Origin of the sequence: Nonomuraea sp. NBC_00507 (genome assembly GCF_036013525.1) — a bacterium.
Taxonomy (GTDB): Bacteria; Actinomycetota; Actinomycetes; order Streptosporangiales; family Streptosporangiaceae; genus Nonomuraea.
The window spans coordinates 10,237,787-10,295,457 of record NZ_CP107853.1; the positions used below are offsets into that span (position 1 = coordinate 10,237,787).

At 70.1% G+C, this 57,671-nt stretch carries 48 protein-coding genes (2 of these 48 running past the window's edge); 27 read left to right on the forward strand and 21 right to left on the reverse strand.

Annotation, left to right across the window (positions count from 1 at the left end; genetic code table 11):
• The 6 genes from OHA25_RS49130 to OHA25_RS49155 all read right to left on the reverse strand — a co-directional run.
• Positions 1-2,237 carry the 5' portion of a glycoside hydrolase family 3 N-terminal domain-containing protein gene (locus tag OHA25_RS49130; RefSeq protein ID WP_327583728.1) on the reverse strand. It extends 70 nt beyond the left edge of the window, so the window shows 2,237 of its 2,307 coding nt (coding positions 1-2,237); the start codon lies at positions 2,235-2,237; its stop codon lies beyond the left edge, outside the window.
• Between the two features lie 10 nt (positions 2,238-2,247).
• Complete coding sequence (locus OHA25_RS49135) at positions 2,248-3,549, reverse strand: glycoside hydrolase 5 family protein (RefSeq protein WP_327583729.1); 1,302 nt, start codon at positions 3,547-3,549, stop codon at positions 2,248-2,250.
• A 1-nt stretch (position 3,550) separates the two neighbouring features.
• Positions 3,551-4,399, reverse strand: a complete 849-nt coding sequence (locus tag OHA25_RS49140) for a carbohydrate ABC transporter permease (protein WP_327583730.1) — start codon at positions 4,397-4,399, stop codon at positions 3,551-3,553.
• On the reverse strand, positions 4,399-5,352 hold the full coding sequence (locus OHA25_RS49145; protein ID WP_327583731.1) for a carbohydrate ABC transporter permease: 954 nt from the start codon (positions 5,350-5,352) through the stop codon (positions 4,399-4,401). The genes OHA25_RS49140 and OHA25_RS49145 overlap by 1 nt, the downstream gene beginning before the upstream one ends.
• Positions 5,349-6,638, reverse strand: coding sequence for an extracellular solute-binding protein (locus OHA25_RS49150; protein WP_327583732.1), 1,290 nt, complete (start codon positions 6,636-6,638; stop codon positions 5,349-5,351). Before OHA25_RS49150 ends, OHA25_RS49145 begins: the two co-directional genes overlap by 4 nt.
• Before the next feature lie 67 nt (positions 6,639-6,705).
• Positions 6,706-9,759 carry an alpha-mannosidase gene (locus tag OHA25_RS49155; protein WP_327583733.1) on the reverse strand — a complete coding sequence of 1,018 codons (3,054 nt, stop codon included), beginning with the start codon at positions 9,757-9,759 and terminating at the stop codon, positions 6,706-6,708.
• 162 nt (positions 9,760-9,921) lie between these two features.
• On the opposite strand from OHA25_RS49155, the gene OHA25_RS49160 reads away from it, so the two are divergent.
• The gene (locus OHA25_RS49160; RefSeq protein ID WP_327583734.1) at positions 9,922-11,010 is read left to right on the forward strand and encodes a LacI family DNA-binding transcriptional regulator; all 1,089 of its coding nucleotides are present in this window, start codon (positions 9,922-9,924) and stop codon (positions 11,008-11,010) included.
• A complete protein-coding gene (locus tag OHA25_RS49165; RefSeq protein WP_327583735.1) occupies positions 11,007-12,983 on the forward strand; it encodes a beta-N-acetylhexosaminidase family protein in 1,977 nt (658 codons plus the stop codon). Before OHA25_RS49160 ends, OHA25_RS49165 begins: the two co-directional genes overlap by 4 nt.
• On the opposite strand, the gene OHA25_RS49170 is transcribed toward OHA25_RS49165, so the two are convergent.
• Complete coding sequence (locus OHA25_RS49170) at positions 12,980-14,821, reverse strand: glycoside hydrolase family 35 protein (RefSeq protein WP_327583736.1); 1,842 nt, start codon at positions 14,819-14,821, stop codon at positions 12,980-12,982. The genes OHA25_RS49165 and OHA25_RS49170 overlap by 4 nt on opposite strands.
• Before the next feature lie 90 nt (positions 14,822-14,911).
• Between OHA25_RS49170 and OHA25_RS49175 the strand changes: the two genes are divergently transcribed.
• The 11 genes from OHA25_RS49175 to OHA25_RS49225 all read left to right on the forward strand — a co-directional run bounded on the left by OHA25_RS49175 (position 14,912) and on the right by OHA25_RS49225 (position 28,174).
• Positions 14,912-15,928, forward strand: a complete 1,017-nt coding sequence (locus OHA25_RS49175) for a LacI family DNA-binding transcriptional regulator (protein ID WP_305916119.1) — start codon at positions 14,912-14,914, stop codon at positions 15,926-15,928.
• Positions 15,929-16,064: 136 nt separating this feature from the next.
• Positions 16,065-17,396 carry a carbohydrate ABC transporter substrate-binding protein gene (locus tag OHA25_RS49180; protein ID WP_327583737.1) on the forward strand — a complete coding sequence of 444 codons (1,332 nt, stop codon included), beginning with the start codon at positions 16,065-16,067 and terminating at the stop codon, positions 17,394-17,396.
• Position 17,397: 1 nt separating this feature from the next.
• Complete coding sequence (locus tag OHA25_RS49185; RefSeq protein WP_327583738.1) at positions 17,398-18,315, forward strand: carbohydrate ABC transporter permease; 918 nt, start codon at positions 17,398-17,400, stop codon at positions 18,313-18,315.
• A gap of 11 nt (positions 18,316-18,326) precedes the next feature.
• Positions 18,327-19,190, forward strand: a complete 864-nt coding sequence (locus OHA25_RS49190; RefSeq protein WP_327583739.1) for a carbohydrate ABC transporter permease — start codon at positions 18,327-18,329, stop codon at positions 19,188-19,190.
• A gap of 12 nt (positions 19,191-19,202) precedes the next feature.
• On the forward strand, positions 19,203-19,382 hold the full coding sequence (locus OHA25_RS49195; RefSeq protein WP_327583740.1) for a DUF6903 family protein: 180 nt from the start codon (positions 19,203-19,205) through the stop codon (positions 19,380-19,382).
• Positions 19,379-20,839 carry an alpha-L-fucosidase gene (locus tag OHA25_RS49200; protein WP_327583741.1) on the forward strand — a complete coding sequence of 487 codons (1,461 nt, stop codon included), beginning with the start codon at positions 19,379-19,381 and terminating at the stop codon, positions 20,837-20,839. The genes OHA25_RS49195 and OHA25_RS49200 overlap by 4 nt, the downstream gene beginning before the upstream one ends.
• A gap of 23 nt (positions 20,840-20,862) precedes the next feature.
• Positions 20,863-21,912 (forward strand): hypothetical protein, encoded by a 1,050-nt coding sequence (locus OHA25_RS49205; protein ID WP_327583742.1) that lies wholly within the window; start codon positions 20,863-20,865, stop codon positions 21,910-21,912.
• On the forward strand, positions 21,909-24,251 hold the full coding sequence (locus OHA25_RS49210; protein ID WP_327583743.1) for a discoidin domain-containing protein: 2,343 nt from the start codon (positions 21,909-21,911) through the stop codon (positions 24,249-24,251). The genes OHA25_RS49205 and OHA25_RS49210 overlap by 4 nt, the downstream gene beginning before the upstream one ends.
• 282 nt (positions 24,252-24,533) lie before the next feature.
• Positions 24,534-25,943 carry an APC family permease gene (locus tag OHA25_RS49215; RefSeq protein ID WP_327583744.1) on the forward strand — a complete coding sequence of 470 codons (1,410 nt, stop codon included), beginning with the start codon at positions 24,534-24,536 and terminating at the stop codon, positions 25,941-25,943.
• A 144-nt stretch (positions 25,944-26,087) separates the two neighbouring features.
• On the forward strand, positions 26,088-27,914 hold the full coding sequence (locus OHA25_RS49220; protein ID WP_327583745.1) for a S8 family peptidase: 1,827 nt from the start codon (positions 26,088-26,090) through the stop codon (positions 27,912-27,914).
• Positions 27,911-28,174 carry a hypothetical protein gene (locus OHA25_RS49225; RefSeq protein ID WP_327583746.1) on the forward strand — a complete coding sequence of 88 codons (264 nt, stop codon included), beginning with the start codon at positions 27,911-27,913 and terminating at the stop codon, positions 28,172-28,174. Before OHA25_RS49220 ends, OHA25_RS49225 begins: the two co-directional genes overlap by 4 nt.
• 29 nt (positions 28,175-28,203) lie before the next feature.
• Here OHA25_RS49225 and OHA25_RS49230 read toward each other — a convergent pair whose 3' ends face one another.
• Positions 28,204-30,819 (reverse strand): DUF7825 domain-containing protein, encoded by a 2,616-nt coding sequence (locus OHA25_RS49230; RefSeq protein WP_327583747.1) that lies wholly within the window; start codon positions 30,817-30,819, stop codon positions 28,204-28,206.
• Between the two features lie 347 nt (positions 30,820-31,166).
• Between OHA25_RS49230 and OHA25_RS49235 the strand changes: the two genes are divergently transcribed.
• The gene (locus tag OHA25_RS49235; RefSeq protein WP_327583748.1) at positions 31,167-32,156 is read left to right on the forward strand and encodes a glycoside hydrolase family 11 protein; all 990 of its coding nucleotides are present in this window, start codon (positions 31,167-31,169) and stop codon (positions 32,154-32,156) included.
• Between the two features lie 88 nt (positions 32,157-32,244).
• Here the strand turns inward: OHA25_RS49235 and OHA25_RS49240 are convergent, their stop codons facing one another.
• Positions 32,245-34,101 (reverse strand): ABC transporter ATP-binding protein, encoded by a 1,857-nt coding sequence (locus OHA25_RS49240; RefSeq protein ID WP_327583749.1) that lies wholly within the window; start codon positions 34,099-34,101, stop codon positions 32,245-32,247.
• 244 nt (positions 34,102-34,345) lie between these two features.
• On the opposite strand from OHA25_RS49240, the gene OHA25_RS49245 reads away from it, so the two are divergent.
• From OHA25_RS49245 to OHA25_RS49260, 4 genes are all read left to right on the forward strand, one after another.
• Entirely contained in the window at positions 34,346-35,191 is an 846-nt protein-coding gene (locus OHA25_RS49245; RefSeq protein WP_327583750.1) for a trypsin-like serine protease, read from the forward strand.
• A 128-nt stretch (positions 35,192-35,319) separates the two neighbouring features.
• Entirely contained in the window at positions 35,320-36,108 is a 789-nt protein-coding gene (locus OHA25_RS49250) for an SDR family oxidoreductase (RefSeq protein WP_327583751.1), read from the forward strand.
• Between the two features lie 179 nt (positions 36,109-36,287).
• On the forward strand, positions 36,288-38,015 hold the full coding sequence (locus tag OHA25_RS49255) for a VanW family protein (protein ID WP_327583752.1): 1,728 nt from the start codon (positions 36,288-36,290) through the stop codon (positions 38,013-38,015).
• A 55-nt stretch (positions 38,016-38,070) separates the two neighbouring features.
• Positions 38,071-38,382 (forward strand): hypothetical protein, encoded by a 312-nt coding sequence (locus tag OHA25_RS49260; RefSeq protein WP_327583753.1) that lies wholly within the window; start codon positions 38,071-38,073, stop codon positions 38,380-38,382.
• A 51-nt stretch (positions 38,383-38,433) separates the two neighbouring features.
• Here the strand turns inward: OHA25_RS49260 and OHA25_RS49265 are convergent, their stop codons facing one another.
• A complete protein-coding gene (locus OHA25_RS49265) occupies positions 38,434-39,855 on the reverse strand; it encodes an MFS transporter (RefSeq protein WP_327583754.1) in 1,422 nt (473 codons plus the stop codon).
• A gap of 310 nt (positions 39,856-40,165) precedes the next feature.
• On the opposite strand from OHA25_RS49265, the gene OHA25_RS49270 reads away from it, so the two are divergent.
• Together OHA25_RS49270 and OHA25_RS49275 are read left to right on the forward strand one after the other, a co-directional pair.
• Positions 40,166-40,780, forward strand: coding sequence for an ATP-binding protein (locus tag OHA25_RS49270; protein WP_327583755.1), 615 nt, complete (start codon positions 40,166-40,168; stop codon positions 40,778-40,780).
• Between the two features lie 35 nt (positions 40,781-40,815).
• Positions 40,816-41,643 carry a hypothetical protein gene (locus OHA25_RS49275; RefSeq protein ID WP_327583756.1) on the forward strand — a complete coding sequence of 276 codons (828 nt, stop codon included), beginning with the start codon at positions 40,816-40,818 and terminating at the stop codon, positions 41,641-41,643.
• Between the two features lie 53 nt (positions 41,644-41,696).
• Here the strand turns inward: OHA25_RS49275 and OHA25_RS49280 are convergent, their stop codons facing one another.
• On the reverse strand, positions 41,697-42,500 hold the full coding sequence (locus OHA25_RS49280) for an SAM-dependent methyltransferase (RefSeq protein WP_327583757.1): 804 nt from the start codon (positions 42,498-42,500) through the stop codon (positions 41,697-41,699).
• A gap of 197 nt (positions 42,501-42,697) precedes the next feature.
• On the opposite strand from OHA25_RS49280, the gene OHA25_RS49285 reads away from it, so the two are divergent.
• On the forward strand, positions 42,698-43,900 hold the full coding sequence (locus OHA25_RS49285) for an alginate lyase family protein (protein ID WP_327583758.1): 1,203 nt from the start codon (positions 42,698-42,700) through the stop codon (positions 43,898-43,900).
• Between the two features lie 8 nt (positions 43,901-43,908).
• Here the strand turns inward: OHA25_RS49285 and OHA25_RS49290 are convergent, their stop codons facing one another.
• Positions 43,909-44,460 (reverse strand): hypothetical protein, encoded by a 552-nt coding sequence (locus OHA25_RS49290; protein ID WP_327583759.1) that lies wholly within the window; start codon positions 44,458-44,460, stop codon positions 43,909-43,911.
• A gap of 130 nt (positions 44,461-44,590) precedes the next feature.
• On the opposite strand from OHA25_RS49290, the gene OHA25_RS49295 reads away from it, so the two are divergent.
• The 3 genes from OHA25_RS49295 (at position 44,591) to OHA25_RS49305 (ending at position 46,964) form a co-directional block, all read left to right on the forward strand.
• On the forward strand, positions 44,591-44,782 hold the full coding sequence (locus tag OHA25_RS49295) for a hypothetical protein (protein ID WP_327583760.1): 192 nt from the start codon (positions 44,591-44,593) through the stop codon (positions 44,780-44,782).
• Between the two features lie 72 nt (positions 44,783-44,854).
• Positions 44,855-45,766: a hypothetical protein gene (locus OHA25_RS49300; RefSeq protein WP_327583761.1), complete on the forward strand. Its 912-nt coding sequence runs from the start codon at positions 44,855-44,857 to the stop codon at positions 45,764-45,766.
• Between the two features lie 298 nt (positions 45,767-46,064).
• Positions 46,065-46,964 carry an AAA family ATPase gene (locus tag OHA25_RS49305; protein WP_327591157.1) on the forward strand — a complete coding sequence of 300 codons (900 nt, stop codon included), beginning with the start codon at positions 46,065-46,067 and terminating at the stop codon, positions 46,962-46,964.
• Positions 46,965-46,982: 18 nt separating this feature from the next.
• Here OHA25_RS49305 and OHA25_RS49310 read toward each other — a convergent pair whose 3' ends face one another.
• From OHA25_RS49310 to OHA25_RS49335, 6 genes are all read right to left on the reverse strand, one after another.
• Positions 46,983-47,837, reverse strand: coding sequence for a sugar phosphate isomerase/epimerase family protein (locus OHA25_RS49310; RefSeq protein WP_327583762.1), 855 nt, complete (start codon positions 47,835-47,837; stop codon positions 46,983-46,985).
• A gap of 13 nt (positions 47,838-47,850) precedes the next feature.
• Entirely contained in the window at positions 47,851-48,855 is a 1,005-nt protein-coding gene (locus tag OHA25_RS49315) for a Gfo/Idh/MocA family protein (protein ID WP_327583763.1), read from the reverse strand.
• Between the two features lie 14 nt (positions 48,856-48,869).
• Positions 48,870-49,769 carry a TIM barrel protein gene (locus tag OHA25_RS49320; protein WP_327583764.1) on the reverse strand — a complete coding sequence of 300 codons (900 nt, stop codon included), beginning with the start codon at positions 49,767-49,769 and terminating at the stop codon, positions 48,870-48,872.
• 3 nt (positions 49,770-49,772) lie between these two features.
• The gene (locus OHA25_RS49325; RefSeq protein ID WP_327583765.1) at positions 49,773-50,579 is read right to left on the reverse strand and encodes an ATP-binding cassette domain-containing protein; all 807 of its coding nucleotides are present in this window, start codon (positions 50,577-50,579) and stop codon (positions 49,773-49,775) included.
• Positions 50,576-51,634, reverse strand: coding sequence for an ABC transporter permease (locus tag OHA25_RS49330; protein ID WP_327583766.1), 1,059 nt, complete (start codon positions 51,632-51,634; stop codon positions 50,576-50,578). The genes OHA25_RS49325 and OHA25_RS49330 overlap by 4 nt, the downstream gene beginning before the upstream one ends.
• A gap of 88 nt (positions 51,635-51,722) precedes the next feature.
• Positions 51,723-52,751 carry a substrate-binding domain-containing protein gene (locus OHA25_RS49335; RefSeq protein WP_327583767.1) on the reverse strand — a complete coding sequence of 343 codons (1,029 nt, stop codon included), beginning with the start codon at positions 52,749-52,751 and terminating at the stop codon, positions 51,723-51,725.
• 346 nt (positions 52,752-53,097) lie between these two features.
• Between OHA25_RS49335 and OHA25_RS49340 the strand changes: the two genes are divergently transcribed.
• The 3 genes from OHA25_RS49340 to OHA25_RS49350 all read left to right on the forward strand — a co-directional run bounded on the left by OHA25_RS49340 (position 53,098) and on the right by OHA25_RS49350 (position 55,103).
• On the forward strand, positions 53,098-54,147 hold the full coding sequence (locus OHA25_RS49340) for a LacI family DNA-binding transcriptional regulator (protein WP_327583768.1): 1,050 nt from the start codon (positions 53,098-53,100) through the stop codon (positions 54,145-54,147).
• A gap of 114 nt (positions 54,148-54,261) precedes the next feature.
• Positions 54,262-54,738: an SRPBCC domain-containing protein gene (locus OHA25_RS49345; protein ID WP_327583769.1), complete on the forward strand. Its 477-nt coding sequence runs from the start codon at positions 54,262-54,264 to the stop codon at positions 54,736-54,738.
• On the forward strand, positions 54,738-55,103 hold the full coding sequence (locus OHA25_RS49350; protein ID WP_327583770.1) for an ArsR/SmtB family transcription factor: 366 nt from the start codon (positions 54,738-54,740) through the stop codon (positions 55,101-55,103). The genes OHA25_RS49345 and OHA25_RS49350 overlap by 1 nt, the downstream gene beginning before the upstream one ends.
• 21 nt (positions 55,104-55,124) lie before the next feature.
• On the opposite strand, the gene OHA25_RS49355 is transcribed toward OHA25_RS49350, so the two are convergent.
• The 3 genes in view from OHA25_RS49355 to OHA25_RS49365 are tightly spaced (at most 8 nt apart) and all read right to left on the reverse strand, a layout consistent with a single transcriptional unit that may run on beyond the window.
• Positions 55,125-56,615, reverse strand: a complete 1,491-nt coding sequence (locus OHA25_RS49355; protein ID WP_442941977.1) for a CoA-acylating methylmalonate-semialdehyde dehydrogenase — start codon at positions 56,613-56,615, stop codon at positions 55,125-55,127.
• 8 nt (positions 56,616-56,623) lie between these two features.
• On the reverse strand, positions 56,624-57,496 hold the full coding sequence (locus tag OHA25_RS49360; protein ID WP_327583772.1) for an ATP-binding cassette domain-containing protein: 873 nt from the start codon (positions 57,494-57,496) through the stop codon (positions 56,624-56,626).
• A protein-coding gene (locus OHA25_RS49365) for an ABC transporter permease (RefSeq protein ID WP_327583773.1) crosses the window boundary here: on the reverse strand, positions 57,493-57,671 show its 3' end. 877 nt of this gene lie beyond the right edge of the window; the window shows 179 of its 1,056 coding nt (coding positions 878-1,056); the start codon falls outside the window, past its right edge; it ends in the stop codon at positions 57,493-57,495. The genes OHA25_RS49360 and OHA25_RS49365 overlap by 4 nt, the downstream gene beginning before the upstream one ends.

Here is a 57,671-nt window from a genome sequence, read left to right on the forward strand (position 1 = left end):
TCCTCGACGTACAGGTCGGTGCGGGCCCGGTCCCCCGCGCCCTCGGCGAAGCAGCGCGCGGCGGGCAGGTCCCACACGACCGTGGTGCGGGCGCCCGGCGGGACGGTGACCCTGCCGAAGGCGAGCAGCTCGCGCAGGCGAGGCAGCACGACGCCTCCGGTACGGCGCCCGAACAGCGGCACGATCACCTCGGCGACCTCCCCTTCGGGGCCGGCGGGGTTGACGACGTCTACGCTCACCTGGACCGTGCCCGCGCGCACCTCCGAGGCCAGTCGCTCGAACAGGACGGGCCGGTAGCGCAGGCCGGAGCCGAAGGGAAAGAGCACCGGGTCCGGCGCGTCCAGGTAGACGCCGGAGGCCGGGTGCCGGTCGTTGTAGCGGACGGGCACGGCGCCCGGATGGCGCGGTGCGGTGAACGGCAGGCGGCCGACCGGCTCGTAGCCGCCGAGCAGCGCGTCGACGATCGCGTGGCCTCCGTGCGGACCGGGGTAGCCGGCCCACAGCAGGGCGTCGGTGTTGGCCGGCACGCCCGTGAGCACATGCGGACGGCCGGCGATGACGACGGCCACCACGGGGCAGCCGGCCTGGGCGCGGACGGCGGCGACGAGGTCGTCCTGGCCGCCGGGCAGGGAGAGGTCGGCCAGGTCGACGCCTTCCCCTGCGGTCGCGACGCTCGCCGGGCCGGCGATCGCCCCGTTGGCGGCGAAGTCCTCCGCGTAGGTGCGGTGACTCGTCCCGCCGAGCGCCAGGATCACGACGTCGGCGCCGTTCAGATCGGCCGCCGTCGGAACCCCGGGTGCGGTCTGCACCTCGGCGTCGGGCAGCGCCTGCCGCAGGGCGAGGTCCAGGCCGGCGGCCGACTGCGCGGGCAGAGGCGGCACGTAGTCGCCCAGCAGGGCGGTGACGTCGCGGGCGTTGGGGCCGGCGAGGACCACTTTGGTCAGCGCCCGTCGGTCGAGGGGCAGGAGCCGGTCGGCGTTGTGGAGCAGGACGAGGGACTGCCGAGCGAGGCGATGCGAGAGGTCGTCGGTGCCGCGGGTGGCCACGGTGAGCGCCTCGTGAGGGACCCGCGCACCTACGCCGTCGGCGGGCGCAGCGGGCGCGCTACTGGCGGGCGCAGCGGGCGCGCCATTGGCGGGCGCAGCGGGCGCGCCGTCCGCGGGTGCGGCGGCGAGGAGGCCCAGGCGGTGCTTGAGCGTGAGCACCCGGCGGCAGGCGGCGTCGACCAACTCGGCCACCCGCGGGTCCGCCGCGGCGGCCTGCTCCAAAAGGGTGAAGGACTCGTCCCAGAGGGACAGATCCACGCCGGCCTCGAGCGCCGCCACGGCGGCGGCGCTCGCGTCGCCCGTCATCGCGGTGAGCCGGTCCACGGCCAGGCCGTCGGCCATGACGATGCCGTCGAAGCCGCATTCGGCCCGCAGGAAGCCGGTGAGGAGGTCGCGGTTGGCGCAGCACGGCACCCCGTCGATGTCGTTGTAGGCCGCCATGAAACCCAGGGCCCCGGACTCCACCGCGGCCCGGACGGCCGGGAGATGCAGCTCGCGCAGGTCGCGGGCGCCGATGACGGCGGATTGCCCGTTGCGCCCGCCGACGGCCTCGCCCTGCGCGGCCAGGTGCTTGAGCACGATCGCGACACCGTCGCGGCCCACCGCGCCGCGATCGCCGCCCTGCATGCCGATCACCAGCGCCCTGGTGAGCTCGGCGGCCAGCAGCGGATCTTCGCCGAAGCACTCCTCCGCGCGGCCCCAGCGCGGGTCTCGCAGCAGGTCGAGCGCGGACACCAGGGCCAGGTGCACCCCGCTCGCGGCGAGCTCGGCCGCGACGGCGGCCGCGGCCTCGGCCAGCAGCGCCGGATCCCAGCCTGCGGCCACCGCGAGGTTCGTGGGCAGCAGCGTCCCGCCGAGCGCCTGGTGCCCGTGCGGGGCCTCTTCCGACAGCAGCACGCCGATGCGATGCCGGCCGGCCCGCGACACCTCGTCCTGGATAAGGGCGGCGACCTCGGCGCGTTCCTCCGGCCTGATGCCGTCGGCCCAGGAGCGGCCCGACCAGGCGTCGGCGCGGAAGACCCCATACAGCGCGCCGAGCCCGCCCCACCGGTCGAGCTCGGCACGGGCGAGGCCGGTGAGCCGGAAGCCGCCCCGGGGAGCCCGCTCGATGGCCTGCCAGCCGTAGAGGCGCTGGTTGAGCTGGCCGACCTTCTCCCGGAGGGAAAGCTCGGCGAGGAGGTGCTCTACCACGTCCCCTTTCTCAGCGATCCGCATGTGCGGCCATCCGCTCGAGCACCTCCGCGTCGGCGACCGAGCTGTAGAAGGTACGGCCCGTCGGCTCGGGGTGCACGAGCCGTTCGAGGCCGCGGGCGCGCAGCGCCGGCGGGTCGCCCGCGGTCGTGGAGGTGACCAGGGCGGGCCGGGCTCCGGCGCGGGCTCGGCGCATCCAGGTCTCGAAGACGCCGCCGCCGGGCGAGAGCTCCGCCCGGGACGTGGGGACGTCCTCGGAGTCGACCGGGACGACGACGGCCTCCCGCCGCGGGGAGGGGCGTGGCCGATGCCGCAGCTCCGCGGCCAGTTCGGCGAAGCGCCGGCCGATCGGCTTGACGGTGGCGTCGGCGGCGATCAGGCCGAGGCTGTGCTCCAGGTCGGGGAAGTCGGCCAGCCTGCGTTCCACGTCGTGCGAGCACCACCAGGTGATGCCCCACAGGGCGTCGCTGTCGGCCGCCGCCCGCACGGTTGCCTCGCAGAAGCCGGGCGCCTGGTCCTCGGTGAGGTGGTTGAGCGGCGCGCCGACCTCCTGCAGCCACACCGGACGTGCCGGGTCGAGGGCGAAGGCGCGCGACAGCTCGATGAGGTAGGCGGCGTGGCTGACGCTTTCGTGCGACATCGCGCCGTACCCCTGGGCGGTGCCGTTGAAGATCCACGAGTGGATCACGCTCATCTGGCCGTGCCGGGTGGAGTGCGCGGGGGTGAAGGGATGACCGTCGGCGTACCAGACGGCGTCGTATTCGGCGTTGAGCCGGAAGTGGCGCCGGTCGCGCGGGCCCTCGCCGTGCAGGGCCTGGAGCCAGGCCGTCACCTGCTGTGCCGTGGCCGCCATGGGGGCCGGATGGAGGGCGGAGGTGAACTGGTTGACCTCGTTGCCCAGGGTCAGGCCGAGGAAGTTGGGCAGGTCGTGCAGGTGCTCGTCGAGCGCCTCGACCAGGGCGGCCTGCGCGGCGACGGCGTCGGGGTCGGTGAACATGCTGCGACGGTGCCAGTCCGTCAGCCAGCTCGGCACGAAGTCGAAGCCGGACAGATGTCCCTGCAGCACGTCGACGCAGGCGTCGAGGCCGGCTTCGCCGGCGATCTCCACGACGTGACGGACGTCGTCGAGGGCGCGGCGGCGGATCAACGTCCGGTTCGGCTGCAGGAGCGGCCACAGCGGCAGGACGCGGACGTGGTCCAGGCCGAGATCGGCCAGGGCCTTCATGTCGCGCCGGGTGACCGCCCAGTCCGGGTCCAGCCAGGAGTAGAACCAGTCTCGGGAAGGCGTGTAGTTGACCCCGAATCTCAGCATTTCACCCTTTCAAGCCTCCCGCTTCGAGCCCGCGGAAGAAGTAGCGCTGCAAGATGGCGAAGAACGCGACGATGGGAACCAAGGCGATGATCGTGCCGGCCGCGATGAGGCGTGGATCGTCGTAGAAGGTGCCGTGCAGGCGGTTGAGCCCGACGGTGAGGGTGTAGTTGTCCTCGTCGGACAGGACGATCAGGGGCCACAGGAAGTCGTTCCACGAGCCGACGAAGGCGAAGATGGCCACGACGGTGATGACGCCCTTGACCTGGGGCACGGAGACGCGGATGAATCGCTGCCAGGCGTTGGCGCCGTCGACGACGGCCGCCTCCTCGAACTCGGCGGGCAGGTTGCGGAACGCGTTGCGCATGAGCAGGACGTTGAGCGCGGCCACGATCGTCGGCAGTACGACGCCCAGCAGGGTGTTGGCCAGACCGGCCGCCCTGACCAGCAGGAACTGGGAGATCAGCACGGTCTCGGCCGGGACGAGCAGGGCCGCGACGCAGATCCCGGCCGCCACTCCCCGGCCGCGGAAGCGCAGCTTGCCCAGCGCGTAGCCGGCGCAGGTGGCGCCCACCACGTTGCCGGCGACGGCCATGGCGGCCACGATCAGGGAGTTGAGCAGGTAGTCGGGCACCGGGATGCGATCGAGCACGGTCGCGAAGTTCCCCAGCGTGGGATGGCCGGGGATCAGCTCGGGCGGCCGCGCGTAGAGATCGTCGCCGGCGCCTTTGAGCGACAGCGAGATCTGCCACACCAGGGGGCCGGCCAGCAGCACGGCCATCAGGAGCAGGATCAGGTAGCGCACGACGCGACCCGGGCGGCTGGTCCGTGCGGCCGGACCGGAGACGGGCATCAGGACGTCCTCTGCTTGCGTTGCAGGACGAGCTGCGCGATGAGCAGCCCGCCGAGGATGACGAACATGACCAGGCTGATCGCGCCCGCATAGCCGGTACGCGCCTGCAGGCCGGTGCCTTCACGCTGGATGAGCATGGTCATCGTGAGGTCGCCGCCGCCCACTCCCCCGGTTCCGTTCGTGAGGACGTAGATCTCGCCGAACACCCGGAAGGCCGCCACCGAGGACAGGACACCGATGAGCCCCATCGTGGAGCGCACTCCGGGGACGGTGACGTGGAGGAAGGTCCGTACGGGGCCCGCGCCGTCCATGGCCGCCGCGTCGTACAGGCTCGGATCGATGTTCGCCAGCGCGGCCAGGTAGATGACCATGTAGTAGCCCAGGCCCATCCACACGGTGACGAACATCGCGCTGAACAGCAGCAGCCAGCGGTCGGTGAGGAAGGCGACGGGCTCGGTGACCACCTTCAGCGTGCCGAGCAGCTCGTTCACCAGGCCGCGCTTGTCGAGCATGTTCGTCCAGATCAGCCCGACGATGACCGGCGACATGATCACCGGCAGGTACATCGTGGTGCGGAAGAACCCCATCAGCCGGCCGGCGCCGCTCACCATCGCGGCCAGCACCAGCGGCAGCGCGACCATGAGCGGCACCACGCACACCGTGTAGAGGGTGGAGTTCAGCAGCGCGGTGCCGAACCGCTCGTCGGCGAACATCCGCCGGAAGTTCTCCCACCCGATGAACTCCCCGCCCCTCAGCAGGGTGGAGTCCGTGAACGCCAGCCGCAGCGTGTTGACGAACGGCAGGAGGATCAGGAGCACGATGACGGCCAGCGCCGGCAGCAGGAACAGCCACGGGGTCAGGCGCCAGCGATGCGTGGCCAGGGCCGTTTCCTCGCGGTGGAGCCGGCGCCGGCCCCACCGCAAGGAGAGCTTGTGCTGAGCGGAGACCGTCATCCGTGCGCGGCCAGCCGCTCGTTGGAGTACTTCACCGACTCGTCCAGCGCCTGCTGCACCGTCTTCTTGCCGAGCAGCGCCTGGGCGATCTGCTCGCGCAGCGTCTCGGCGTCGGCCGATCCGGAGAAGGCCGGCGGCCACCACACGACCGCCTTCTTGACCTGGGCGGCGCTTGCCAGCCGCACCTTCGTGGCGGGGTCGCCGTCGTCCTTGGTGAAGTACGCGTCGTCCATCGACCCGGCCGTCGACGGGAACACGTCGGCCTTCTTGCCGAAGGCGAGCTGGTTGGCGGCGTTGGTGACGTACTTGGCGAAGGCCATGGCCAGCGGCTGGTTCTCGCCGGCGGCGTTCACGACGAGCGACTCGATGTACATGTTGGGGGCGGCCGTGCTGATCCGGGGCCCGATCCCCAGGTCCTTGTAGATGTCGGGCGCGGTGTCCTTCAGGTCGTTCAGGGTGTAGGAGCTGCCGGACAGGTAGGCCAGGCGGCCGGCTTTGAACTCCTCCACTTCCTTGGTCTGGAGGTTGTTCAGCGACTCCGGGGTCAGGCCCCTGCTGGCGTACAGCTTGCGGAAGCGCTCGACGAACTCCGTGCCCTTGGCGTCGTTGTAGGTGAACTTCTTGCCGGCGGCGTCCATGAGTGGGACGCCGTACTCGCCGAAGTTCTCGATGGCCGGCATCCTGACGATCATCGACACGTCCGAGCAGTTCTTGGCCATGGTCTCGGCCTGGTTGAACAGCTCGTCGTAGGTGGCGGGCAGCTTGCCGGGGTCCAGCCCGCACTTCTCGAACAGCGCCTTGTTGAAGAACGACGGTCCGGTGTTCAGGTACCACGGGTAGCCATAGGTTCCGCCGCCCAGGCCACTGAACGTCATCGCCTGCCACGCCTTGTCCAGGTACAGGCCCTTGGCTTGCGGGTCGGCCTTGGCGACGTCGAGCAGGACCCCCGCCTGGGCCAGGGTGTAGGCGGCCTCGGGGCCCATGTCGACGACGTCGGGGAGCGCCCCGGCGGCCGCGTCGGCCGACAGCTTGTCCTGGTAGCCCTCGGCGGGCTGGTCCACCCAGGTGATCTTCGTGCCCGGGTTGGCCTTCTCGAAGGCCGCGATCAGTTCAGTGAAGTAGGACGTGAACTTCTCGTTCTTCAGGTTCCACGTCTGGAACTTGATCGTTCCCGACAGTGACCCGCCCGAGGACTGCGGCGTCGTGTCGCCACCGCATCCGGACAGCAGCAGCGATCCCAGGGCCAGCCCTGCGATCAGGGCCCGGCCTTTCCCGATAGTGGTCATCGGATGTCCTCTCTTATCGGCTCGGGAGCTCCGCTCCCTTCGCACTTGACGCGTTGGGCATGGCAGGTCACGGGGCGATGCGCAGCGTCGCCACCTGGAAGGGGCCGAGATCCAGACGAGCCTGGCCTGCCTGCCGCCCGGCCACGGCCACGGGCAGGTCCTCGTCGTCGCCGATCTCCCGTTCGAGCAGGTCGGTCTCCCACAGGACGGCTCCGGCGCCGAGTTCCTCGCGGCAGTGCAGCCGTGCGCTCGCCCGTGCTCCCTGCGTCTCGTACATCCGTACGACGAGGTCTCCGGAGCCGTCGTCGGCCTGCTTCACCCAGTCGATGAGCGCGTGCCCGGTCAGGACCTCCAGCCGTACCAGCGGCGCCACCTGCGGGAGGCCGGCGAGGTCAGGGGTGTTGAAGGCGTAGGCGGCCTCGGCCGCGGCGGGCACGTCCGCGCCGGGCAGCACGGCCCACCGGAACGTATGCGTGCCCGCGTCGGCGCGGGGATCGGGGAAGCGGGCGCCGCGCAGCAGGGACAGCCGGACGACGGTGGAGTCACCGTCGGCGCGGGCGTCGGCCCCGTACATCGCGTCGTTGACGATCGCGAGGCCGAAGTCGCCGTCGGTCACCTGCACGTAGCGGTGCATCGCGGCTTCGAACATCGCCTCCTCGGCCGCGGTGTTCGTGAGCAGCGGCCGTTCGACGTATCCGTACTGGGTCTCGAAGCGTGCGGTGCGCGCCATGACCCGCACCGGGACGGCGACCTTCAGCAGGCGTTCGCGTTCCCGCCAGTCGACGACGCACTCGGTCTCGAACCGCCCGGTGCCGGCCCGTAGCCACATCGTCAGCGTGATCGTCGACGCGCCGGCCCGCCGGACCACCTCGACGCCGGCGTCGTGTCCGTCGCGGATCACCTTCCGGCTCGTGACGTCGTCGATCACCTGGGGGTGGCGGAGCACGTGCCGGTCCACGTCCCAGGCGTCCCAGCGCACCGGCTCGTCGCGGAAGAGCTGGAGCTCGTTGAGCCGCCTGCCGGGTGGGACCACCTCCCGGCCGTTGCGGAGGTCGAGGAGTGACGTGACGTGGCCGTCGTCGCCGATCACGACGCGGAGCAGGCCGTCGTCCAGCACGGTGCCGCCGTCGCCGTCGGCGACCTCGATGGGGGCCGCACGCGGTTTTGCCGTCGCGAACGGAGGCAGCACGCCACCCGCAGGATCGGCCTGCTCCCCGCCCAGTGCCGCGCCGGCCTGCTTGATCAGTCCGTGCAGCCGCTCCTCGATCTGCCGATAGGTGTCGCGGGCCTCGCGGTGCACCCAGGCGATCGAGGTGCCCGGGAGGATGTCGTGGAACTGGTGCAGCAGCACGGTGCGCCAGATGTCATCGAGATCCTCGTGCGGATAGGGCGCCCCGCACAGCGTGCTCGCCGCCGCGCTGAGGTATTCCGCCGCCCGCAGCAGCGACTCGCAGCGCCGGTTGTGCCGTTTCATGGCCGCCTGCGAGGTCAAGGTGCCCCGGTGCAGCTCCAGGTAGAGCTCGCCGCGGTAGACCGGCTGCAGAGGTCCGGCGTCCAGCAGCTCGGCCTCGGCCTCCTCGAAGAACGCCGCCGGAGACCTGGAGGTCACGCGGGGCGCGCCCTCCAGGTCGGCGAAGCGGCGCAGCCGCTCGGCCATCTCCCTGGTGGGGCCGCCGCCTCCGTCGCCGTACCCGTAGGGCAACAGCGAATGGGACGCGATCGCCTTGTCCTTGAACGTGGCGACCGCGTGATGGAGCTCGCGGGCGGTCACCTCGGCGGCGTACGTCTCCGCGGGCGGGAAGTGGGTGAAGATCCGCGTGCCGTCGATGCCCTCCCACCAGAAGGAGTGGTGCGGGAAGACCGTGGTGTCGTTCCAGGAGATCTTCTGCGTCAGGAACCAGCGGGACCCGGCCCGGCGGGCCAGCTGCGGCAGAGTGCCCGAGTAGCCGAAGGAGTCGGGCAGCCACATCTCGCGCGGTTCCCGGCCGAAGCGGCTGATGAAGTATCTCTTGCCGTAGGTCAGCTGGCGCACCATCGATTCGCCGGTGGGGATGACGCCATCCGCCTCAACCCACATGCCGCCGACCGGGACGAACCGCCCTTGTTCGACGTGACGCCGCACCCGGGCGAACAGCTCCGGATAGTGCTCCTCGAGCCAGCTGAAGTGCTGTGCCGACGACATCGTGTACACCAGTGCGGGGTCGGCGTCGAGCAGGGCGAGCGCGTTGGAGACCGTGCGGGCGAGCTTGCGCACCGTCTCGCGCAGCGGCCACAGCCACGCCGTGTCCATGTGCGCGTGCCCGACGGCGGTGATCCGGTGGGCGCTGGCATGCGCGGGCATGGCTAGGAGCGGAGCGAGGATCGCGCGCGCCCGCCGGGCGCCGGCCTCGGCGTCCGCCTCGTCGTAGACGTCCAGGGCCTCCTCGATCGCGCGCAGCAGCCGCCAGTGACGCGGCTCGTCCGCGCTCAGCTCGGCGGCCAGGCCACCGATCACGTCCAGGTCCATGCACAGGGCGTGGACCTCGGGCGAGAACGCGGCGACCTCCGCGCGGCGCAGCCTGAACTGCTCGAACGGCTCCTCCGCCCCCTTCTCACCGTGCTCGGTGACGACGAACGGCGGCAACCCGAGCAGCAGGGGGTTCGCCGCCGCCTCGACGTAGAGCAGGAACGCGCCGTCGGCATCGAGCAGACCCGGCACGGCTCCCTCGCCGTGTAACCGGATGCCGGACTGGCGCGGGTGCAGTCCTTTGACGATCGTGCCATCCGGGGTGAAGACCAGGCCCTCGCAATGACCGCCCACGGAGTGGTCGAACCAGCCCAGGTCGAGCACGAGGTCGACCGGCCCCGGCCGCGGGGGGACCGTGCCCCGGATCCGGAACCACGTCGTGGACCAGGCCCTTCCCCAGGCGGCGCCCAGAGGGAAAGGGCCGTAGACGGGGGTGGCGCGGCCGGTGTCGCGGGCGAGCCCGAGAGCGTGCCGGGCGCTCACCGGCTCCCCATCGTCGGCGACCGTCCACGCCTCGACCTCCACACCTGTCAGCCGGGTGTGTATCCGCGGCAGGATCCGTTCTCGCTTCACACGGGCGAGACGCTCGAGCGTGCGGCTGAGGTGGTTGTGCATCTCGTACCTCTCCGTAGCGGAGATATGACAATATGCCTGATACGTTTTAGTTGCCTAGGATGTCCGCAGACTAATACGTTCTAGTTCTCATGGTCACGCGGGAAGCTCATCTCGTTTCCATAACGACGGGCCGCCCGCAGGCCAGACATCGATGGAGAAGCGATGCCGCAGAACGATGAGGTTCCGCCCCAGGACTCCGCCGCCGGCCCTCCTGAGTCCTCGCCTGGCCGGTTGAGGAGCACCGACATCGCGCGGCTGGCGGGCGTCTCGGTGTCGGCGGTGTCACTGGCGTTCAACGCCCGCCCCGGCATCAGCGACGCGACACGCAAGCGCATCCTCGACGTCGCCGAGGAGCTCAACTGGCGCCCGCACCGGGCCGCACGCGCGCTCAAAGGGGCCAGCAACGACGTCGTCGGCATCGTCATCGCACGCCCGGCCCGCACGCTGGGCGTCGAGCCGTTCTTCGCCCATGTCCTGTCCGGCCTGCAGTCCCGCCTGTCCAATGAGGGAATCGCCACACAAATCCTCATCGTCGAGGACGCCGAGGCAGAGGTGGCGGTCTACCGCCGCTGGGCCGCCGAGAACCGCGTCGACGGGCTCGTGCTCTTCGACCTCGCGGTCGACGACGTCCGGCCGCAGGTCATCGCCGACCTCCGCGTCCCCGCCGTCGTCCTGGGAGGCCACGGAGCCCCCTTGCCGCTGTCCAGCGTCTGGGTCGACGACCACGCCGCGATGAACCGCATCCTCGCCTACCTCGCCACGCTCGGCCACCGGTCCATCGGCCACGTCAGCGGCGTCCCCGCCTACCAGCACACGCGACGCCGCCTCCAGGCCGTCGCCGACGCGCACGAGAGGCTCGACCTCGACATCGTGAGCGTGGCCACCGACTTCTCCGACACCCAAGGCGCGTCGGCCACCCGCCAGCTGCTGGAGGCGAGCCCCCGGTGCACGGCGATCATCTACGACAGCGACGTCATGGCGGCGGCGGGGCTAGGCGTCGCCACCGAGATGGGCGTACGGATCCCCGGCGACGTCTCCATCGTGTCCTTCGACGACTCCATCCTCACCCAGCTCCCCCATCCCCCGATCACCGCCCTGACCCGCGACACGTACGCGCTCGGCACGCTCACCGCGACCGAACTGCTCCACGTGATGGCCGAGCGTCCGGAACCCCGCGCAGTGCAGGCTCCCACCCCCGAGCTCGTGCTACGCGGCAGCACCGCCCCTCCAGCCGAACGGAGAGTTCCGTGACAAGACGCACCCCTGCCCTCTGCCTTGCGCTGGCCGCGACCCTGTGTGCCGGAGCACTCCTGCCCGTCCCCGCGGCCTCTGCCGCTCCGGTCCCGAACGCCTCCTTACCCGCGGTGTCACCGACTCCGCAGTCCCTGAACGGCATCGGCTCCGCCGCGGTCGTCACCAGCCGGGTGCTCGTGGTCGCCGACGACCGGACCGACCCCGCCGCCCGCGACCGCCTCGTCCGCGAACTCAAGAGCCACGGCGCCGGCCGGGTGGACATCGTCACCCCTGACAAGATCCCGGCCGCCGCGCCCGGCCTGCTCACGGTGCGCCTCGGCCCTGCGACGCGACCGGACATCGCCCAGGCGCTCGGCGACACGGTCCCGCCCAGCAAGAGCGAGGGATACGCGTTACGGGTCTCGGGCGGCAACCAGCGCCAGATCGCGCTCGGCGGCGAGGACGCCGCAGGTCAGTTCTATGCCGTGCAGACGCTGCGCCAGTTGTTCGTCCCGTCCGGCGACGGCTGGAAGGTGGCGGGAGTCCAGGTCAGCGACTTCCCGTCCATGCCGCTGCGCGGCACCATCGAGGGCTTCTACGGTGCGCCATGGACGCACGCAGAACGCCTCGACCAGATGGACTTCTACGGCGACGTCAAGGCCAACACCTACATCTACGCCCCCAAGGACGATCCCTACCACCGCGACAAGTGGCGCGACCCCTACCCGGCGGACAAGCTCGCCGAACTGGGCGAGCTCGTGGCCCGGGCCAACGCGAACCACGTCCGCTTCACCTTCGCTCTCTCCCCCGGCGTGTCGATCTGCTACTCCGACCAGGCGGACCGCACCGTACTCAAGCAGAAGCTCCAGGCGCTCTACGACCTGGGCGCCAGAGCCTTCTCCATCCCGCTGGACGACATCAGCTACACCCGCTGGAACTGCGCGGCCGACGAGAGCGCCTACGGCGCCGCCGGACGCACCACCGCGGCCAAGGCCCAGGTCGATCTGCTCAACGACGTGCAGCGGAGCTTCATCGCCACCCACGAAGGCGCCCAGCCGCTGCAGATGGTGCCCACCGAGTACGGCGATCTGACCGACACCACGTACAAGCAGACCATGCGGGCCTCCCTCGATCCCACGATCGAGGTGATGTGGACCGGCATCGAGACCGTGCCTCCGGAGATCACCAACGCGCAGGCCGAGAAGGCGGCGGAGCTGTTCGGGCGCAAGGTCTTCGTCTGGGACAACTACCCGGTCAACGACTACGGCGAGACCAGCGGCCGGCTGCTGCTGGCGCCCTACGACAAGCGTGAGAGCGGCCTGGCCGCGCACCTGTCCGGCATCGTGGCCAACCCGATGAACCAGCCGTACGCGAGCAAGGCCGCGGTCTTCGGCACCGCGGACTTCACCTGGAACGACCAGGCGTACGACGCGAGGAAGAGCTGGCCGCGGGCGATGGCCTATCTCGCCGGCGGCGACAAGGCGGCGACCGAGGCGCTGCTGGTGTTCGGTGACCTGGAGCACGTGGCCCCGACCTTCGGTGGCACCCCTTGGCAGCCCCAGGCACCCGAGCTCGCCGCCCGGACGAGCGCGTTCTGGCAGGCATGGGACGAGGGGCGACGGGCTGAAGCGATCACCGCGCTGCGTCGGTACGCGAAGGCCATCGCCACGGCGCCGGCCACCATCCGCGGCGGATCGGTGCAGAAGGGCTTCACTGATGACGCCGCGTCCTGGCTGGACGCCACCGAGCTGTGGGGCAGGGCGATGGTGTCCATGCTCGGCGCGCTCGACGCCCGGCTCGCCGGAGACGAGGTCAAGAGCGGCGCGTTGCTCGCCGAGTCGCGTGAGCTGCAGGCGCAGGCCCGCGCCGTGCGGGTCAGCCCGCCGCGTAACCGCTGGGGCGCGGCCCAGGTCCGGGTCGGCGACGGGGTGCTCGACGTCTTCCTGACCGAGGCCGACGCCCGGCTCCAGCAGTGGGTGGTCGCCGGTTAGCCGAACTCCTCGACGTACTCCTCCGGAGGTCCGAGCTCGGGGCGGTCCCGCAACTCCAGGACCGCCCCCAGCCGTTCCAGCTCGAGGACCGTCACGATGTTCTCGCCCGCGCGCAGCAGCGGAGCCGGGCAGTACAGCGTGACCTGCGGCCCGATCTCCCAGTAACGGCCGAGCAGGAACCCGTTGACCCAGACGAGGCCGCGGGCCGATCCCGGCAGGGCGAGGAAGGTGTCCGCGGGCGTGCCGACGTGCACCGTCGCGACGGCGAACCCGGCGTGCGTGGTCGCGGGACCGGCGGCGACCGCGCGGGCCAGCTCGTCCGCGGACCACTCCTGCAGCGCCATCGGCGTGCTGTCCCACCCCTGCACGATGCGCCGGTCGACGAGGACGGGACCGAGCAGGCCCTTGTGCCGGCCGATGCCCGGCCCGTAGTTCACCCGGCCGAGGCTCTCGACCAGGACCTCCAGGCGTACGACGTCGCCGGTTCCGCGTACCGGGAGTTCCGGGTCACCGGGATCTGCGACGCCGAGGACGGCGCCGTCGCCGAACACCAGGGCCCGGTCGCGTACGTCGGTGAAGACGAGCCGGTGCTCCCCCACGGGAATACGCGGGTGCGCGGTGTGCAGGACCATGCCCGCGTCGAGCCCGAGCTGCTCGAACGAGGCCGGGCGCGGACCTGTCGAGGTGGGCGCCGGGACGGCGCGGAGGCCAGCGAGCAGGTCGGCGCGGTGGACGAGCGGGACGCGCGCCGGCGGCAGCGCCGGCGTCCACACGGGCATCCGCACGGGTCCGCGCGCGCCGAGCGCCTCCCGCACGGCGAAGAACTTGGCGGTGAGCGTGCCGTCCTCGGCGACCGGCGCGTCGGAGTCGTAGCTGCTCACCGTGGGCTGCAGCCGGCCCTCGTGCTCGTTGGCGCCCGCCCAGAGCCCGAAGTTGGTCCCGCCGTGGGCCATGTAGATGCTCACGCTGCCGCCGTCGGCGATGATCCCTTCGAGGGCGCGGACGACGCTGTCCGCGCCGCGGACGTGGTGCCGCTCGCCCCAGTGGTCGAACCAGCCGTTCCAGAACTCGGCGACGACGAACGGCTCGTCCGGCCGCCGCGCCGCGAGGAGCCGCCGGGCGGCGTCAGGTTGGGTGCCCAGGGTGACGGCCGCCAGGGTCCCGGACAGGGTGCCGCCGTCCAGCATCAGCTCCGTGGGGCCGTCGGCGGTGAACAGCAGTTCGCGGATGCCGCGCGCGGTCAGGGCGTCGCGATTCCAGCGCAGGTAGGCATGGTCGTCGCCGAAGCTGCCGAACTCGTTCTCCACCTGCACCGCCACGACCGGCCCGCCCGCGGCGGCCTGGAGCCCGGCGATGCGCGGGATCAGCTCGTCGAACCAGCGGCCGACCGCGGAGGTGAACGCGGGATCGGAGCTGCGGATCGTGACGTCGCGGCCGGTGAGCCAGCTCGGCAGGCCGCCGTTCGACCACTCCGCGCAGATGTACGGGCCGGGCCGGACGACGACGTCGAGGCCTTCCTCCCCCACCATGCGGATGAACCGCTCGACGTCCCGCCAGCCGTCGAAACCCGGCGCCTCGTCCTCGCGGGGCTGGTGGAAGTTCCATGCCACATAGGTGTCGATGGTGTTGAGCCCGAGGTCGGCGAGCCGGCGGATCCGGTCCCGCCAGAGATCGGGGTGGACGCGGAAGTAGTGCAGCGCCCCGGACAGGATGCGATGGGGCACGCCATGCCGGAGCAGCAGGCGCCCGCGCCAGGTGAGCGCGCTCGTGCCGGCCGGCGCATCGGTCGTGGTCGTCGTCGGGGCCGGCGAAGTGTCCGGCGCAGGCAGCTCGATCACCACGCGAGACTATGTTATCGATGCCATGTGTAACAAGGACGCTATGATTCGGCAGACGACAGGCGGCCCCGCCCGCGAGAGAGGAGCGCTATGACCAAGGCCACCGCGCGGCCCAGGAGGCAGCCGAGCATGGCTGACGTGGCCAGGACCGCCGGGGTGTCGGCGCAGACCGTCTCACGCGCGCTCCGCGACTCGCCGAACGTCAACCCGGAGACCAGGCAGCGCGTGCTGGCCGCCGTGGAGCAGCTCGGCTACCGTTTCAACAACGCCGCCAGGGTGCTGTCCTCGGGGCGCAGCCACACCATCGGGCTCGTGCTGCTGCAGTCCGGCGGCTACTACTCCCGCTCCGCGGTGACCGCCGGCGTCGAGGCGGCCGCGGGCGAGGCCGGATATGCGGTGAGCATCGCGACCATCGCCAGGCTCGACACCGGCATGATGGAGCGTTCCCTGTCCAAGCTCGCCGACCAGGGCGTGGACGGCATCGTCATCGCCGTGCCGCTCATCTCCGTCACGCAGAAGATGGAGGACATCACCCGGGACATCCCCACCGTCACGCTCGACGGCTCCCGCACCGCGAGCGCCCGGGTGCTCGGGATCGACCAGAAGGAGGCGGGCCGCATCGCCACCCGGCACCTGCTCGACCTCGGGCATCGCCAGGTGTGGCACGTCTCGGGACCGGATGAGTGGATCGAGGCGCGCCAGCGGCGCGAGGGCTGGCAGGAGTGCCTGGCCGCGGCCGGGATCCAGGCGCCGCCCCCGCTCGAGGGTGACTGGTCGCCCGACTCGGGATACCGGCAGGGGCAGGTCCTCGCGATGATCCCGGACGTGACCGCCGTCTTCGCCGCCAGCGACGAGATGGCCTTCGGGGTGATCCGCGCCCTGCGCGAGCGCGGCCGGTCGGTGCCCGGCGACGTGTCCATCGTGAGCGTCGACGACATCGCCCTGGCGGCCTACTGCCACCCGCCGCTGACCACCGTGCGGCAGGACTTCTACCACTCCGGCGCGGCCGCCGTCGCCCTGCTGCTGCGGGGAGCCGACGCCGGCGAGTCCCTCGTCACGGCGTCGTTGTCGATACGCGACTCCACGGCGCCGCCGCGTCGTCCCTGAGCCTCGTGCCGGGCCCGTTCGCAAAGTGCCTCTTGCGCCTTCCATGTTATCGATGCCACTGTAACAACGTCCGGACCCGGACTCCGGTCCTCCACCCCCCAGGTGGGCAGCTGTCCACGGGAAGGATCCCAGAACCATGAGGAGATCACTCGTCCTGGCGAGCGCCGCCATCACGGTGCTCGGGCTGCTCACCGGCTGCTCGGCCGGCGGAGACGGCTCGGGCTCCAGCACCCCCGGCAAGACGACTCTGAGTGTCGCCGCCCTCGAAGGCGGATACGGGCGGGACATGTACACCGAGGTCATCCAGGCGTACGAGGCCTCGCATCCCAACGTCGACGTGCAGCTGCAGATCTCGAAGAGCATCGAGGACGAGATCACCCCGAACATGAAGGCCGGGCGGTTCCCGGACGTCGTGGTGCTCGGTCAGGGCCGCAAGGCCGCGCTCACCGAGACGCTCATCAAGGACAAGGCCCTCGAGGATCTCACGCCCGTGCTGAAGGCGAAGGTGCCCGGTGAGGACAAGACCGTCGGGGACAAGCTCATCCAGGGCATCGTCGGCAACCTCAACACCAACCCCTACGGCACGGACCAGACGTACCTGATGCCGATGTACTACGCGCCGACCGGGCTCGTCTACAACAAGGGCCTGTTCGAGCAGAAGGGCTGGAAGGTCCCGGCCACCTGGGACGAGATGTTCGCACTCGGCGAGACGGCCAAGAAGGAGAAGATCGCGCTGTTCACCTACCCGACCGCCGGGTACCTCGACTCGTTCTTCTTCGCGCTGCTCGCCGACGTCGGCGGGGAGCAGTTCTACACCGACGTCATGACGTACAAGCAGGGCGTCTGGCAGACGCCGCAGGCCCGGCAGGTTCTGGACCTCACCACCCGGCTGCTGAAGTACGCCGCGCCGACCACGGTCGGCTACGCCAATGAGCAGGACTTCACCAAGAACCAGCAGGCGATCCTCGACAACAAGGCGCTGTTCATGCCGAACGGCACCTGGGTCGTCGGCGAGATGAAGGACGCCCCGCGCGCCGACGGCTTCCAGTGGGGTCTGACGCCGTTGCCGGCGGTCACGGCGGGCGGCAAGCGCTACATCACCACGTCGGTGGAGTCGGTCTGGATCCCCGGCGCGGCCAAGAACAAGGACGCGGCGAAGGAGTTCGTCGCCTACCTCTACTCCGACGAGGCGGCGAAGATCTTCGCCAAGTCGGATGCCATCCAGCCGATCCAGGGCATCGTGAGCAGCCTGTCCGCGGAGAACGCCGAGTTCTACAAGGTCTACCAGGACCCGTCGGTCGCCGCGCTGGTCGGCGGGTTCGCCGGCACCGCGCCCGTCGCGGGCGTCGACATCAAGGCCACGCTCTTCGACACGGCCAACAGCATCATCAGCGGCGACAAGACCGAGGACCAGTGGCAGGCCGCGCTCAACGACGCCAGCGAGAAGCTGCGCCAGGCGGGGAGCTGACGTGCCCGGTGGCAGCCCGTCGAGCATCGGAGGGCGCCGGCGCGGCGACGGCCTCTTCGTGCTCGCCTGCCTCCTGCCCGCGCTCGTGCTCTTCGCGGTCTTCATGATCGTCCCGACCGTGAACGTGTTCCGGATGTCCTTCTACACCTGGAGCGGCTTCTCCCCCGACATGCGTTTCGCCGGGCTCGGCAACTTCACCCGGCTCCTCGATGACGAGCAGTTCGTCCGCGCGTTCCAGAACACGGTCGCGCTTCTCGTCGTCGTGACCGTCGTGACGATGGGCGTGGGCCTGTTCCTCGCCGCGATCATGACCCGGCAGCGGCTGCGGGGGCGGGCCCTCTTCCGGTTCATCCTCTACGTCCCGAGCGTGCTGTCCGTGGTCGTCATCGCGGCGATCTTCTCCGCCATCCTGGACCAGGAGAACGGCCTGCTCAACGGCACCCTGCGGCTGCTCTCGCTCGATGGCCTGCGGCAGGTCTGGCTCGGCGACCAGCAGCTGGTGCTCTGGTCCGTCGCGTTCGCGATGGTCTGGCAGTCGCTCGGCTACTACATGGTCCTCTACATGTCCGGCATGGCGAGCATCCCGGAGGAGCTCTACGAGGCCTCCGCGCTCGACGGCGCGACCGCCGGCCGGCAGTTCTTCGCCATCACGCTGCCGCTCATCTGGCAGAACCTCCGCACGACGCTGACGTTCTTCGTCATGAGCGCGGTCAACCTCAGCTTCGTCCTGGTCCGGGCCATGACCGGCGGCGGACCCGACGGGTCCTCCGAGGTCCTGCTGAGCTACATGTACAAGCAGGCGTACACGAACTCGTCGTACGGGTACGGCATGGCCATCGGCGTCGTCATCTTCGCGTTCTCGTTCCTCGTCTCGCTCCTGGTGAGCCGCGCGACGCGGCGCGAGCCCCTCCAGTTCTGAGGACGGCCACCATGACCACGATCAACTGGCGAAGGACACTGACCTACGTCCTCGTCACCGCGATCGCGCTCGCCATCGCCGTGCCGGTCGCCTGGGTGCTGGTCGCCTCGCTCAAACAGAAGAGTGAGTTCTTCGGCAGCCCCTGGACGCCGCCGGAGGGCCTCCACCTCCAGAACTACGTCGACGCGTTCGTCACCGCCCGCATGGGCCAGTACTTCTTCACCTCTGTGCTCGTCACGCTGCTCGGGCTGGTGTTCGTCCTGGCGGTCTCCGTGCCGGCGGCCTATGTCATCGCCCGGTACGAGTTCCGCGGCCGCGGTCTCGTGGAGGTCGCGCTCCTGGCCGGGCTGTTCGTCAACGTCAACTACATCGTGGTGCCGATCTTCCTCATGCTCGTCGGCTGGGACCGGGCGCTCGTCGACGTGCTCCCCGGTGGCTTCTTCATCGACAACCCCGGGGTCCTCTCGCTCGTCTACGCGGCCACGTCGATCCCGTTCACCATCTATCTGCTCACCGCGTACTTCCGGTCGATACCGGCCGAATACGAGGAGGCCGCCGCCCTGGACGGGGCGTCCCGCCTGCGGATCATGACCAGGGTCATGCTCCCGATGGCGCGGCCTGCGCTCACCACCGTGATCCTTTTCAACTTCCTGGCCTACTGGAACGACTTCATCATCGCGCTCACCCTGCTCCCAGGCGAGGGCAAGACGCTGCAGGTGGGCCTGCTCAACCTGATGACCGCGCAGAAGGCGGCGGCCGACTACGGGCGGCTCTACGCCGGCATGGTCATCGTCATCGTCCCCGTCCTCATCTTCTACGCGCTCATCCAGCGCCGGCTCATCGAAGGCATGGCCTCCGGCGGTGTGAAGGGCTGAAGGAGTCTGGTCATGAAGGAATCGACGCGCAGCGTGCTGCTCGTCATCGCCCGCACGTTCGTCGTGGCCGGCTGCGTCGCCGTCGTCGTCGGCGCGCGGGCGACGACCGGGTGGGGCCATCTCGCGATCATGCTCGCCGCGCTGGGCGGGCTGCTGGCCGTGCTGGCCTCGTACAACCGGAGGTTCCGGTGATCGCGGAGGTGTCGGCCGGGCGGGCACTGGCCGCGGTCCGGCCGAGCGCACGCCAGCTCGCGTGGCAGGCCATGGAGTTCTACGGGTTCATTCACTTCGGCATGAACACGATGACGGACCGGGAGTGGGGCGAGGGGCACGACGACCCGGCCGCCTTCGACCCGGCCGGACTCGACGCCGACCAGTGGATCAGGGCGCTCAAGAGCGCCGGGATGACCGGTGTGATCCTGACCTGCAAGCATCACGATGGGTTCTGCCTGTGGCCGAGCGGCGTCACGACGTACACGGTCGCCTCCTCGCCCTGGCGTGACGGCCAGGGCGACGTGGTCGCGGAGGTCGCCGGCGCGGCCCGGCGGCACGGCCTGCGGTTCGGGATCTACCTGTCGCCGTGGGACCGCACCGAGGCGTCCTACGGCAGCGGGAGCGCGTACGACGACTTCTACGTCGCCCAGCTCACCGAGCTGCTCACCCGGTACGGGCCGGTGTTCGCGGTGTGGCTGGACGGCGCGAACGGCGAGGGCCCGAACGGCAGGCGCCAGGTCTACGACTGGGAGCGGTACTACGCGGTGGTCCGCGAGCTGCAGCCGGACGCGGTCATCAGCGTGTGCGGGCCGGACGTCCGCTGGTGCGGCAACGAGGCCGGGGACACCCGCCCCGACGAGTGGAGCGTGGTGCCCCGTGCCCTGCAGGACGCCGAGCGGATCGCGGACCGCTCGCAGCAGGCGGACGACGGCGCCTTCGCCCGGCTCGTCCGCAGCGACGACCGCGACCTCGGCAGCCGCGCCGCCTTGGCGGGACACTGCGAAGGGAGCAGCGCTTCCGAGCCAATAGGAGCAGACGACCTGGTCTGGTACCCGGCCGAGGTGAACACCTCGATCCGGCCCGGATGGTTCCACCACCCGGCCGAGGATGCCGCGGTCCGCTCCGCGGACGAGCTGTTCGCCATCTACCTGCGCTCTGTCGGCGGCAACTCCTGTTTCCTGCTCAACGTCCCGCCGGACCGTGACGGGCGGGTGCGGGGCACCGACGTGGCGGTGCTGGAGCAACTCGGGCGGCGCATCGCGGACTTCCGGGCGCGGCGGGTCGATGCGGCCGCGACGGTGTCGTCCGGGAGCGCGGGCGATGTCGCGACCGCGTGGCCCGGCAGGGGGCGCACGCCGTGGCGGCCGGACGACGCCGACCCGCTGCCCGGCGTGCGGCTCGCGTTCGCACGGCCCCGCCCGATCGAGGCGGTCGTCGTGGGCGAGGACATCACGCAGGGGCAGCGCATCGAGCACCTCGTCGTCCGGGGCCACCGCGACAGCCGGTGGACGACACTCGCGGAGGCGAACGCCGTGGGCTACCAGCGCATCCTGACGTTCCCGCCGGCCGAGGTCGACGCCGTGCTGGTCGAGGTGTCCCAGGCCCGGGACACACCCGTCGTCGCCCGCGTGGCCGCGATCGAGGCGGCGTCGTGAAGGGCGCCGTAAGGGAGCGCGCCGTGCGAAAGGGCGCCGTGCGCAGGCCGTCGCGCCGGCGCCGCGCCGTCGTCCTGGTCGCCGGCGTGGTGACCGCCCTCGCCGCTCTGGTGGTCACCGGCGTGATGCTCACCCACCGCTCCGGCGAGGTCGCCTCCATCGACGGGCACGCCGTGACCCGCGACGAGCTGCTCTTCCACATGCGGCGGCTCGCGCCCCAGGTCCAGAACGAGTTACGCCTCCAGGGCGGGCCCGCGTGGACCACGAAGGCCGGCGACCGGACCGCACTGCAGCGGCTCGCGGCCCGCGCACTCGACGAGATCCGGCGGGACAAGACCACGCTCGTCCTCGCGAAAGAGGAAGGCCTGATCGGCTCCGCCGACCACGCGGACTTCCTCGCCGAGCTGGCCGGCGAGAACGAGCGCCGCGCCGACGCCATCGCCAGGGGCGAGGTCGTCTACGGCCTGGTGGAATTCTCACCCGAGGAGTACTACTCGCACCGGCTCACCGAGCTCACGACCGCGCTGAAGCAGCGGCTCGGCAAAAGGGCGGACGGCCCGCTCCGGGTCACCGACGCCGACGTCCGGCAGGCGTTCGACGCCGACCGGGACGCCTGGAGCGCCAACGCGACCACGTACACGTACGCGAGGCTCGTGGTGCCGGTGCCCGACGGCGCTCCCCAGGACTACGCGGCCGGCCTCCAGCGGCGGGTGGCCGCGGCGGACCGGCTGGCGGAGGTCGCGGATCGAGAGCCGGGCGCCGAGCTCACGACCGCCACGCACCACGGCGGCGGCTCGGCCGTCCACGACCAGGACCTCATGGCGGTGCTCGGCAAGCTCGCCGCGGGCCAGATCTCCGCCCCCGTCCCAGGCACCGGCCAGATCACCTACTACGAACTCAAGGGCAAGACCGTCGACGAGGACGCGGCGTTCGCCGAGTACTCCCGACGCATCCGGCAGTCGCTCATCGAGGAGAAGTTCGCCCAGTTCCTCCAGCGCCGAGTGGACAACAGCGACATCAAGGTCGACACGGCGGCGGTGGACGCCATCAACGCAGAGGATGTGCACCAATGAAACCTGTCGGCACCGTATCCCGCGTCGCGCCGCCCCGCCGGCGCCCCGCGGCGCGGACGCTGCGCATGGGCCTCGCCGCCCTGCTCGCCGCGCTCCTCGCGGGCTCACTCGCGCCCGCCGCGCCGGCCGCCGCGTCCCCGGACCGCTCCCCCGCCGCCCAGAAGGACCTGCCCGGCAACGCGCCGAACCCGGCAGGCGGCAGGGACTACTTCATCGACGCCACCAACGGCCGCGACAACGCTTCCGGCACCTCACCGAAGACCGCCTGGCGCAGCCTGGCCAAGGCGAACGCGACGACCTTCATGCCCGGAGACCGCATCCTGCTCAAGAGCGGCGCACAGTGGCACGACCAGCAGTTATGGCCGAAGGGCTCGGGCAGTGCGGGCAAGCCGATCACCATCTCGGCGTACGGCGACCCGGCCGCCCGCAAGCCGTACATCGCGGCGAACGGCAAGGTGCCGAGCCCCTTCCGCGCCGACGGCACGAAGAACCCCGACACGGTCGGTCTGACCGGGGCCATCGTGCTGCGCAACCAGCAGTATTTCGAGATCAACAACGTCGAGCTGTCCAACGACGACGACTTCGCCACCGACATCACCACCGGGCGCTACGTCCGCGACGGCATCATGGTCTCCATCAACGCCGACCTCCTGCCGGCCGGCGCGGACAGCATCATGGACCATTTCCGCATCTCGAACGTGTACGTCCATGATCTCGACGGCCCGAGCAACTGGCAGCGGATCCACTACGGCGGCGTCAACTTCCAGGTCTTCGGCAGCCGCAATTACAAGGAGTACGCCACCGGCGGCTACTACTTCAAGGACGTCAGGATCGAGAACAACACCTTCATGAAGGTCGAGCTGCACGCCGTGCAGTTCGCGTTCAACTGGTTCGCCGCGGACGGTGCGGACTCCGGCCAGTACGACGAGAGCGGGAAGTTCCATGAGGGCTGGGAGCAGCTCTGGGTGCGTACCCGCGACCTGTACAGCCGTGACGTCTACATCGGCCACAACTACGCCGAGAGCGTCGGCCAGGGCGCGATCCAGCTGGCCAACACCAAGAACATGACGGTCGAGTACAACGAGGTCAACGGCTTCCTCGAGCGGTATGGCTCGGTGTCCGTCGCGCTCTATCTGTGGGCGGGCGCCGACTCGGTGATGCAGTACAACGAGGTTTACGGCGGCCCGTACAACGAGTTCGACGGCACCCCGTGGGACTTGGAGTACACGAACTTCAACGTCACCTACCAGTTCAACTACTCGCACGACAATCCGGCGGGCTGGATGTCGTATATGGGCAACAGCTCCAACTCGGTCGCCCGCTACAACCTGAGCGTGAACGACAACGGCGTGCTGGTGAAGAACATGCTGTCCTCGAACTACTCGCCGACCTACTTCGTGAACAACACCTTCGTGTACGACGGCGCGGAGATGGACTACTTCCACGACGAGACGTTCCTGAGCAAGGTCTACTTCCTGAACAACATCTTCTACAACGCCTCCACGACGGAATCGACGCCGTGGTACCGCCGGACCGGCGCCCTGCGCCAAGCGGTGTTCTCGAACAACGACTTCTACGAGGCGAGCGGCACCCATTCCAGCCAGGAGCCGGCTGACCGGGCCGGGCTGCGGGTCGACCCGAAGTTCGTGGGAGACCCGGCGAAATACGTCACCGGGGCGGGCGTGGACCGGATCCGGACAGCCGCGGCGCACTTCAGGCTCCGCGGCGACTCACCGCTCATCGACGCCGGCCGGTACAACCCGCACCTGGGCACCGAGGACTTCCTCGGCACGCACCTCTACTACGGCAAGGCACCGGACCTGGGCATCGCGGAGAGCCGGATCGGTGAGAAGGTCGCCAACCCGGTGGACGACGATCCCATCGAGGACGATACGGACGACCGGGTCAACCTCGCGCTCGGCAAGCCGGCCACCGCGAGCTCGACGCACCCGGGCGCGAACGGCACGCTCACCGCTGACAGGCTGACCGACGGCGACCCGGCGACCCGCTGGGCGGCGGCCGACGACGCGACCTACCCGATCACGCTGGACATCGACTTCGGCACGGACACGACCTTCGACGAGGTGTACCTCGACGAATACACCGACGCAGGCACCAACCCGCGGGTCCAGACGTTCGACCTGCAACGATGGGACGCCGGGACCGGCGCCTGGGTGACCTTCGCCAGCCGTGCCGACGGCATCGGACACGACCTGACCGTGACCGGCTTCGGCAACGTCACGGCCTCCCGGCTTCGGGTGGCGCTCACCGGGCAGAAACCGACCGAGGTGTACACGCCGACACTGACCGAGATCGCCGTCTACCGCACCGACGCGTAGGCCATGAACGCTCGGCGGGAATCCAGCTCATCCGCCCCAAAAGCGTCACGTGTCAGCGCACCGTGACGTTGTGTTCACAGATGACTGCACGGACCGTAGAGTGTCAGAATGGCAGTCGAGATCACGTGGCCGACCTGGCGCGCGGGCGCCGGTCGGCCACAGATGGCGGAGCGAAACAACCCTGATCCGCGCCAGCGGGGGCCTGGCTCGGTTGTGCGGCACTCCTGAACCGGCCCATGCCCATCCAGCCCTGCGGCTGATGCACGACAAGGAGCACCCCCTATGTCTCAGGTCAGTCCCCCCAGTCCTGCCGAGGCTGACAGCAGCGGCCAGCCCAGCCTGAAGCGGGTGATGGGCCCCGGCCTGTTGCTGCTGTTCATCGTCGGCGACATTCTCGGCACCGGGATCTACGCGCTGACCGGCCAGGTCGCCGGCGAGGTGGGTGGCGCCGCATGGCTGCCCTTCGCGATCGCCTTCATCGTCGCGCTGATCACGGCGTGCTCCTACCTGGAGCTGGTCACGAAATATCCGCAAGCCGCGGGAGCCGCCCTCTATGTGCATAAGGCCTTCGGCAAACACGTGGTGACCTTCCTGGTGTGCTTCGCCGTGATGTGCTCGGGCATCACCTCGGCGTCAGCCGCCTCGCGGGCCTTCGCGGCCAACCTGGTCGCGGGTTTCGGTCTGGACGTCGGCAACAGCGTCATCCTGCTGATCGCCCTGGGCTTCATGCTCCTGGTGCTGGCCGTCAACCTCCGAGGCGTCGCCGAGAGCGTCAAGATGAACATCGTGCTCACCGCGGTCGAGCTCTCGGGCCTGCTGCTCGTCATCCTGATCAGCCTCTACTTCATCGCGGGCGGCAACGCCGACTTCTCCCGCGTCGTCGCCTTCGAGACTCCTGCCGACAAGAGCGTGTTCCTGGCGGTCAGCGCCGCGACGTCGCTGGCCTTCTTCGCCATGGTGGGTTTCGAGGACTCGGTCAACATGGCGGAGGAGACCAAGGATCCGGCGCGGATCTTTCCCCGGATGATGTTCACCGGGATCGGGATCACCGGGCTGATCTACATCCTCGTGTCCATCTGTGCCGTCGCCGTGGTCCCCGTCGGCCGGCTCGCCGAAAGCGAGACCCCGCTGTCGACGGTGGTGCAGACCGCGGCCCCCGGCTTCCCGATCTCCGACCTGTTGCCGTTCATCTCGATGTTCGCCGTGGCCAACTCCGCGCTGATCAACATGCTGATGGCCAGCCGGCTCCTGTACGGGATGGGCAAGCAGGGCGTGCTGCCGTCCTTCCTGGCGAAGGTTCACCCCTCCCGGCGCACGCCCCAGGCGGCGATCGTGTTCACCACCGCCATCGCCCTCGGGCTCATCACCTTCGTCTCGCTGAGCCCCGACAGCCCCGTCGTGGCGTTGCTGGGCGGGACGACGTCGCTGCTCCTGCTCGCGGTCTTCGCCCTCGTCAATGTGTCCGTTCTCGTGCTGCGCAGGGACGAGACGACGGCGGAGCACTTCAACGCGGGCCGCGTCCTCCCCGTGGTGGGCACGATCACGTGCCTCTACCTGGTCCTTCCCTGGTCCTCCGGGCGTCCGGCCGGCCAATACCAAATCGCGGGCGTGCTGCTGGCGATCGGCGTGATCCTCTGGGTGATGACCTGGTTGTCCCACAGGAAGCAAGCAGGCATGACCGGCCGGGACTGAGATCATCGGTCCGGCGCCCCGGCCGCACGCCTCCGTCTGTCGCAGCGTCTCGCGGTTGAGTAGGGGGGTGCTCATGCGCACCTCGCGGTTTCGGCGCACTCTGCCTCTTGCAGGAGCGCACAACCACGAGGACAGGGGGGCGCGATGCATCTCGCAAGCACCAGCATCTATCCGCACATGGACCCGCGGCTGCAGTGGGCGCTGAGCCGCTATCAGGATGGCATGCTGACCATGGCCACCAACACCAGCAGCGAGACGGAAGTAGCCGTCCTCGCCCTCGTCGAGGATGCCGACGCCTTCGCCGCCCGCGACGACGTACGGCTCGGCGCGGTGATCGGCGAGATCGACGGACATCGGCTGGTGACCGCGCGGGTGCCGTTCACCGGCATCGAGCCGATCCGCCGGTCGGCGGGCGTGCGCAGCCTGAAGCTGGCGCAGGCGATGATGCCGATGCTCCAGGCCACCGTCCAGGATCTCAAGGCGGCGCCGGCCGCCTGGCCACCCGGGGCGTTGGCCGCCGGCGGCGCCGGCGTCGTGGTCGGGGTGGTGGACTACGGCCTGGACTTCGCGCACCGCAACTTCCTCCGGCCGGACGGATCGACCCGCGTCGCCGCGCTGTGGGACCAGACCGCCGCATCCGGCCCGGACAGCCCGTTCGGGTACGGCAAGCGCCACAGCTCCAGGGACATCGACCTGGCGCTGGCCGCCGAGGATCCCTACCACGCCCTCGGCTACGACCCCGGCGAGAACCCGCCCACCCTCTCCCCGGGCAGGCACGGCACCCACGTGGCGGACATCGCCGCCGGCAACGGCGGCGGCTCGGGGACGCCGGGGGTCGCGCCGGAGTCCGCCATCGCGTTCGTCCAGATCTCCCACTCCGACATCACCTGGCAGGGGCCGGGGGTGGTGGAGGATTTCCTCGGCGACTCGGTGCACATGCTGGAGGCGGTGCGATTCCTGTTCGACGAGGCGGCCGAGCGACCGTGCGCGATCAACATCAGCATCGGCACGAACGGTGGGCCGCACGACGGCTCCAGCCTGGTGGAGAGGGGCCTGGACGCGATGTTGTCGGAGCGTCCCAACCGGATGGTCGTGCTGTCGGCCGGCAACTCCTTCAACGACGGCGTCCACGCCGCCGGCGCTGTCGCCGCGGGCGGGACGTCCGATCTACGCTGGGTGATCCCCGAGGTGTCCCCGTCGTCGCCCGAGTGGCACGGGGAGCTGGAGATCTGGTACTCCGGCCGCGACCGCTTCACCGCCGAGCTGATCGATCCCTCCGGGAAGAGCCTCGGCTCGGTGCCGCTCGGCTCCAACGGCAGGCTCGTGGCCGACGACGGCACCACTACTCTGCTGTTCGTGAGCCACCGCAGGGCAGACCCGCTCAACGGCGACAACGTGGTGGACGTCTTTCTGGAGCGGCACGCCGCTCCGGGCGCCTGGACGATCCGGCTGCACGGTGAGCAGGTGGACGACGGCGGCTACCACGCGTGGATCGAGCGGAGCAACGTCGTGCAGACGACGTTCGCCGAGCCGCGCGACAACAGCCACACCCTGGGCTCCATCGCCTGCGGACGGCTTGCCCTGGCGGTCGGCTCCTACGACGCGCACACCCAGGGCAGCCCGCTGTCCGGCTTCTCGGCGTCGGGGCCGACCCGCGATGGCAGGCAGCGACCTGAACTCAGCGCCCCCGGGCACAAGGTCGTCGCGGCCCGCTCCAAGACCGGCACCGGCGTCATCGCCAAGTCGGGCACCAGCATGGCGGCCCCCGCTGTCACGGGTCTGACGGCGCTGGTCCTGGCCGAAGCCGACGCCCGCGGCGTCGAACTGGACATCGAGACGCTGCGGCGGATCGTCATCCTGGCGGCCCGTACCGACCCGCCCCCCGCCGAAGGGTGGCACGCCCGCTACGGGCACGGCCGGGCCGAGGTGGCCGAGGCGCTCAGGGCTGTGCAGAAGCTGGCGCAAGGATGATCCCTGCCGGTGGCCAGGACCCGGGCGCGTACCGCAAGGCGCGCGTCCGGGCCTGGCTGCTGGGCGACGAGCGCTGGGCACACGACCATCCGGCGACCGGCGTGGTCGAGGTGTCGCAGCCGGGATACCGGCCACCCGGCGTCGAGGTACGCGCCGCGCTCACCGACACGCTGCTGACCGCCGCCGTCCGGCCTTCGGCCCTGGCGGCCCTGGACCGCGACCCGCTCGTGGTCTCGGTTGAGCTGACGGGCTGGCAGTAGCGGCCGGCGGCGCCGGCACCGGTGAGCCGTCACTGGGAGATGGCCTCGTACAGGCGTCTCGCCTCGTACAGCACGAGGCTCGACCCCTTGCGCGCGGCCATCTCCGCCAGCCCGAAGATCTCGCCTTGCGCGCCCGCGAGCACAGCCGCCCGCGCGGCGACGCCCAGCAGCTCGCCCAGCCCGGCGCGCGGCCGTTCGCCTGGGCCGGGCAGCAGGAGCGGAAGGGCCACGGCGAGCGTCCGCCACACCTCGTCGTGCGCGCCGGCCGCCGTCAGGTCGCCGAGTGGGGCGGTGATCCGCTTGAGCACGACGAACTCGTGCCGGATCAGCTCCGCGACGGCCCACCCGAGGTCGGCAGCCGGGAACTGCCCGCGTGCGGCCAGCGTGAGCGCCGCGCCGGCCGCCTCCGCACGCTGCGCGTCCCGCCGGTGCCCCAGCCCGCCCGCGATCGCGACCGCGGTGGCGGCCCCCGCGGGGCCTTCGCCATGGGCCAGAGCCGCCAGGGCCTCCATCCTGACGTCATTGGAGCGGGACAGCCAGGGCATGCAGCGCACGAGCCAGGCGGCCACGATTTCGCGGTGTGAGGGCATGATCATCGGCCACCACAAGGCGTCGCGCGGGTAGGAGAGATAGATGCTCGGGGGCTCGGCCACCCACAGCTTCTCCAGCCAGGCGGGCAGGCCCGCGGTCGGCACGACCGTGGAGCGCAGCTGCTGGGACCAGCTGCGGGGGGCGTAGTAGTTCGGCCTGTCCTCCTCATGCAGCTCCCAGTCCACGGCGGGGTCGGGCCACCCGCCGTCACGCAACCACGCGGCCAGCGCCCGGCCCGCCTGTGATGGCAGCTTCTCCGCCCGTACGAGCAGCTCGGGATCGATGTGCCGGGGCAGCCGCAGCAGCGCCTGCTCGAAGTCGGCCGCAAGCGGCTCGCTCTCCCCCAGCCGCTCCATCCGCCCCACCAAGGTCGCGGCGTCGACGTGGCCGGTGGCCGCGGTCGGCGTGGCGAGCAGCGCGGGAATCGTCTCCCCACGTTCGAAGAGCGCGATCACCTCCTCCAGGCGGCGCCGGACAAACCGCTGGGGCGGCCACTCGCTGAAGATGGGGTACGCGTTCGTCTCGGCCAGCGACGTGCTCACCTGCCGGCTCTGCTCGGGCGCCACCACCGCCAGCGCGCAGCGGGCCAGCAGGATGTGGACGCCGCGGTCGTGGCCGTCACGGTCGAACACGTACACGTTGGGGTCCCCCGGCTGCGGCCGGCTCTCCTCCCACCACGGCCGCAGCGCCGCCGCCATGCCGTCGCGGTCGCGGTGGGTCAGCTCGACAAGCCCGGCCAGGACACGCTCGCACTGCTGCGGCTCCTCCGACCAGCCCAGCGCCCGCAGCTCCGCGACCAGCTCGGCCTGCGAGGCGACCGGCGGCGCGAGGGCGGGCAGCGCGGGCGCGTGCAGAACGGCGGCGACCGGCTGCTCCGGCTCCACCCCCGTGATCACGCCGTAGGCGGCGGCCACGCGCTCCCGCAGATCGGCGGGCAGCCGGGCCGCGGCCTCGCGGATCGCCTCCCTGCCGGTGTCGTCCGCGTGCGGGGCCAGCTTGACCGCCAGCCGCACCGCGCGTGCCCGCAGGGCGGGGGTGTCCACGTCGAACACGGTGGCCAGCGCGGGCACCGCGCCGCCGCTCCGTGGCGCGGGCGTCTGCGCCAGCCACTGCACAGCGGCCTGGAGGAGCTTCTTCTCCAGCCGGTACGCCAGCGACCCCACGGCCTCGGCGAACAGCTCGTCGTCCAGCAACCCCGCGGTCTCGGCCCGCTGCAGCTCTTCCAGCGCGAGCTCCGCCAGCGGCGGGGCGGCCGCCGGCAGCAGGCGGACGAAGTCGAGGACCGGGATCTCCTCCGGCTCCGGCCGCAGCAGCCGCCAGAGCCGTATGAACGGGTCGATCTCCTCGGCCGGGCCACCGGTCAGGAACCGGCCGGCGCAGCCGTCGATCAGGGTCCCGCGGGACACTCGGCCCTCATCGGCCAGCACGGCCAACTCGCCGACAATGCTCAGGAGCGGGTCGGCCACACCCCGCACCTGGAACAGGCGCGGCAGCAGGGGACCGAGCAGCGGATCGCCGTCGATGCCAGGGCCGCGCCCGCGCCGCCGCAGGGACAGCCGCCAGACCCATCCAACGACGAAGGCGTCGCCGTCCGGCAGCTCGAGGCCCGTCTCGGACACCAGTGCGGCGGCCAGGTCCCAGCCGGGCATGCCTTCCATGCGCCCCCACGTCCTGCCGGTCGGCGGCCTCAGCCGGTCCACCAACCGGGCGGCAAGGTCACGGCGCCACCCCACGGAGCGGCGCCGCAGCAGGGACACGATGCGGCCGGCGTCCTGCTCCGGGTCGCGCACCAGGCGCAGCTCCCTGCGGTTGAGCCAGGCCGCCACCTGCTGAGCCCCGGTGAAGCAGGCCGCCCCCGCGAGCCGGTATCCGGGCGCCAGGCCCTCGATCTCCCGGCGGGCTACGAACCCGCCGCGCAGCTCCTCGGTCAGGTGGCCCGGGAGCTGCATGGCGACCGCCCGCCGGCCCAAGTCGCTCAGCCCGTCCAGGAACTTCGCCAGGTCCTCGTCGTCACCCGCCTCGATGCGGTCGAGGACCTCCAGCCAGGGATTCATGCGGGCACCTCGTTCCACCAGGCGCCGCGGGTTCGGCGCGCCCGCCGTAAACAAGCGATCATGGCCCGGACCCTAACGGCCGGCTCCGACAATCCGCCCGGACCCGAACGGGCTCGATGATGGTGCCAATCTTGGCATGTTTCGGAAGATATACGAAACTTTCATCTGCCGCATTGCATGAGGAAGAGCCAGCATACAGGCGAAACGCACCCCCAAGATCTTCACTTCCCTGCAAAGACCGTTGACAACTCGATCGAGGCGTCCGACACTTTCGCCATCGCACCGATAGTTTCGTCCTGGATCACCCTGTGCGCCCCCGCCAGCCTTCACGAGGAGGAAGCACGCACATGAACGGCGCCCCCACCCGCTCGAAGAGTCGCAGACGCGGCCGCACCAGGCTGCTCATCGGCCGCGCCTGTGCCGTAGCCGTAGCACTGGTCCTGGCTGTGACGATGCCGCCCGGAATCGCCCACGCGGCCCCCATCACGTCCAATCAAACCGGCACCAACAACGGCTACTTCTATTCGTTCTGGACCGACAGTGCCGGAACGGTCTCCATGGAACTGGGATCCGGCGGCAATTACAGCACCTCATGGCGCAACACCGGGAACTTCGTCGCCGGCAAGGGCTGGAACCCCGGCGGACGCCGAACCGTGAACTACTCAGGCAGCTTCAATCCGTCCGGCAATGCGTATCTGACGCTCTACGGGTGGACGAGAAATCCACTCGTGGAGTATTACATCGTCGACAACTGGGGCACCTACCGGCCTACCGGAACGTACAAGGGCACGGTCACCAGCGATGGCGGTACGTACGACATCTACCAGACGACGCGCTACAACGCTCCCTCCATCGAAGGCACCCGAACCTTCAATCAGTATTGGAGCGTCCGGCAGTCGAAGAAAACGGGCGGAACCATAACCTCCGGCAATCACTTTGACGCATGGGCCCGTTATGGAATGAATCTCGGCACCCATGATTACATGATCCTCGCAACAGAGGGATATCAAAGCAGCGGGAGCTCCAATATCACGGTGGGCGGCTCCTCCGGTGGCGGCGGTGGCGGCGGCGGTGGCTGCACCGCGACGCTGTCCGCGGGCCAGCAGTGGAGCGACCGATACAACCTCAACGTCTCGGTCAGCGGCTCGAGCAACTGGACCGTGACGATGAACGTGCCGTCTCCAGCGAAGATCATCGCCACCTGGAACATCAGCGCCAGCTACCCCAGTGCCCAGGTATTGACCGCCAGACCCAACGGCAGCGGCAACAACTGGGGTGCGACGATCCAGCACAACGGCAACACCACCTGGCCGACGGTCTCCTGCAGCGCGAGCTGACCTCCGAAGACACGCGGACGCCGAGCGGGAGTGGCGACAGGGTGCGCCACTCCCGCTCTGGTCACCGCTCGGCTCGGTCCCGTGGCGATCACGTGATCGCCTGGCGCGTGCTTCGGCTCACCGGTGGATCGCCGTCCGGGGTGTCGTCATCGACCAGGAAGCCACCGGATTGATGCCGCCAGAGCCGAGCGTAGGGACCTTGGGCCTGGAGCAACTCGCTGTGGGTGCCCTGCTCCACGATGTGTCCGCGGTTGAGCACAACAAGCCGATCCATGCGGACGACGGTGCTCAATCGGTGCGCGACCACGAGCGCGGTACGGTCCTGCATCAAGTGCCACAGGGCTTCCTGAACGAGGATTTCGCTTTCGGAGTCCAGGGCGCTGGTCGCCTCGTCCAGCAGCAGGATCGGGGCGTCACGCAGGATCGCGCGCGCCAGGGCGAGGCGTTGCCGCTGGCCGCCGGAGAGCTTGACGCCGCGCTCGCCGACCAAGGTGTCGAATCCGTTCGGCAGAGAGTCGGCGAACTCCATGACATGCGCCGCCTGCGCGGCCCGGTGGATCTCGGCATCGGTGGCCCCCGGCCGGGCGAACGCGATGTTGTCACGCACCGACCGGTGGAACATGGCGGGCTCCTGCGGGACATAGGCGATAAGACTGCGCAGGTCGGCCTGACGCAGGCGGGCGATGTCCTGGCCGCCTATCAGGATCCGGCCTCCGCCGACGTCCATGAGACGCAGCAACAGCCGGGTCAGGGTGCTCTTGCCGCCGCCGGACTGGCCGACCAGCCCGATCTTGGCGCCGCTGGGGATGTCCAGATCCAGGTTCTCGAACAACGGCCGGCCATCGGCGTAGGCGAAGCTCACCCGCTCGAAGCGTACGCTCGCGTCGGCCGGGCGCAGCGGCTGCGGGTCGGCTGGATCCACCACGGTCGGCGGCACGAGAAGCAGCTCGGTGAACTGGGCGGCTTCGGTGAGCACGCTCTCGATGCGCCGGTATATCTGGTTGAACTCGAACATGATGCTGATCGTGGTCGAGTAGTAGGAGAAGGTCACCACGATGGCCTCCACCCCCAGGCCTCCCCGCAGTGCCACGGCGAGGAGCAGGCCCACGGCGCTGGTGAGGACCGACAGCGGGGCGACGACGGTGTCCACCCGGAGATTGCCGTAATCCCAGGAGCGCAGCGACAGCCTGCCCTGCTCGGCGACCCTGGCCCGGTGTTCGGTGGCTTCGCGATCCTCGGCGGCGAACGCGCGGACCGTCTCCATGTTGGCCAGCACATCGGCGACGTGGCCCGACACCAGCACCTTGGCCGCCTCACGTTCGTCGACCAGCGCTTGGCGACGGCGGATGAGCGGAGCGACGAGAAAGCCGGTGACGATGATGAGGCCCACGAGAACGATGACCAGCAGTGGGTGATAGCGCCACAGCACGACCGAGGCGAAGGCCAGCGGCACCACCTTGGCCATGATCGAGAAGGTGAGCGTGTCGGCGAACTCCTCGAACCTGGAGGAGAATCCCAGCACCCGTTTGGTCAGCGATCCGGCGAAGTTGTCGTGAAAGAAGGCGGCGTCCTTGGTCAGCAGCTCGTCCATGCCCACCACGCCGAGCCGCTCGATCCCCCGGGCATCCGTACGGTTGAGGAAGTGCAGTCCCACCCGCCACAGCACTTCGCCCGCCAGCAGGAACCCGCCGAACGCGAGCACATACGGCAGTAACGCGGCGACGGTGCCGTCCCCGCCCTCGGAGAGATGCCCCACGAGCCCGGCGACCGCCAGCGGCGCCAGGTAGAACAGGCAGATGTTCCCCATCGCCGGGAGCGTCAGGGCGGGCACCGAGACCCGCCACTGGCGCTTCAGCTCACCGCAGTAGTAGCGCAGGACCAGCAGAACCGCCGATTTTCGTATAGAGGGACCCCCGGAGTCCTCAAGTGATCCGTGCACAGCCATCCGCCCTCCCGAATGCCGACAGCGCCTTGGCCATGCTGCCGGAGGCTGTACGGCAGAGCGAACGATTTTCCGGCCACCTCGGGGCGGCTACCGAGCAGTGTTGTCGCGCCGTTGGCCCCCCGCAGCGGCGCCGACAAGCCGTCGCGGTGCCCGCAGCTGACAGCAGACTCTCAGGTTCCTGGACTTGATCCGCGCGCACATCGGTGGCAGAACAGCACGAGTATCAGGAAAGGAAAATTACCCAGTGCGATCATTAACTCGTCTGGCCGCTGCGATCTTCACCGCAGCCCTCGCCGTGCTCACCGTCGCCATGCCCGCTCAAGCCATCACCGGCGGGGAACCCGACGGAAACCGCCACCCCAATGTCGGGCTGATCATGTTCTACCAGCCTGACGGCCGCTTCCGGTGCTCCGCGACGCTGGTCTCGCCGACCGTGCTCGTCACCGCCGCGCACTGTACCGAGGGAACACTCGGCAAGACCTTGGTGACGTTCAAGTCGGAGATCGCCAAGGAGCCCCCGGCGCCGTTCCCCGTGGCGGCCAACCCGAGCAAGGGCTACACGGCTGCGGAGATCACCGCCGCCGGCGCCCTGTCCGGCACGGCGCACTCCCACCCGCAGTACTCGAACTTCACCGACCTCGACAACTGGAACGACGTCGGCGTGATCGTCCTGGACAAGGCGGTCTCCGGGATCACTCCGGCCAAGATCGCGTCCTTGCGGTTCCTCGACGCCTACGGCCCGCCGGCGCTGAGCAAGACGCTGTTCGACTTCGTCGGGTACGGCACGGAGGTGCGTAAGCCGGTCACCGGCCCCCAGAAGCCGCAGCCGATGAGCTACCCCCTGGAGCGCCGCTACACCACTCAGCCCGGACAGAAGCTCACCGAGCAGATCCTCCAGGCCAACGGCAATTACCACGACACCCGCGGCGGCGGTGGCACCTGCTTCGGCGACTCGGGCGGCCCCGTGTTCCTCAAGGGCTCCCTCGTCGCGGTGACCAGCTACGGCTACACGCAGAACTGCCGCTACCTCGGCGGCTACCAGCGCATCGACATCGCCGTCGCGCAGAACTGGCTGAACGACTACCTGTAACCGCCACAGCCGACCCGGCCACGGGTCCGGCACCAGCGCGGGCCGGCGACGACACCACGATCGTCTCGTCGGCCCGCGCAGGCGGTAAGTCCATTGAAACAAGTTATAGCGAGCCCTAGGCTGAGCGCATGATCCTGGACCGTTTCCAGATCACCGGCGCCGCCGCGATCGTCACCGGCGCGGGCCGGGGCATCGGCGCCGCCACCGCCGTCGCCCTCGCCCAGGCAGGGGCGGACGTGGTGCTCTGCGCACGCACCGAGGAGCAGCTCCGCGCGGTCGCCGACCAGGTGGAGAAGGCGGGCCGGCGAGCCCTCGTCGTCCCCGGCGACCTGTCCGTGCCGGGCACCGCCGAGGCGCTCGCGGCGCGCACCGCGGACGCCTTCGGGCGGCTGGACATCGTCGTGAACAACGTGGGCGGCGCACTGCCCCGAGCGTTCCTCGACACGAAGCGCAAGCACCTCGAGAACGCGTTTCAATTCAACGTCGGCATCGCGCACGAGCTGACCAGGGCCGCCGTCCCCCACTTGCTGGAGGGCGGCGGCGCGGTCGTGAACGTCTCCTCCGCCGTGGGCCGCGTGGCCGGCCGCGGCTACCTGGCGTACGGCACCGCCAAGGCGGCGCTCGCGCACTACACCCGGCTGGCCGCCCTGGACCTCGCCCCCGCCGTGCGGGTCAACGCGGTCGCCGTCGGCGCGGTGGCCACCTCCGCGCTCGACATCGTCATGAACGACGAGGACCTGCGCACCCGGATGGAGCAGGCCACACCGCTGCGGCGGATAGGCGAGCCGGAGGACGTGGCGGCCGCCGTGCTCTACCTGGCCTCCCCGGCGGCCCGCTATCTGACGGGCAAGGTGCTGGAGGTGGACGGCGGCATCGACCGGCCCAACCTCGACCTGGGGCTGCCCGACCTCTCATGACGTGGTGAGCACGTACGCCCAGGTGAAAGTGGGCCGTGACGCCCCGCCATCCGTATGTCATGGAGAGGCCTCGAACGAACGGCTCGAGCGCCGAGCCATCAGAGGAGGCCATCTACGATGGCTACTACTATGCTCCGCATGCGCGATGCCAGCCCCCGACCACGCACGACCACCGTCCCGTGGAACCTGTAGTGAGCCGGCGCGGCGTCGACCGTCAGGAAGGCCCGGCCAGGAGCGCCCCGTCCGGACGGCGCCGGGTCGCCGTCATCGTGGCGGCTCTGGGCTCAGTGGTCGTCCTGGCCTATGCGATACCCGCGATTGCGCTGGCCGGCCAAGTGCCGCGCGGCACGCGGATCGGTGGCGTGGACGTCGGTGGCCTGTCCGAGGCCGAGGCCCGTTCACGACTGGAGCGCGAGTTCGGCGCGCGCCTGGCCCGCCCCCTGACGCTGTCGGCCGCCGGCAAGTCGATGCGCCGGACGCCCTCCGAGCTGGGGATAGGGGTGGACGTCCCGGCATCGGTCGAGGCGGCGCTGGACGGCGCGAGCACCCCCGCCGGGGTGGTGCGCTCGCTGTTCGGCTCCGGCCGGCGCGAGCTGCGCCCCCGCATCGCACTCGACGAGGCTCGCCTCACCGGCGAACTCGCCAAGTTGGCGCGTACCGTGGACGCCAAACCCCGTGAGGGCGGCGTGCGCTACAAGGAAACGCAGCCGCAGCCGATCATCCCCAAACCCGGCCGCGTCCTCGACCGAGCCGGCGCGGCGGACACCATCCGCGACGCCTTCCTGAGCGGCCGCTCCTCGGTCACGCTCACCACGCGCTCACGGCCGCCCGCGACCTCGCCGGACGAGGTACGTCGCATCGCCGGCGGCCTCGCCCGCACCGCGGTCGCCGGCCCGCTCGCTCTCGTGAACGGCAGTCAGAGCGCCGAACTGTCCGGGTCTCAAGTGGCCGGGGCGCTGCGCTGGGCCGCCGACGGACGGGGCGGCCTCCGCCCCGTCCTCAACGCCAAGGATCTCCTGCCCGACCTGAACAAGCAGCTCATCGACGAGAGCCAGCGCCCTCAAGACGCCTCCTTCAAGATCGTGAAAGGCAAGCCGCAGGTCATTCCCGCGCGCCCGGGCCGCGGCATCGACGCCAAGGGCCTCGGCACGGCGATCTCCACCGCCCTCGCGGCGGGCCGGCGCAGCGTGAAGGTGCCCGTGACCGAGACGCAGCCTCGGGTGACCACCACGCTGGCCAGGAAGCTCGGCATCAAGAAGAAGGTCAGCTCCTTCACCACCTACCACCCGTGCTGCGCGCCCAGGGTCACCAATATCCACCGCATCGCGGACATCGTGGATGGATACGTGGTCAAACCCGGCGAGACGTTCTCGCTCAACGGGATCGTCGGCAAGCGCGACAAGGCGCGGGGGTTCGTCGAGGCGCCGATGATCCTCAACAACCGGTTCGTGAACGATGTCGGCGGCGGTGTGTCGCAGTTCGCCACCACCATGTTCAACGCGGTGTTCTTCGGCGGATTCGAGGACGTGCAGCACCGGCCGCACCAGTACTACATCTCGCGCTACCCGGCGGGGCGGGAGTCCACGGTTTCCTATCCTCAGCCGGACTTCCGGTGGCGCAACGACTCCCCCTATGGAGTGCTGATCAAGACCTCCTACACCAGCACCTCCGTCACCGTTGAGTTCTGGAGCACGCAGCGCTTCACCATCGAGTCGGAGACTTCGCCTCGTTACGACGTCAAGCCGTTCGACACGCTCAGCGAAACCGATCCCGACTGCATCCCGATGGAAGGCGCCGAGGGCTTCTCCATCGATGTGTGGCGCATCTTCCGGCAGGGCGGCAAGGAAGTGCGCAAGCAGAAGTTCCACACCGTTTACGCGCCCGAGCCGCGCCTGAAGTGCACCTGAGCACGACGCGACCAAGCTGCCCCTGGCCGGCGCTCGGTGGCTGCGTGAGCATCACGTGGCAGGCCTGAGCCCGGCCAGGATGACCGTGACCAGGGAAGGCGCCGGTCCGCACGCCTTCTGCCAGGAGGTCCCGGATCAGGTCATGGAGCCGACGCTGCGGCCGGGTGAGCTGCTCATCGCGGTGCAGGAACGCCATGCGCGCGCTCTCGCCGTGCCCGCGCGACTGCTGGGTGATGTGCGCATAGGCCTCGAGGACGGCGTGGAGCCGCGCTTCGGCGTCGCCGGCCTGATCGCGGACCCGGGCGAGATGTTCCAGGTGTGCGGTCACCTGCCGTTCGTGCCAGGCAAGCGATCTGGGACATGGTGACCGATCGCAGCCCGTGCTCGGACACGAGCGCCGCGAGCCCGCCCGGGTCGGTCAGTGGCCGTGGCCGTGGCCGACGAACGCCGTCGCCGGTTTGCCCGCCGGCACCAGCCCCAGCGCGACGGCGGCCGTGACGCCCGCGACGACGGCGCACAGCGTGAGCCCCGCCACGAAGCCGCCGATGCCCCCTGCCGAGCCGGGCACGAGGCTTGACGCGGCGACAGTGGAGACGACGGCCACGCCGATCGAGCCGCCGAGCTCGTGGAAGGTGTTGATCACGCCGGAGGCGACGCCGTTCTCGCCGGGCGGGATGTTCGCCATGGTGGTGGTGGTGGCCGTCACGAACGCCGGCCCGATGCCCAGCGCGGCCAGCACGAACCCCGGCAACAAGGTGGTGTACGCGCTCGCGTCGGGCGAGATGCGGGTCATCAGCGCCGCCCCCGCCGCCGTGACCACGAAGGACGCCACCGCCACCGGCCGTCCGCCGATCCTGCCGATGAGATGTCCGCCGAGCTGCGCCCCGATGGTGATCGCGATGGCCACCGGCAGGAAGAGCAGCCCGGTCTCCAACGCGCTGAAGCCCAGCACGTGCTGAAGGTAGAGCGAGCTGATGAAGAACAGGCCCAGCATCAGGCCGGTCGCCACCAGCATGACGAACGTCCCCGAGATCACCGGCCGCCTGGCCAGGGTCTCGGCGCGCATCAGCGGTGACCGTACCGACCGCTCGACCACCACGAACACGACGTAGAGCAACACGGCCCCGACCAGCGGCAGCACCGTACCCATCGCTCCCCAGCCGGCGTCGCCCGCCGTCACCAGCCCGTAGATCAGCAGCGCCGTCGCCAGCGTGACCAGCAGCGCGCCGGGCACGTCGACCCGCTCGCTCCGCCCGGGCGTGGCCGGCACCACGACGGGCACGGCCGCGAGCACCGCCAGCCCGATCGGAACGTTCACGAAGAACACCCACGTCCACCCCGGCCCCGCGGTCAGCACGCCGCCGAGCAGCACGCCGAGGGCCGCGCCCGTGCCGCCGATGGCCGCCCAGACGCCGAGTGCCCGCCCGCGCCGCTCACCGTGGAACGTGGCGATGACGACGGCCAGCGCCGCCGGCGAGAGCAACGCCGCGCCGACGCCCTGCAGCGCCCGCCCGGCGATGAGCATGGCGCCGCTGCCGGCCAGCCCGCACATCAGTGAGGCCGCCGTGAACAGCCCGAGTCCGGCGAGGAGCGTGCGGCGCGCGCCCAACGCGTCGGACAGCCGCCCTCCGAGCACCATCAGGCCGCCGAAGCAGAGCGTGTACGTGGTCACCACCCATGTCAGCGACTCACGGTCGAGCGCGAGGTCCGTGCCGATGGTCGGCAACGCCACCTGCACGACCGTGATGTCCACGATCAGCATGAACTGCGCCAGGCACAGCAGCACCAACACGCCCCATCCGCCGGCGCGCACCTTGGGGGGAGCCGTGTCGAGACTCATCCGAACCTCCTTAAATTGAACACTCATGTTCAAGTTAGCACGCCCCGCGACCAGTCGGCGATTGAGTAGGGGCTGCTCATTCCTCAGGGCCTGCCCGGCGCCAAGGTGACCGATCATCTCGGCTGCCCGCTCAGCGATGTCGTGGTGGTGGAGGAGAAGTACCGGCTGTACGAGCACGCGGCGCTGCAGACCGCGGCCGACCGCTACCTGGAGGTGCACTCCCCGGGAGCCGAACGGTTCGGCATCGTCGGCAAGGTCGTGCAGCTCGGCCTGGTCGCCACGACCGCGCCCGCAACTGGGCGCCGAGGAGGTGATCCTGCCGGAGGGCCGGCTCGAGGCCATCGAGGATCACATCGTGGGCATCGCCGAGCCGGCCGGCCGCCTCACCGCGGCCGGCCAGCACCTGCGCCGGGGGCTGCTGCTCTACGGCCCGCCCGGCACCGGCAAGACCCACACCACGCGCTACCTCATCAGCCGGTTGCGCGAGCACACGACGGTGCTGATGACGGGGCCCGCCATGCGCAAGATCGACTACGCGATGGCGATGGCCCGCAAGCTCCAGCCGTCCATCGTGGTCGTCGAGGACGTCGACCTCATCGCCGAAGACCGCAGCCAGTACGAGAGCAGCCCGCTGCTGTTCTCCCTGCTGGACGCCATGGATGGGATCAGCGGCGACGTCGACGTCACGTTCGTCCTGACGACGCTCACCGACGGCCACTTCGACACGGCCCTGCAGGCCATGGCAGGCGACAACCAGATGCTCACCCGCGGCAGTCACGGTCGCCGGCCCCAAGGACGAGCGAACTCCAGCGCGGTTGCACCCTCCCAGCTGCTGAAACGCGCCGACAGCGCCCTCACCTATCGCGCCGACGCCACGGCCGGCGCGATGCTTGATCGACTTCGCGGCGCCGCCTCGCTAAGGTGAGGCGTTCGATCCGCTGCGCCCCCCGGATGTGTCACGTGCCTCGTCGCTACCGCTTAGGCATTCCCGCCCTGCTCATCACGGGTGTGTACGTCGTCGCGCTGGCGGTCGCCGCCGTGATCGCGCTGACCGCCGGCGACCTGGGCGCGTTGTGGCGCTTGACGCTGTTCACGGAGGTGAGTGACAGCGTCGCTGTGACGTGGCCGAACGTGCTCATCCTGATCCTTGCCGGCCTGCCGTGGGCGTGGGCGCTGTGGCAGAGCGTACGCGGGCCGCTGGCGGGGCCGCCGCCGGAGCTGGACCGGAACGAGCGGCGGCTGCGGGTGGCCCTGTACGCCGCGGCGGCGTCCTCGCTGCTTTACGCCATCGCGCCGGCCTGGCCGTGGTGGGCGGCGGTGATCTACGCCATGGTGATGTGGGTGGTCGTGTTGCTGTTCCAGCCGGTGCTGGGACGCAACCTGGAGTTCGCCGAAGGCGCGCGGGCGGCGGGTGTGCTGGCGTACGGAGGCATCGCCGCCATCGAGGTGCTCGACGTTCTCGACTGGCCCGTGCCCGGCTGGCTGGCCGTGATCTGTGGCGTGGCGGGCCTGATCTGGACGGTGCTGGTCCTGCGGGCGCAGCGGCACGACAGCCGCTGGCACGGGGCCACCGTCGTGTACGGCATCGCCGCCTTGGTGGTGCCGTTCGTTTTCCCGCTGGTGGGCTTGCTGTTCGCGCTCGCGGGGCGGCACATCTCCGACGACGCCGCGGTGGCGGCCGACGCCCTGATGATGATCTGGCTGGCCCGCTCCGCCCACGAGCTCGCCGACCCTCGCCACCAGCCGGCCCCGCCCTCGCCCCTCCCCGCTCAGCCGTCGACGCCGTGACGGCCGGCTCCCCTCCGTCCGGCCGGCACGCCGGCTGAGTGGAGGGGACGCGGTCAGGGTTTGCGGGCGATGCCGCCGAACATGAGGCGCTGGCCCACGGTCAGTTCGTCAGGAACGGCCGCCTCGGGACGCCACAGAGGCAGTGGGACGACACCCGGCTCCACCAGCTCGAACCCGTCGAAGAAGGCGGTGATCTCCGCGACGGTGCGGAACCTGCCGGTGCCGAGCAGCGCGAGGAACTTCTTCTCCGCGTCACGCGAGTCCTGGCTCGAATCGCAGAAGTGGGTGATGAAGAGGTAGCTGCCGGACGGGACCGCGGCCATGTACGCCTCGACGATTCCCCGCGGGTCCTCGTCGTCGTGCAGGTGGTGCAGGATGCCGACCAGCATCACACCGACCGGGCGGCCGAGGTCGATGAGCCGCGCGACGGCCTCGTCGGCGAGGATCGCCGCCGGGTCGCGCAGGTCCGAGGTGACCACGGCGGTGCGCTCGTTCTCCGCCAGCAGGGCCCGGCCGTGGGCCAGAACCATGGGGTCGTTGTCGACGTAGACGACGCGCGACTCCGGGTTCGCGCGCTGGGCGACCTGGTGGGTGTTCTCCACGGTCGGCAGCCCCGAGCCGAGGTCGACGAACTGGGTGACGCCCTGGTCGACCAGGAACCGGACGCCGCGGCCCAGCATGTGGCGGTTGTAGGTCGCCACGTCGTAGATCTCCGGAACGACCTTGACGATCTCCGCGACGAAGGCGCGATCGACCTCGAAGTTGTCCTTGCCGTGTAGGACGACGTCGTAGGCCCTCGCGATGCTGGGCCTGGTCGTGTCGATCGCGCTCTTCCACTCGTCCTGTTGCTCGGCCACAGGTGTCCTTCCTCACGGAGTCGATCATCATGATCTTAAGGGCGGCCGATCTGACAAATGCGCTTATCGCGGAATTAATACCGGCCGGTCGGGCGTCCTGCCCACTCTTTCACCGCCCGCGGGCCCTTGTAAGGAGGCGGTGTCAGGACTACGATCTCAACACTTTTAGGAAACTTTCCTAATCAAGGAGCCGCCTCATGGTCCGTCCCCGTAGTCGCGGGAGCCTGTTGTTACTCACGGTCGCGCTGGTCATCACATTGAGCACCGGAGCCGTGCCGGCACCCGCCGCCGTGGCCCGCAGCGCCCCGGCCGCCTTCGCACATCCCGGCGTGCTCGTCAGCAGGGCCCAGCTCGACTTCGTCCGCTCCAAGGTCAACGCCGGCGCCCAGCCGTGGAAGGCCGCCTACGACCAGATGGTCGCCAGCAGCCTCGCGTCGTTGTCACGTACCCCGAAGCCGCGGGCCGTCGTGGAGTGCGGCTCGTACTCGAATCCCAACTACGGCTGCACGGACGAGCGCCAGGACGCGCTGGCCGCGTACACCGACGCGCTGATCTGGTACATCTCGCGCGACAGCCGGTACGCGCAGAAGGCCATCCAGATCATGGACGCCTGGTCCGCCGTGATCACCGACCACACCAACAGCAACGCCCCGCTCCAGACGGGGTGGGCAGGCTCGTCCTGGCCCAGGGCGGCCGAGATCATCCGGTACACCTCCACCGGGTGGTCCGCCACGGGGGTCAACCGCTTCGCGACCATGCTCAGGAACGTCTACCTGCCCGAGGTCATCAACGGCCGGGCCACCACCAACGGCAACTGGGAGTTGTCGATGATGGACGCGGCCATCGGGATCGCGGTGTTCCTGGAGGACAGGGCAGCCTATGACAAGGCCGTGAGCACGTTCCGGGCCCGCATGCCCGCCTACATCTACCTCACCGGTGACGGCGCTCTTCCCAAGGGACCGGCCGGCAGCAGCATCGACACGCGGGACGAGATCGTCGCGTACTGGCATGGCCAGGAGACCTTCGTCAACGGGCTGTCCCAGGAGACCTGCCGCGACTTCACCCACACCGGCTACGGCCTGGCGGCGATCGCGCACATCGCCGAGACCTCCCGGATCCAGGGGCAGGACCTCTACCCGGAGATCGCCGACCGGCTGCGGCACGCGCTCGGCCTGCACGCCAAATACCAGCTCGGCACAGCCGTCCTGTCCTGGTTGTGCGGCGGCGGCCTCACGCTGGGCCTGGGCCCGGTCACGGAGGTCGGCTTCAACGCCCTGAACAACCGCATGGGCATCGCGATGAGCAACACTCAGGCTCTCACCGAGCGGCAGCGCCCGGCGGGCACAAACAACCTCTTCGTCGCCTGGGAGACCCTCACCCACGCCGGCAACCCGAACTGACGCGCGCCCTACGCCACCACGACGCCACCGCTCGGCAGGCCGGCGCGGTCGGGCACCACCCGCGGGAGACCGCGTAGCCACGCCTCCAGGTCCGCGGGCCACCAACGGCCCGCGGCCAGCCGGCCCAGCTGCTCCGCGACCGCGCCCGCCGAGGGGTGCGCCGGCACGACCCGTACGGGCGCCGCACCTGCCAGCACGCCGAGCCACCAGTGCCGCCAGGTCTCCGCCATCCCGTCGGGATCCAGCACAAGGTAGTAGTCGGGCAGCACCAGCCGGTCGGCACGCAGCTCGCCCAGCGCCGCCTCGATGGCCACTTCCAGGCCGCCGACAACTCCGGTGCCGTCGAAGAACGCCGTCCACGCCGCAGCCACGTCGGCCAGCGGATCGGCGTCGTGCACCACATACGTGGCCGCCGACCGTGCCGCGATCTCCATCACCTCGGCCGGCCTGCGCTCCCCGCGCGGGATCGCCCGCACGTTGTGCAGCCCGTCCAGACCCGCGACCACGTCCCCAGCGCCGTCCCCCGCCACCACGACCACCGTACTGGTCAATCGCCGCATATCGGGCAGTCTAGCGCCGCCCCTGTCCCGCAGCATGGCCCACACGTCGCATACAAACCAGTCTCAATCCCCGCTCCAGTGCGATATCCCACCCTGATGATCGAGACGACGATCGATCAGGGGGATCCAGATGACCATTGACGGCAACGCGCTGCGTCAAGCGGTGCGCGGATCGGTGCTACTGCCCGGCGACGAGGGCTTCGAGCAGGCCACGTGGCCGTGGAACCGCGCCGTCGAGCAGCGCGTACGGGCTGTGGTCGAGGCCGCCGACGCCGCAGATGTGGGGGGGCCGTGGTCCGGCACGCCGGGCTGGCCGGGCTGAAGGTGACCACGCAGCCCAGCGGGCACGGCGCGGCCAGCGGCCTGGACGGCCGGCAGCTCGCCGGTGATGAGCGTGACCGGGTTCAGCCTGGGTGGTGGACTGAGCTGGTTCGGGCGGGCGCACGGGCCGGCCGGCAACGCCGTCCGCGCCCTGGAGGTGGTCGGCGCCGACGGCGCCCCCAGCCGCGTCACCGCCGAGTCCGACCCGGACCTGTTCTGGGCGCTGCATGGCGCCGGCGGCGACTTCGCCGTGGTCACCGCACTGGAGATGGACCTGTTCCCGGCGCCGCACCTGTACGGCGGCCAGGTGATCTGGCCGATCGCCCGCGCCGAGCAGGTCATGGCGGCCTACCGCGAAATCACCGCCGCCGCGCCCGAGGAGCTGAGCGTGTTGTTCGCGCTCATGCAGTTCCCGCCGCTGCCGTTCGTCCCCGAGCCGCTGCGCGGGCTGGCGGCCGTCAAGGTGGAGTGCGCCTTCCTCCGCGACGCGGACACCGGCCGTGCCCTGCTGCGCGGCGAGCTGCTGACCGATCTGGACGACGCCGCCGTGGCGACCTTGCTGGACGCGGCCGGCCGCGTACCCCCAGGAGGTGCTGGCCAGGCTCCGCGACATCAAGCGCCGCCGCGACCCGCAGGGGATCTTCCGCTCCAACTTCCCCGTCCCGGCCTGACGAGCGCCGAGGCGTTGAGTATGGGGATACTCATTCCTCAACGCCCGTCCAGCGGCGATGATGATCGGTGTGACGGAGATCGAGCTCACGGAGGCGCGGGCGCTCGCCGAAAGCCTGCGGCAGGTGTACACCGCGGTGGCCGAGCGCATCGGCGCGGACAACGCCGCCTCTCCCCTGATCACGAAGGTGACCGGGCACCTCGGCTGCCCGCTCAGCGACGTCGTGGTCGTGGAGGAGAAGTACCGGCTGTACGAGCACGCGGCGCTGCAGGTCGCCGCCGACCTCTACCTGGACGCGCACTCCCCCGGAGCTGAGTGGTTCGGCATCGTCGGCGGGGAGCGGCGCTGGGAGAGCATCATCAACATGCTGCTGTCGGCGATGCGCGAGGGCAGCCGGCTGCTCGGCCGCCCCGACTACGGCACCGCCCCGATCGGCCCCGACGCCACCATCGAGGTCGTGCAGCTCGGCCTGGTCGCCACGACCGCGCCCGACGGCAGCCCAGTGGTCATCGGGCTGAGCGACAAGGACGACTACGACGGTTACAGCCTCCTTACCGTGCTGTCGGCCGGCCGTGAGGCGGCCACCGCCGTACGCGACGAGGTGGACCGGCTCATGCGGGAGAACGATCCGTTCCGCGGCCAGGTGCTCAGCTTCGGATTCAGCGAGCACCGGGACAACGAACTGCTCACCTTCCTGCCCCGCCCAGAGCTCGGCGCCGAGGAGGTGATCCTGCCGGAGGGCCGGCTCGAGGCCATCGAGGATCACATCGTAGGCATCGCCGAGCTGGCCGGCCGCCTCACCGCAGCCGGCCAGCACCTGCGCCGGGGGCTGCTGCTCTACGGCCCGCCCGGCACCGGCAAGACCCACACCACGCGCTACCTCATCAGCCGGTTGCGCGAGCACACGACGGTGCTGATGACGGGGCCCGCCATGCGCAAGATCGACTACGCGGTGGCGATGGCCCGCAAGCTCCAGCCGTCCATCGTGGTCGTCGAGGACGTCGACCTCATCGCCGAGGACCGCAGCCAGTACGAGAGCAGCCCGCTGCTGTTCTCCCTGCTGGACGCCATGGATGGGATCAGCGGCGACGTCGACGTGACGTTCGTCCTGACCACCAACCGGGTCGAGGCCCTGGAGAAGGCCCTGGTCCAGCGGCCCGGCCGGGTGGACCTCGCGGTGGAGATCCCGCCTCCGGACGCGGCGGCCCGGGAGCGCCTGGTCCGGCTGTACGCCCGGAATCAGCCCATCGTGGCCGACGTTGCCAAGGTGGTCGCCGCCACCGAGGGCGTCACCGCGTCCTTCATCAAGGAGCTGCTGCGCCGCGTCATCCTGGTCGCGCTCCGCTCCGACGAAACCGCCCTCACCGACGACCACTTCGACACGGCGCTGCAAGGCATGGCAGGCGACAATCAGGCGCTCACCCGCGCCCTCCTCGGCTCCCAGGAGCCAAGTACGGCCACCGGTCCCAAGGACGAGCGAACCCCCGCACGATTGGAGCCGCCCAACTGCTGACCCCCAGTGCGGGGGGAATCACCATGAGGCCGTGCGCTTGGTCATCTCCTGGAGCATGAACAGGTTCGACTCGCGCGCCTTGTCCTCCCATGCGAAGACGCACGCGGTCATGATGCCGTCGAAGCCGAGGCGGCCCAGGATGCCGAAGAACTCGTCCCAGTCGACCTCGCCCTGGCCGATGTTCAGGTGCTGGTGGACCCGGGCGGTCGAGCCCGGCGGGTTGACGATATAGCGCAGGCCGGACGAGGCCCGATGGTCGAAGGAGTCGGCGACGTGTACGTGAGTGAGCAGGTCGCCGGCGTACTCCATGATCTCGGTCAGGTTGCCGCCCTGGTGGAAGGTGTGCGGCGCGCAGTAGAGGAACGACACGTGCGGGGAGTTGATGCCGCGCACCATGTCGACGGCGGTCTTGCCGTCCTCGACGAAGTCGTCCGGGTGCGGTTCGAGGCGGAGCTCCACGCCCTCGCGCTCGAAGACGGGCAGGAGCTCCTCCATCGACCGCCAGAACATGGCCTCGCTCCGGGACGCCTGCTCGGGGCGGCCGTTGAACTCCGAGTTCATGACGGTGCAGCCGAGCTCGACCGTGATCTCGATGGCCCGCTTCCAGTAGCGCACCGCCGCCTGGCGCTCCTCCTCGTCGGGGCCGGACCAGCGGTAGAGCGGCAGCACCGAGGCGAGCTTGACGTCGGCCGCGGCGAGGGCGGACTTGAAGGCCGCGACGGTGTCCCGGTCGGCCCGCGGGTGCAGGAAGAAGGGCAGGAAGTCCTCGCGCGGCGACAGCTCGACGTACTCGTAGCCGAGGTCCGCGACCAGCGCGGGCAGCTCGAGCAGTGGCGTGTGGCGCACCATGTACGGATCGAGGGCGATCTTCATGTTCAGGTTCCTTTCAGGCGTACAGACCGGGCCGCTCCACCAGGCTGACCAGGGCGGGCGCGCCCGAGTCGAGCGAGGCGACGGCGCTCTCCGCGACGGCGGTGGCCGCGTAGCCGTCCCACGCGCTCGGCCCGCCGACGACCCCGGACCGCAGCCCGGTGATCCACTCCTGCAGTTCGGCCAGGTACGTCGCGCCGAACCGGACCCGCCAGTCGGCCGGGACCGTCCGGGCGCTGTGGCCGTCGCGGATCACCGCATTGGCAGTGGGGTTCTCCAGCGTCACGACGCCGGTGGAGCCCACGACCTCGCAGCGCACGTCGTAGCCGTACTGGCAGTTGACGAACACCTCGACGGTGACCACGCCGCCGCCGGCTAGCTCCAGCAGGACGATCTGCGGGTCGCGCAGGTGGGCGGCGGCCAGCGGGCTCGGCTTGGTGGCGACGACTGTGGTGCGCACGATCTCCTGGCCGAGCAGCCAGCGGGTGGTGTCGATCTCGTGAATGACCGAGTCGGTCATCGCCATGGGGCTGGTGAAGGAGTCGGGCACGACCGCGTTGCGGTGGATCATGTGGGCCAGCAGCGGCTCGCCGATCGTGCCGTCGTCGACGGCGTCCTTGACGACCTTGTAGCCGGGGTCGTAGCGGCGCATGAAGCCGACCTGGATCCAGCGGCGGCCGGTGGCGACCTCCGCCTCGAGGACCTTCAGGCAGTCCGCCGCCGTGGTGGCCAGCGGCTTCTCGCAGAGCACGGGCTTCTCCGCGGCGATGCAGGCCAGGACCTGCTCGGCGTGGAGGTCGCCCGGTGAGGCGAGGACCACGGCGTCGACGCCGGGGTCGTCGATGACCTCCAGCGCGCTCCCCCGCGCCACGGCGCCGGCGTTCGCGGCGACCTGCTCAGCCCGGGCGGTGTCCACGTCGAACACGGCGGCCACCGTGGATCCGACGACCTGGGACGACAGACGTGTCACGTGGTCGGCCCCGATGTTGCCGGTCCCGATGACGCCGACCTTGATTGTCACGATGCTTCCTTCTTTCAGGGACGCAGGCCGCAGCCGTTGAGGTACGTGCGGGTGCGGGTGGCGATGGGCAGCGGGGTGTCCGGCGGGCAGGGGTAGAGGTCCTGCTCGACGATCGCGAACAGGTCGGCGTCCAGCTTGCCGAGCTCGGCCAGCAGCGGCTCCATGGCGGGGATGCCGCCGGGCGGTTCGATCATGGCTCCGCGCCGTACGGCCTCGGCGAAGCACAGGTTCTCCTCGCGGACCTGCCGGACGATCTCGGGGTCCACCTGCTTGAGATGCACGTACCCGATCCGCTCGGGGAACGCGCGGATGATCGCGATGTTGTCCCCGCCGCAGTAGGAGATGTGGCCGGTGTCGAGGCAGAGGGAGACGACCTCGGGGTCGGTGTCCTCCAGGAAGCGCAGCACGCGTTCCTGGGTGTCGACGTGGCTGTCGGCGTGGGGGTGGAAGACCAGCTCGACGCCGCATTCCTCGTGGAGGACGCGGGCCAGCTCCGACATGCCCGTGGTGAGGTCCTTCCACTGCTCGGGGGTCAGGTCCACCGGCTGGGTGAGGTTCCCGTCGAGGTCGGTGTAGCCCTCGGGCAGCGAGACCAGGTACGTGGCGCCGAGCGCGGTGAGCAGCCTGGCCTCCGCGCGGCACTCTTCGATGGCCTGCTTCAGCGCTTCCCGGCCGCGGTGCAGGCCGGAGAACACCGCGCCACCGGACAGCCGGAGCCCGCGCAGGCCGAGCTCATCACACAGCTGCTCGGGGTCGGTGGGCAGGTAGCCGTACGGGCCGAGCTCGATCCATTGGTAGCCGGCCGCGGCAACCTCGTCGAGGAAGCGGTCCCAGGGCACCTGGTTCGGGTCGTCGGGGAACCACACGCCCCAGGAGTCGGGGGCGGTGCCCAGCCGGACGCGGGACAACGTCATTGCCTATCTCCCATCAGTGGTCAGGGTCTCGCGGTGGCGCCGCAGCCCGGTCTCGCCCTCGACCACGGCGGCGGTGAGCTCCTTGACGGAGGTCTGCTCGCGCGTGGTGTCGAGGATCTTGCGCCCGTGGTTCATCACGATGTGCCGGTCGCACACCTCGTACGCGTGGTGGAGGTTGTGCGTGACCAGCACGGAGCTGACGCCCTCGCCCTTGAGCCGGGTGAGGTAGGCCAGCAGGGCCTCGGTGGCCCGCACGGCCAGGGCGCTGGTGGGCTCGTCGAGGATGAGCAGGCTGCGTTTGAAGTGCACGGCGCGGGCGATCGCCACCGCCTGCTGCTGCCCGCCCGAGAGCGAGCTGACGAGCTGCCGGGGGCTCTTGATGCCCTCGATCGTCACGACGCTGTCGAGGATGTCCCCGGCGATGCGGTCCATCGCGCGCAGCTTCAGCAGGCCGAGCCGGTTGGTGAGCTCGCGGCCCATGAAGATGTTGCGGGTGATGGTGAGCGACGGGACGAGCGCCGAATCCTGGAAGATCGTCTCGATGCCGAGCCTCTCGGTGTCCTGGCGGGTCGGCGCGGTCAGCTTCTCGCCACGCCAGGCGTATTCGCCGGCGTCCGCCCGGATAACCCCCGACATGATCTTGACCAGGGTGGATTTGCCCGCGCCGTTGTCGCCGAGCAGGCCGACCACCTCGCCCTTGCGGATCTGGAAGCCGACGTCGTTGAGGACGACGTTGGGCCCGTAGCGCTTGGTGATGCCCGACAGCTCCAGGAGGACCTCGCCCTCCGGCTCGGGGCCGTTCGAGCTCATTCGGCTTTCCCTTCGATGAGGCGGTTGAAGACGGCGGCGGCGACGATGATCACGCCGATGAAGAGGTTGAGGTAGAAGCCGGGGGCGCCGGAGAGCAGCAGGATGTCCTGCAGCACGAGGATGAGCGCCGCACCGAGCACCATGCCGAGCACGCTCCCCTTGCCGCCGCGCAGCGACACGCCGCCGACCACGGCCGCGGCGATGGCCTGCAGCTCCATGCCGCGGCCGGTGCCGGGCTGGACGGACTGCGTCCGCACGGCGACGAGGATCGCGGCGAGCGCCACGCACAGCCCGAGGATGCCGAAGGCGATCAGCTTGACGCGGGCCGGGTTGATGGAGATCGCCCGGGCCGCGGACTCGTTGCCGCCGACGGCGAAGATGTGGTTGCCGAGCTTGTGGCGGTGCATGAGCACCCAGAAGAACACCCCGACCAGGACCAGCCACACGACCTGACCGCGGAAGGGGCCGATCTGCCCGGCGAAGATGGTCTGCAGGGTCTCGCCGCGCTGCATGCGCGCGGCCGAGGTGCCGTTGTAGAACAGCGCGGCGCCATCCCAGAACAACATCATGCCGAGCGTGACGATGAACGACGGGATCTTGAACCTGGCCACGATCACGCCGTTGAGCAGGGCGATGCCGATGCCCATGGCGAAGGTCACGAGGAACGCGCCGATGACGTTCCCGCTGGAGTACCAGTGGATGAACACCAGCGCGCAGAAGGTGTAGTTCATCCCCAGCGACAGGTCGAACTCGCCCGCGATCATCAGCACGCCCGCGCCGATCGCCAGGATCGCGAGGACCGGGATCGACTGGCTGAGGACGTTGAAGTTGGCCTCTGACAGGTAGGGGAAGCTGTCCGGCGCCACCAGGTAGGCGATGACGCACCCGATCTGCACCAGCACGAAGATGATGCCGATCTCGAGCGCGCCTCGGCCGCGCACCAGCCGAAGCCACCCGCCGAACGGCTCAGTACGGACTTGAGGGGTGGGGACCGCCACCGTGGGCTGATCCTGCATCGTCGGCGACGGCGCTCCGCCGCTGGTCGTGTTGCTCATGGCTGCTTGACTCTCCATGTCCGTCGCGATGGGCGACCGGTGGGGGCAGGCCCGGTGGCCCGTTCGGGCCCACCCCGGTCCGGTCGGGTCAGCGGATCGTGCCTGCCAGTTGCTCGACGACCGCGACGTTGGACTTGTCCACCAGACCGCCGCCGCCGGAGTTGATCGTGGCGGGGCTGAGGCCGAAGTCGAGCTTCAGAGCCAGTTGGGCCACGGTCTGGAAGCCCTGGATGTACGGCTGCTGGTCCGCGGCGGCGATGATGGTCCCGCTCTTGATGCCGTCGATGACCGGCTTGGACAGGTCGAAGCCGACCACCGGGACCTTGACGCCGACGTCGTTCATGGCCGCCTCGATGTTGCGGTGCGGGGTGCCGCCCAGCGGCACGATGGCCGCGACGTCCTTGTGACCGAGCAGATACTGACTCATCTTGTCCAGCGCGCCCGCGTCGTCGATGCCGGTCGCGACCGTCTCGGTCTTCGCGCCGATGGCGTCGAGGGCCTTCTGGACCCCGGCGTTGCGCTGGATGGCGTACACCTGGTCGGGGAACTCGACCGGGGTGAACACCTTGGCTCCCTGCGGCAGCTTCGCTTCGGCGATCAGGCGCTGGCCGAGCAGGAAGCCCGCGTCCTCGAAGTTCTGGCCGACGAAGCCCGAGGTGCACGCGGCGACGTCGCCTTCCTGCGTGATGTTGTACGCGAGCACCGCGATGCCGGCCTTGGAGGCGGCGCAGACGTTCTCGGTGTAGCGCTTCGGGTCGTCGATCACCACGGCGATGGCGGCGGGCTTGTCCGCGACGGCGCTGCCGATCAGGTCGTTGTACTTGCCCGGGTCGCCCTGGCTCGTCTGCAGGTTGAGCTCGACGTTGAACAGTTTGGCCGCGTCCTTGGCGCCCTGCGAGATGGTGCCCCAGAAGGAGTCCCCCGGATCCTGGGAGAGCAGGAACGTGATCTTACGGTTCTGGGCCCGGCTGCCGAGCCCGGACTGCAGCCCCGCCCCCGAGGCGGCCGCGGCGGGCTCTGTGGACGGTGCGCTCGAACCGGCGCCGGCATCGCTCGAGGCGTTCGAGCAGCCGACGAGGGCGAGCACGAGAAGGGGCGCGGAAACTAGAGCGCGCAAGTTGATGACATGCCGACGACGGGGTCTGCGAATGGAGTACGGCACTTTGGTTCTACCTCTCCCGGGGAGCGGCCACGGCCTTGTGGATCAGGGGGACATCGAGAGGTTGCGGGGGCCGTGCTGAGACTCGCAACGGCTCCTTAACGCGTCAGCCGGCACCGTGTGTCGGCTGCGATTCCCCGATGTAACCGGCACATGAAGCACCTTGTCAATAGGGTGTCTTGACATTCTTTTGTCTTTACAAAGACCCTGGCGCTACTAGCGCGCTCTAGTTCCTGTTACTATGAGCGCGGTCACACCGGATGTCAACGGCTTGCGACGAGCTGCGCACATCAGGAAAGGGTTGATGGTGGAGCGGGCCCCGGAATCCGAGCCGTCCAAGACGAGAGCATCGGCGCGGGCCAAGCGCCCCACGATGGCGGATGTCGCCGCGCGGGTAGGCGTGTCACGGGCGCTGGTCTCGCTCGTGTTCCGCAACGAGCCGGGGGCGAGCAAGGAGACACGCAACCGCGTGCTCCGCGCCGCCGACGAGCTCGGCTACCGCCCGGACAACGCGGCGCGGCTGCTCGCCCGCAACCGCAGCATGGTCCTCGGCGTGATGATCAACATCCGCAACGCCTTCCACGCCGACCTCGTCGAAGCGATCTACGCCGAGGCCGAACGGCTCGGTTACGAGGTCCTGCTCAGCGCGCTCGGCCCCGCGCGGGACGAGCGGAAGGTCGTGGAAGCCCTGCTGGGCCACCGCTGCGAGGCGTTGATCCTGCTCGGCCCGAACGCCGAGACCGGCTATCTCGCCGAGCTGGGGGCGCACACCCCCACCGTGGTCGTGGGACGGCGCGTCCCGGCCAACGGCGTCGACACCGTCCACACCGCGGAGAACAAGGGCATGCGACAGGCCATGGACCATCTGGTCGGCCTCGGCCACCGCGCCATCGTCCACATCGACGGCGGCGACGGGCCCGGCTCCGCCGAACGCCGCCGCGCCTACCGCGCCGCCATGCGCGACCACGGGCTGCAGGACGAGATCCGGATCCTGCCCGGAGATCACACCGAGGAGTCCGGCGAGACGGCCGGCGAGACCTTGCTGCACGACGACCGGTTGCCGACCGCCGTGCTGGCCGGCAACGACCGGTGCGCCATGGGGCTCATGCACGCGCTCAGCCGCGCGGGGGTGGGCATCCCGCGGGACATCTCGGTGGTCGGCTACGACGACAGCCACATGGCGCACCTGTCCCACATCAACCTCACCACCGTGCGCCAGGACGCGGAGCAGATGGCCCAGCTCGCGGTGCGCTCGGCGGTGGAGCGCCTGGACGACCACCGGCTGCCCTCCCGCGAGCTCATCCTCGACGCCCGGCTCGTCGTCCGCGGCACCACGGCGCCACCGCGACCGTGACCTGATCATCGGGTCGGCCGTCACCATGACACGCAACCAGAGGTTGCGCGTTCCAGGAGCGCCTGCTAGCGTGAACGCGCAACCAACGGTTGCACATGAGACGGAAGGATCGTCATGATTCCGAGCATCGAACAAGAAATCCTGATCGAGGCGCCGGTCGACGTGGTCTGGGGCGCGGTGACGGAGCCGGACCAGATCAGCAGCTGGTTCACCAACGCCGCCGTCATCGACGTACGGGAGGGCGGCAAGGGCGCGCTCACCTGGACCGACCGGGCAGCCATCGACATCACCGAACCGGTCACCGCCGAGATCACCGTGGTGACCCTCGATCGGCCTCGCCTGTTCTCCTTCCGCTGGGCCTACCCGGAGGGTGCCGTGCCGCGCGAGGGCAACTCCGTGCTCGTGGAGTTCACGCTCACCCCAGAGGGCGAGAGCACCCGCTTGCGGGTCACCGAGAGCGGCCTCAGCGAGATCGACTGGACCGAGGAGCAGAAGGCCACCTACACGCAGGAGCACACCCACGGCTGGAGCAAGCACCTCGCCGACCTGGTGGCGTACGCTTCCGTGAAGGACCGGGCAGCAGTGAAGTGATGAACCCCGAAGACGAGGAGCTCCTGGCGGCGGTCACCGAACCGAGCCGTCGCCGGCTTCTTGACGTCCTGCTGGCCCTCGGCGAGGCGACGCCCACCGCCCTCGCCGCCGAGCTGCCCTTCACCCGTCAGGCGGTCGCCAAGCACCTGGCGGTCCTCGACCGCGCCGGGCTCGTCGAGGCTCGGCGGGACGGCCGCGAAGTGCGCTACTCCGTTCGCCCGGAACGGCTCGACGCGGCCGTCCGGGCGATGGCGGACGTCGCGGCACGGTGGGACGCCCGGCTGCAAAGGATCAAGCAGATCGCCGAGTCCGCCCACCGCGAGACACGAGGCGGCGAGGCCGCCCGGGCTACGCGCCGGCATTGACGCCGCACCCGCGGCTGGTCGTCAGTCGTTCTGTGGGAAGCCGAGGTTGAGGCCGCCGTGGCTGGGGTCGAGCCAGCGCGAGGTGACGACCTTGCCGCGGGTGAAGAAGTGCACGCCCTCGGTCCCGTGCGCGTGGGTGTCGCCGAACAGGCTGCTCTTCCAGCCGCCGAAGGAGTAGTACGCCACCGGCACCGGGATCGGCACGTTGATGCCCACCATGCCCACCTCCACCTCGTTCTGGAAGCGCCGCGCCGCCCCTCCGTCGTTGGTGAAGATGGCCGTGCCGTTGCCGTACGGGTTGGCGTTGATGAGGGCGAGCCCTTCGTCGTAGGACTGCACCCGGACGACGGACAGCACAGGCCCGAAGATCTCGTCACGGTAGATGGACATGTCCGGCGTGACGTGGTCGAACAGGGTGGGGCCGAGCCAGAAGCCATCCTGGCCGCCGTCGAAGTCCCCCTCCCGGCCGTCGACGACGAGAGCCGCCCCCTCCGCGGCTCCCGCCTCGACGTAGCCGGCCACCTTGTCGCGGTGCTGGCCGGTGACCAGCGGGCCCATGTCGCAGCCGCGGGTGCCGTCACCGGTACGCAGCTTGCCCATGCGCTCCTTGATCTTCTCGACGAGGTCGTCGGCGACGGTGTCGACCGCGACGAGCGCCGAGATCGCCATGCACCGCTCCCCCGCCGAGCCGAAGCCGGCGTTGACCGCGGCGTCGGCGACCAGGTCGAGGTCGGCGTCCGGCAGGACGAGCATGTGGTTCTTGGCGCCGCCCAGCGCCTGGACCCGCTTGCCGTGTGCGGTGCCGGTCTCGTAGACGTACCTGGCGATCGGGGTGGAGCCGACGAAGGAGATCCCCCGCACGTCGGGGTGGGTGAGCAGCGCGTCCACGGCCTCCTTATCGCCGTGCACGACGTTCATGATCCCGTCGGGCAGGCCGGCCTCGGTCCACAGGCGGGCCACGGCGAGGGCCGCCGAGGGGTCCTTTTCGCTGGGCTTGAGGATCACCGCGTTGCCGCAGGCGATGGCGACCGGGATGAACCACAGCGGCACCATGGCCGGGAAGTTGAACGGCGAGATCACGGCCACGACGCCGAGCGGCTGCCGGAGGGAGTAGACGTCGACCTTGGTGGAGGCGTTCTCGCTGAACCCGCCCTTGAGCAGGTGCGGGATGCCGCAGGCGAACTCGGCGACCTCCAGGCCCCGGGTGACCTCGCCGAGCGCGTCGTCGAGGACCTTGCCGTGCTCGGCGGTGATCAGCGCGGCGATCTCGTGCTTGCGCGCGTTCAGCAGCTCGCGGAAGGCGAAGAGCACCTGGGCGCGCTTGGCGAGCGAGGTGCCCGCCCAGCCGAACCACGCCGCCCGAGCCGTCTCGACGGCCTGGCCGACGAGCGAGGCGGAGGCGAAGTCGACGCGGCCGGTGACGGCGCCGGTCGCAGGGTTGTGCACGTCGCCGGTGCGCTCGGAAGTGCCCTCCCAGGAGCGGCCGCCGATGAGGTGGGTGATGCGGGTCAACGTACTCATCATCCTTCCGGATCTGTGACGCCCACGCGCTCGCCGGGGCCGAGGTCGGGCGCCTCCACGTCCCCGTGCTGCACCGCGGCGGGTGCGGCGACCTTGCCCGGCTCCGCTTCGCGCAGCTCATGGCTGAGCTCCTGGAGCTCCTGTCCGCCGGCCATCTCGGCGGTCAGCTGCTCCAGGGTCAGGTCGTCGCGGTGCGCGTCGAGCACGACGCGGCCCAGCTTGAGAACCACGAAGTGGTTGCCGACGAGGTAGGCGTGGTGGGGGTTGTGCGTGATGAAGATGACGCCGAGGCCGGCGTCACGGGCTTTGACGATGTATTTCAGGACGACGCCGGACTGCTTGACGCCGAGGGCGGCGGTCGGCTCGTCCAGGATGATCACCCTTGCGCCGAAATAGATGGCCCGCGCGATCGCGATGCACTGGCGCTGGCCGCCGGAGAGCCCGCCCACCGGCCGGTCAAGATCGGGGATGACCACGCCCATCTTGGCCAGCTCGTCGTGGCAGATCTGCTTCATGCGCTCGATGTCCAGGACGCGGAGGAGCCCGGTGCGGATCTCGTTGCCGAGGAAGAAGTTGCGCCACACCGACATCAGCGGCGCGAGCGCGAGGTCCTGGTACACCGTGGCGATGCCGCCGGTCTGGGCCTCGCGCGGGGAGCCGAACGTACAGGCCTCCCCGTCGACCTTCATGACCCCTTCGCTGTGGTCGTGCAGCCCAGAGATGATCTTGATGAGGGTCGACTTTCCCGCGCCGTTGTCACCGAGCACGCAGGTGACCTCACCCTGGCGGACCCGCAGGCTGCACCCGCGCAGCGCGTGGACGTTGCCGTAGCTCTTGCCGACGTCCTCGAGCTCGAGGATCGGAGCGCTCATCGAAGGTCCGCCTTCCTCTTGACGTACACGTTCACGATGGTCGCCAGCAGCAGCATCACGCCGAGGAACGCCTTGAACCAGTCGGGGTTCCACCCGGCGTAGTTGATGCCCAGCTGGGTCATCCCGAAGATCAGCGCGCCGATCGAGGCGCCGACCACCGATCCGTAGCCGCCGG

Coding starts and splice junctions, on each gene's coding strand:
- OHA25_RS49135 (WP_327583729.1), bottom strand. CDS start 3,549: ATGCTGAGATTCGGGGTCAACTACACGCCTTCCCGAGACTGGTTCTAC.
- OHA25_RS49140 (WP_327583730.1), bottom strand. CDS start 4,399: ATGCCCGTCTCCGGTCCGGCCGCACGGACCAGCCGCCCGGGTCGCGTC.
- OHA25_RS49145 (WP_327583731.1), bottom strand. CDS start 5,352: ATGACGGTCTCCGCTCAGCACAAGCTCTCCTTGCGGTGGGGCCGGCGC.
- OHA25_RS49150 (WP_327583732.1), bottom strand. CDS start 6,638: ATGACCACTATCGGGAAAGGCCGGGCCCTGATCGCAGGGCTGGCCCTG.
- OHA25_RS49155 (WP_327583733.1), bottom strand. CDS start 9,759: ATGCACAACCACCTCAGCCGCACGCTCGAGCGTCTCGCCCGTGTGAAG.
- OHA25_RS49160 (WP_327583734.1), top strand. CDS start 9,922: ATGCCGCAGAACGATGAGGTTCCGCCCCAGGACTCCGCCGCCGGCCCT.
- OHA25_RS49175 (WP_305916119.1), top strand. CDS start 14,912: ATGACCAAGGCCACCGCGCGGCCCAGGAGGCAGCCGAGCATGGCTGAC.
- OHA25_RS49180 (WP_327583737.1), top strand. CDS start 16,065: ATGAGGAGATCACTCGTCCTGGCGAGCGCCGCCATCACGGTGCTCGGG.
- OHA25_RS49190 (WP_327583739.1), top strand. CDS start 18,327: ATGACCACGATCAACTGGCGAAGGACACTGACCTACGTCCTCGTCACC.
- OHA25_RS49195 (WP_327583740.1), top strand. CDS start 19,203: ATGAAGGAATCGACGCGCAGCGTGCTGCTCGTCATCGCCCGCACGTTC.
- OHA25_RS49210 (WP_327583743.1), top strand. CDS start 21,909: ATGAAACCTGTCGGCACCGTATCCCGCGTCGCGCCGCCCCGCCGGCGC.
- OHA25_RS49215 (WP_327583744.1), top strand. CDS start 24,534: ATGTCTCAGGTCAGTCCCCCCAGTCCTGCCGAGGCTGACAGCAGCGGC.
- OHA25_RS49220 (WP_327583745.1), top strand. CDS start 26,088: ATGCATCTCGCAAGCACCAGCATCTATCCGCACATGGACCCGCGGCTG.
- OHA25_RS49225 (WP_327583746.1), top strand. CDS start 27,911: ATGATCCCTGCCGGTGGCCAGGACCCGGGCGCGTACCGCAAGGCGCGC.
- OHA25_RS49230 (WP_327583747.1), bottom strand. CDS start 30,819: ATGAATCCCTGGCTGGAGGTCCTCGACCGCATCGAGGCGGGTGACGAC.
- OHA25_RS49235 (WP_327583748.1), top strand. CDS start 31,167: ATGAACGGCGCCCCCACCCGCTCGAAGAGTCGCAGACGCGGCCGCACC.
- OHA25_RS49240 (WP_327583749.1), bottom strand. CDS start 34,101: ATGGCTGTGCACGGATCACTTGAGGACTCCGGGGGTCCCTCTATACGA.
- OHA25_RS49250 (WP_327583751.1), top strand. CDS start 35,320: ATGATCCTGGACCGTTTCCAGATCACCGGCGCCGCCGCGATCGTCACC.
- OHA25_RS49265 (WP_327583754.1), bottom strand. CDS start 39,855: ATGAGTCTCGACACGGCTCCCCCCAAGGTGCGCGCCGGCGGATGGGGC.
- OHA25_RS49285 (WP_327583758.1), top strand. CDS start 42,698: ATGGTCCGTCCCCGTAGTCGCGGGAGCCTGTTGTTACTCACGGTCGCG.
- OHA25_RS49290 (WP_327583759.1), bottom strand. CDS start 44,460: ATGCGGCGATTGACCAGTACGGTGGTCGTGGTGGCGGGGGACGGCGCT.
- OHA25_RS49295 (WP_327583760.1), top strand. CDS start 44,591: ATGACCATTGACGGCAACGCGCTGCGTCAAGCGGTGCGCGGATCGGTG.
- OHA25_RS49305 (WP_327591157.1), top strand. CDS start 46,065: ATGCGGGAGAACGATCCGTTCCGCGGCCAGGTGCTCAGCTTCGGATTC.
- OHA25_RS49310 (WP_327583762.1), bottom strand. CDS start 47,837: ATGAAGATCGCCCTCGATCCGTACATGGTGCGCCACACGCCACTGCTC.
- OHA25_RS49320 (WP_327583764.1), bottom strand. CDS start 49,769: ATGACGTTGTCCCGCGTCCGGCTGGGCACCGCCCCCGACTCCTGGGGC.
- OHA25_RS49325 (WP_327583765.1), bottom strand. CDS start 50,579: ATGAGCTCGAACGGCCCCGAGCCGGAGGGCGAGGTCCTCCTGGAGCTG.
- OHA25_RS49330 (WP_327583766.1), bottom strand. CDS start 51,634: ATGAGCAACACGACCAGCGGCGGAGCGCCGTCGCCGACGATGCAGGAT.
- OHA25_RS49340 (WP_327583768.1), top strand. CDS start 53,098: ATGGTGGAGCGGGCCCCGGAATCCGAGCCGTCCAAGACGAGAGCATCG.
- OHA25_RS49345 (WP_327583769.1), top strand. CDS start 54,262: ATGATTCCGAGCATCGAACAAGAAATCCTGATCGAGGCGCCGGTCGAC.
- OHA25_RS49350 (WP_327583770.1), top strand. CDS start 54,738: ATGAACCCCGAAGACGAGGAGCTCCTGGCGGCGGTCACCGAACCGAGC.
- OHA25_RS49360 (WP_327583772.1), bottom strand. CDS start 57,496: ATGAGCGCTCCGATCCTCGAGCTCGAGGACGTCGGCAAGAGCTACGGC.